The organism is Dysgonomonas sp. 25, assembly GCF_010501075.1.
Taxonomy (GTDB): Bacteria; Bacteroidota; Bacteroidia; order Bacteroidales; family Dysgonomonadaceae; genus Dysgonomonas.
Genome location: NZ_QVMN01000001.1, coordinates 634,384 through 692,054, shown reverse-complemented (window position 1 = coordinate 692,054; position 57,671 = coordinate 634,384). Strand labels below are relative to the sequence as shown.

The window sequence follows — 57,671 nt, the reverse complement described above, 5'->3', positions numbered from 1 at the left end:
ATCCATCAGTATAAGCTGAGGCGTCTGCTTGCGGATAAAGTCTACAGCATCCTTCGGGTTCGAGACCGATGCTGTTTCGTACCCTACGCGTTTCAGTACAAGTTCTAAAGAAGACCTTATGGCGCTATCGTCGTCGCATATTAATATCATTAGCTGGTTTCCCTTTCGTTTATTAAACCATCGAGGTCCGAGACCTTAAAAATAATCAATTTGTCTTTAATTATAAGCTGTGTGGGATGATCTTATTGATTTTCTTCTATCCTTAACAACTTTTTATCTTATCAGTTGCTCATATTCCACGCTCAGTTTCCTGTCGTGCAGAAAATCGTGTAGCGTCAGGCTGCGTATCTGATAGTAGTATGACCACAATAGGAACATCTGATTGATATAGTCGCGACGGGCTTCATCCTTAGCTGTTTGCGAATCGTTCAGATTGAGAATATCTATCTTGCCGAGAATAAATGCTTCGACCGACGTGGCATACCGTTCCTGCGCTATCTGGTCGGTTTCGCGTGCCAGACGGAGTTGGGTGGGCTGATTGTTGAAATATTGCACACGCAGGAAAATATCCTGATTGAAGTCTATTTGTTCCTTTTCTATCTGCGACTGCACGATTTCGCGGTTGGCTTCGGCTACTCTCACTTTTCCCTTCCCTTTTCCCCAGTCGAGAATTGGGATGCGGATGCCTACATTTATCACTTGGTCGCCCCGCCAGTTGTTCCGATGAAGGGCATCGCGAAAATTGTCTTCCTGACCGGACATGCCGAAAGATGCAAATAGCTGAATATCCCATCTGTCGGCTTTGGCCTGACTGATGTCTCTCGATGATTCGAGCATTCGTTTGCGGATATTCTGGGTGAAAGAGTTGTTTTCCAAAGCCATAGACAAGACGGCAGGATAGGAAAGCTGCGGAATATCTTCGGTCAGGAAGTCGGGTATAATCGGCTCTAATACAACTTCTTCGGCTATTCCGAGAAAAGAACGCAGTTGGAACATGTGCGAATTGAAGGAAGCCCGGGCGTCGGTCAGCGCCGATTCTGCTTTCAACAGGGATGCCCTCATCTGCAGCAAGTCGACTTTGGATAATTGTCCGATTTTGTGTCTGGCTTCGGCTACGGTATAGAGTTTTTCGGTATTCTTCCGGTTCTGTTCTGCCATATCGAGGTTGATGCGTCGGAGTAATAGGTTGAAATAGTGTTCGATAGCAGTCAGCGCTATTTCCTCCCGTTGGCTGATCAATTTTAACTGGGCTTCGCTGTATTTGACAGGTTCTATGCGTTGCAGCCATTTTACGCGGTTGAAACCGAAAATGGGTTGCTCAAATGAAATCTTTGCCGGAATGGATTTATAGTGCGTAGATGAGTTTGCTCCGTTTTGCCTCAAGCGCTCCAGACTGCTTTCTATGGCGATTTTTCCACCTGTCAACGGAATGTTCTGGTTGATGGAAAGCGCTGCGTCTATCCGGTTATAATTGTTGCTGACATAGGTATATGATCCGTCGGCGTTCTGGAAAGAATTATACGATTTCGAATAATGCGGCAGCGTCGTATTCAGTATGACTTCGGGCAATAATTCGGTTTTGTATGTCCTGTATTCCCAATAAGCCGAGATATACTCATTCCGCGCCACAACGGCATCCACCGAACGGGAAATTCCGGTTTCTATCGCATCATTCAGGCTGATGCGGATGGTGTCCTGCGCCTTGGCATAGGATGCCAGAAGGATGATTAGGAATATGGCGGATAAAAATCGTTTCATTATCTGATAGTTGTTGGTAAAAAACTCTCCCTTAAAGAGTTTTTCAAAATAGTTATGGTATGACTATTATTTATCTAAAATCTTATATGTTTGGGAGAGTATTCTCTTCATTTATTCGTCATGTAATGCCTCTGCCGGAGCTATATCCGAAGCCTGTTTGGCCGGATACCACACGGCAATGATAGATACCAGTGCCAGAAATCCGAAAGTGAGGGCAAAATTGATAATATGATCTGTTATTCCTTTGGTTTCGACTATCCCGAACCAGTTCCTGTTAGCATTCGGAATGCCCAATGACTCAATGATTTCGGGAGTCCCCACGCTCAGGCATATAACGGTAGCAACAATGCCAGCAATCAAAAGCAGGAATATTGTTTCGGCAATGATAATACCCTGTACTTTTTTCTTGGACGAACCAAGTGCTATGCGCAGCCCTATTTCGCTACGGCGCGATTGTGTGCGGAACCAGAAACTACCCAATACTCCCAGAAAGATATTGACAACGATGAAGAGCGTAATCGCATAAGCACTGTATGTCTGCTTCTTGAATCCCCATTTCATATCGAGGTTTTCTTTTATGCTTTCCATACTCGAGATCGACGATAGGTAGTAAGGGCTGATAAACAATTGTTCGCGCATATCTTTACTGAACCGTTGGATAAAATTCTTATCGTCAGCAGATGCTTTTACCCTGATTAATATTTCATTATTAGCAAGGTTTACACCTTCTTTTCTCAAGGGGAGGATGACACTGCATATGTAGGGATTGAAATAGGCTGTTTTCATCCTATTGCCGATGCCGATAACACGGTGTTTTTCTTTTATGGCATCCCATTCGTTGTCGTATACGAGCTGGTGTACTTGCGATATGTCATACATTTCTACATCTTGTTGCTGATCTCCGAAAAGATTATCTTTGAAAGGGGTTATTATGGCTTCTTCGCGGGAAGCATTATCCGTCCAGTCAAAAATACGCCCATCCACTTTGACCTTGAATACATCGAAATATTCGGAGGTTACATGTCTTACCAATAAGCCATGGTTAGCGGAGTCGGAATTAATCCTATAAGCATTCATCCATGTGCTGCCATAGGGAGCGCCTGCATTCGATAATGAAACGCTTTCGATGTCGGGATGCCGTTTTACCCTCTCCAGAAGAGTCAGAGCCAATGCATAGCGATCGATTTCTTCTTCCGAACCGTCACCCGTAGATGGCTTTTCTCTCATTTCTATCTTGTAGACGTGTTCGATATTTAGCCCGGGATCTTCCAGTTGCTTGCGGGTTATGGTATGGATATAATCGCAGCAAAACCAAAGGACGCAGAATACGATTAAAAATTCTACTATCAGCCAGGCATTCAGCTTACGTTCGTTCCAGATGATTTTAAATATATGTCGTATCATAATTATTTGTCGTTTTGGTTTAGTGAATCAACGATAGTCATGCGCGATGCCCTGAAAGCGGATATTCCGGCCGAAAGAAGATTCAGTAACAGGCACACAATGAATACTACAATGAATATAGATAGTGATATGAGGCTGGTGACAGGAATAGAGCTGCCGTCAGGGATTTCGAGAAGCCATTCCCGCAGCCAGAATATTACGATATAGGAGAAAAGCAATCCTATAACTCCCCCGATGAGCGAGGTAATCATATTTTCGTATAATACCTGTATCAGTATCACATACTTTTTAGCGCCGAAAGCTTTGCGGATACCGATTTCGGCAGTACGTTTTTTGATACGCGAAAGGCTGAATCCCGAAAGGTTGAGTGCAGGGATAAGGAGCAAAAGGATAAAAATCAACACCATTTTTCGATTTTCTATTTTTATACCATTTCTAAATTCTTCCTCATTGTTGCCTCCAATACTCTTCGAATGGACTTCCTGATTTTCAGGTCCTTTGAGGTATAAGAACCACGGATGATGATTGGCACCCCATTTCTTTTCAGCATCTCGTACTTCTGCTATAATTTTCGGGAGATCCTCTTTGGATTTAGCCATTATTACCACATAACCGTTAGCCTTATTTTTAAGCGAGTTGTAAGGGATCCAAACATCTCCGGCAGCAGATTTGAATACAGACGAAACATCTTTTACTACGCCGGTTACTTTATAATCCTCAAAGCCAATCTGTATGGTCTTGCCCACTGCTTTTTCGTCTTTGAAAATGTTTCTCGCCGTACTTTCGGATATAACAGCGTTATGTATTCCGGCATCGGATTCTTCTTTCGAAAAAGCACTTCCGTCTACAAAATCGAACGAATAGATTTTCCAGAAAGCAGCATCTACCGTCCTTAACGAAACTAATTGGTAATTGTTTGAACCTTCTTTGTTTACAGTCGAAAGTCCTTCGGGATCGTATTCGTTCATATACGATACGTATTCGGGCGTTTGTAGCGTCAGAAGGTATTTTTGCATAATATCATATTCTAACTGTCCCGATTGCCACGAATTTTTGCCGGGCGTGGTGTCTCTTTTGACCTGATAGGCGATATACAAAGTCCTGTCGCGGTTGATTTCGGGGGCTGCATTGGCGGTTTTTACTTCATCGGTTACGATAAGCGCCATAATCATCATAATAGCCAATGCCGTACCCAAAATGGATATAATGCTGATAAACTTGTTCTGTTTCAGCATTTGTATGGCTTGTTTGAAATATATTTTATACATATTGGTATCGGTTTTAGGTGTTATGAAACTCTTCTGCCGTCGAAAAATCTTACGATGCGTTGTGTTTCCTTGGCTATGAGTTCGTCGTGTGTCACCATAATGATGGTTGTCCCTTCGCGGTTCAGTTCGTGCAACAGGTTCATTATTTCTTCTCCCATCTTACTGTCGAGGTTTCCGGTAGGCTCATCGGCAAGGATAATTTTCGGGTTGCCTATCAGTGCGCGGGCAATGGCTACACGCTGGCATTGCCCTCCCGAAAGCTGCGAGGGGAAATGCTTCATGCGGTGCGATAGGCCTACTTTTGCCAGTACATCTTTCGCCAGTTCGCGGCGGCTTTTGTCGGTGGATTTGCGATAGAGTAGGGGCAGCTCGACATTGTCCAGCACATTCAGGGAATTTATCAGGTGGAAGCTTTGGAATACAAACCCTAATGTTTTGTTCCGGAATTCGGCCAGTTCTCCGTCTTTCATTTTACTTGTTTCAATTCCGTTTATCGTCACTTTTCCTTCGTTCGGAATATCGAGCAGCCCCATTATATTGAGCATGGTACTTTTGCCACAGCCCGAAGGTCCCATCACAGAGAGGAACTCACCTTCGTTTACTTCGAGATTGACATTTTCCAATGCTACTGTTTCTACCTCTTTTGTCTGGTATATTTTGGTTACACCTTGTAATTCTATTATTGCCATAATAATTCGGTTTTGGTTATTTTATATGAATAGATTTTTTATCCTTGTATTTCTCCATGTTGTTCAGGATCACTTTCTCGCCTTTGCTGAGGCCGCTGATTACCTCTACATACTCGAAACTGTTTTCGCCGACCTGTACCGATCTTTTTTCGGCTTTGTCTCCGTTTACTACCCACAGGAAGTAATTGCCCTTGCCATATTTGCACCATTCCCCGTTAGGGATGCGTAATACATCCTGACGCCTGCCGTGCATGACATACACATCGGCTTTCAATCCGCTGCGGAGGCTCGAATGTCCCGCATCGTCGGGGATAACAGTGAAATTGATTACCCCGTTTGTGATGGATGGTGTGATATTTACAACCGTTCCTGTGAGATCGGTTTCGCCTATCCGGATAATGGCTTTGGCTCCCAGCGCTAATCTTTCGCGGTGTCCTTCGGCTACCTCGGCTTCTACTTTGAAGCGCGACAAGTCCGAAACAATGGCTACCTGCGTACCTTGCGTCACCTGCGAACCTATCAGGTTATTGATATAGGTCAAAGTCGCTTTTTTAGGTGATAGGATGCGGGCATCTTTCAGCAATTTGGCATTTTGTTCGAGGGCTTTTTCTACGATTCCGAGTTCCAGGCGTTGCATATTCAACTCGGCATCGGCGCTCTTTTTTTCGTTTTCTATTTTCAGTTTCAATTGTTGCAATTCCAGCTTTGCCTCTTCATAATTTAACTCGGCACGGCGCACTTTGTCTGTGGTGCTTGCCCCGATGCTGTCTAAATATAGTTCGCTGTTGTAATCGGTATGCAGTTGCCGAAGCTGCATTTGCTTGATTTGCTGCTGCATCTGCAGTTCCGAAATGGTATTCTCCAATTTCACCTGTACCTGTACTAACTGGCTTTTCTTCATATCTCTTTCGTCGAGTTTCTGTTTATATTCATTTTCGACAGACGACAATTCCAGTTTTAGCAATGGTTCGCCCTCTTCTACAGTCTCCCCGGGTTTTTTGTATGTTTCGAGTATTCTGCTATTGATCGGCGAAACGATTATTTCTTCGTCCAGTGGAGATAGCTTGCCCGAAGCGGATATCGTTGTTTCAATCGCTCCCTGATCGACTATTCCTGTATCTACGGATTTTATGGATATACTATCTTCGGTAAGTAAAGAAATCATTACGAATGTAGCAATGAGCGCCCCTACTATGGATGTGAGACGAATAATTGTTTTTCGTCTCCTTTTATTTTTCTCAGTTTTGGAAATTATCCTGTCCATATTTGATATGTAATTTCTTATACAATATCAATCGTTGTGCCATTTTCTTAAGTACTTATTAATTAATGTTTTATGTATTTTATCGGTGTCCATTTTCGGACACACCTGTTCGTTTCTGTCAAATATAAGTTTGGCTATTGCTACAACTTTATCTATGAAAAAAGTCTCCTTTATAGATGGATGGATGAGGATGGATAGCAAAAAGGTAGACATATTGAAAAACGCTGTTTCTATGTACCGGTTTTTGGGGTTTAATTTGCTGATAATTAATTTTATATGTTTGTTTTGAGCTGTAAAAACCGGGACAAAAAGGTTACAAAAAAGTGACATGTTTGTCGCTTTTTGAGGGAGTATAGAAGCTTCGGGAAGGTTACTTTGTTTATATCCGGGTGCGAGAGTGAGTTGTAAAATACTTATTTTTGTTTAAATGATACCTGAAATGAAAAAATTATTATTCCTCTTGCTACTATGCATATCGCTGCCTTCTTTGTCGGCTGGAAACCTTCCGTCCGATTCTTTATTGAAGGTGCTGGACAATACAATCAAGTTGCGTCCGCAGTATTCGATGAAAAAGGAATCCCGTTTAGATAGCTTGAAAACGGCTCTGAACAAGAGTACAAATCCCCAATATATCTATAATATATACAATAGGTTGTATAAGGAGTACCGGAATTATAATATGGATTCGGCACTTTATGTCGCTTATCAGAAATATGAGGTTGCTAACAGGTTGGATAACAAGCAATTTATGTACTCGTCGGAGATGAATGTTGCGGAGATTCTTGGTATAATGGGGATGTATAAAGAGGCGTTTGATATTGCTAATGAGATAGATAAACAACAATTGGATGCCGAAGAACTGGCCTATTATTATCATCTCTATCATTCCACCTATTCTTTGCTGTTAGAGAATGCTTTATCTCAACGAGAGAAAACGTATTATAGCGATTTGGTCAGCCTTTACAAAGATTCATTGCTTCAGGTGAATGATCCCGAAACATTAGGCTATAAGTTGGTCGAGAATGGTAAGCTGGTGGAAACTGGCCGCTATGACGAGGCATTGTCGCTTATGCTGCAATGCTACAAAGAGTATGGCGATAGGGAGTCGCAGATTGGTGCACTGGCATACGGATTATCCGACGTGTATGAAAAAATAGGCGATGTGGAGCAGCAAAAGAAATACCTGGCAATTTCTGCCATTTCCGATCTCCGTAGGGCGGTGAAAAGTTATATCGCTTTGCGGAAGCTGGCAACGATATTATATATGGAAGGTGATTTGGATCGTGCTTACCTCTATATAAAGTGCGCCATGGAAGATGCGACTTTTGGTAAGGCACGTTACCGTACATTGGAAATATCGGAGACACTGCCGATTATAGTAACGGCTTATGACAAAAAGGTTACGCAGGAAAAGGACAATCTGAAAAAGTATCTGGTACTTATCTCTTTTCTGTCTGTCATCCTCGTCATAGGCACGGTGTACATATACAAGCAATTGAAGAAGCTGTCGCAGGCGAGAAAGCATATCAAGAAGATGTATGAAGAGGTCAAGCAGGTAAACGGCGATTTGCAGGAACTGAATATGAAGCTGTCGGAATCGAACCATGTGAAAGAAGAATATATCGGCTCCGTATTCAATCTCTGTTCGTCCTATATCGACAAAATGGAAACTTACCGCATAGACCTGAACAGGAAGCTGAAAGTCGGTCAGGTAAAAGAGGCAATGAAGATAACCGGTTCGGCTACCTTCGTCAGCGATGAGCTGAAAGACTTCTTCCGGAATTTCGATGCCATCTTCCTGAATATCTATCCCAACTTCGTTGAGGAGTTTAATGCTTTGCTGGTTGAGGAAGAACAGGTATATCCCAAAGCCGGAGACATCCTTACTCCCGAACTCAGAGTCTTTGCATTGGTCAGGCTCGGGATTTCGGAGAGCAGCAAAATAGCCAACTTCCTGCACTACTCGCCCCAGACGGTATATAACTATAAGTTGAAGATAAAGAATAAGCTGGCTGTTTCGAAAGAGAAATTCTCGGAGGCCATTCAGCAAATAGGGAAATAATTATACCTGCAAGCTCTCCCTTAACATAAATATATATCTACCTATATGCATTTTCTTGCTTCTTTTTAATTTGCTGATAATTAGTCTTTTGCACTCTTTTCCAACCCTCATCTTTCTACCTAAAGCATCTACTACCTTACTCTTGGAGCAAGGTTAATAGATAGTTTTGTTCAGTAGCTTTCGGCAACTATAATATAGTATGTGAGGGCGGAGGGCTACAGAGAAACATTTTAATATCTTAATCTAATATTACCTATGGAACAAAAAAAAGACTATTCTCGAAAGGTAGATTTCAAGGTATTCCTATTACTCTTAATGGGGATATTCTTAACGAGTCTTCACCTGACAGCACAAAATCAGCAAAAAATTACTGTCACCGGAAAAGTAATAGAAAAAGCTACAAATGAGCCTATTATAGGTGCTGGCATCTCTATTAAAGGTACAACCAGCGGTACAATGACAGACATCGACGGAACATTCGAGCTCGAAGCAGCAAGAGGTTCTGTCTTAGTTATTTCATACTTAGGATTTAGAACACAGGAGCTTCCCGTAGCAGAACAATCTTCGTTTACCATTGCAATGGATGAAGATGTAGAACAATTGGATGAAGTCGTCGTGATTGGTTATGGTCAGGTCAGGAAAGGCGATGCAACAGGCTCTTTGACTTCGATAAAACCTGATGAACTGAATAAAGGGATTCAGGTGAAGGCCGAAGACGCCCTGATTGGGAAGGTTGCAGGGGTAAACATCGTTCCGGGAAGCGGGGCTCCTGGTAGCAGCAGCACTATCCGTATCCGTATGGGTGCTTCACTGTCTGCTACCAACGATCCGCTTATCGTTATAGATGGTGTGCCGGTGAGCAATAAGTCGTTGAACTCTATCAATCCGAATGATATCGAAACCTTTACCGTTCTGAAAGATGCTTCGGCTACAGCGATCTACGGTTCGCGCGCTTCGAACGGTGTCGTGATTGTTACGACTAAGAAGGGGATTACAGGTGCGACTAAACCGCAGATTACATACAATGCCAACTTTACGGCGAGCACTGTTCCCGATTACTATGATGTACTCGGTGCAGATGAGTATAGAGACGTATTTGACCAATATGCCAATGCTCCGGCTACTTTCCAGTTAGGCAATGCTTCTACAAACTGGCAAAAGAAGATCTTCCGCACGGGCTATGGTATGGATCATAACTTATCTATCAGCGGGGCTGCCAAGAAGATGCCTTATCGTGTTTCTGTAGGATTCCTCGACCAGGATGGTACACTCGAAGGCAATAATTATAAGCGCTTTAATGCCGGGGTAGGGGTTTCTCCTAAATTCTTAAATGACCACTTGACAGTGGATATCAATGTGAAGGGTACGATGGAGCGTGACGAACCTGCGTCGACAGGTGCTATCGGTAGTGCTATATCGTTTGACCCTACTCGTCCTGTTCACGAAACATATGCCGGTCAGATGGGACTTGGATATTATATGTGGTTAGATGGTGGTGTGCCGATTACGTTAGCGGCAAGCAATCCCGTTTCGGATCTGAGATTGCCTAATAAATTGGACAAAACGCTTCAATCTATCGGTAACATTGCATTCAACTATAAAGTGCATGGCTTGGAAGATTTGCAACTGAACCTGAATATGGGTTACGACATCAGCAAAAATACTTATGAGGAGAAGATACCGAACTATGCTCCGTCTATGTACACCGGAAACTTGTATGATGGTACAGGAAGAAAGTCGGATGAGAAGAACAGGAACAAGAACTACCTGATAAATGCTTATGCCAATTATACCAAGGATTTGACCGAGAAGCATAACATCAATGCCATGGCGGGATACGAATGGCAACGCTTCTGGTACAAGAACGATATAAAAGTACCGACCGATTTGGACGGAAATCCTATTTCGACAGAAGTACCAAGACATGACGAGCAAGAGCTTTATTTGCTTTCTTTCTTCGGACGTCTTAATTATACTTTCGCTCAAAAGCTGACTTTGACGGCTACACTGCGTGCCGATGCATCGTCCCGCTTTGCCAAAGATAACAGATGGGGCTACTTCCCTTCTGCGGCTCTGGCTTACCGTTTGACAGAGGAAAACTTTATGAAGAAGATCAACTACCTCTCCGACCTGAAAGTCCGTTTAAGCTACGGTCGCACAGGGCAACAGGCTATCGGCGACTATTATGTACATCTCACGGATTATACCGCTTCGTACGATAATGCACAATATCAGTTTGGTAACAGATGGGTAACCATGTATCGCCCGAATGGTTCGGACCCAAATATCAAGTGGGAAACAACAAGTACCTATAATATCGGATTGGACTATGGATTCCTGAAAAACCGCATTTACGGTAGCATAGATGTATATACACGCGATACGAAAGACTTATTGAATACGATATTCGTTCCAGCCGGAAGCAACTTCACGAATGTGGTAAGCACCAATATCGGGAATATGGAAAGTAAGGGTGTCGAGCTGGCACTGAATGTTATTCCTGTAAAGACAAAAGACTGGGAATGGACATTGAGCGGGAACTTCTCGTATGGTACATCCAAGATTACGAAATTGAATACCATCGATACCGAAGATAACTATGTAGCTACCGGAAATGCGGGTGGAACAGGGAAATATCTGCAAGTATATATGGTGAACGAAACGCCGAATACATTCTACCTGTTGAAACAAGCGTATGACTCAGACGGAAAACCGTTAGACGGACAATATATCGCTAAAGACGGTTCTATCACGACGAGCGAAAGCAATGCACATAAATATGTGACAGATAAGAGTTCGAGAGTACCATATTATTACGGGCTTTCGACAAGATTGAATTACAAGAACTGGGATTTGGGTATAAACGGTCACGGTAGCTTCGGCAATTACGTTTATAACTACCAGCAAGCCTCACAATCGCTCGACGACTTGTTCAGCTCAAATAAAGTATCGAGCAATGTATCGAAACAAACTATAAAAGACGGATTCACGCAAGATCGTATTTACACCGATTACTACCTCGAAAGTGGATCATTCTTCAAAGTAGACAACATCACATTGGGATATACATTCAATAAGTTGTGGAACGAATCGAGCTCATTACGTTTAGCCTTCAGTGCACAAAACGTTTGGACGATTACCAACTATTCGGGCGTAGATCCTGAAATATACAGCGGGATTGATAAAAATACCTATCAACGTCCAAGAATATATACCTTATCAGTAAATCTTAAATTTTAACCTTGGAGGAGTTCATTATGAAAAAAACGATTAAATATATCTTATTAGCCATAGCCTCTGTCCTCTTGTGCTCATCATGTCTGAGCGATCTGGATACGATGCCTCTGGACGATAACAGGCTTGTAGGTGAAGACGTGTATGATACGGCCGAAGGATACGAAGGAGTATTGGCAAAATGTTATGCATCATTGATTATGACGGGGCAAGAAGGTCCCGGTGGAAATGGCGACGTGCCTAATATCGACGAAGGATATAGCGGTTATACAAGAGCATTATTCTACTTGCAGGTGTGTACTACGGATGAGATTCTTCTTCATGCCGGAAGTAGCCACGGAACGCTAGATATGCTTTATCTGGATTGGGATTCGTCTAATAAAGTATTGAGCTATCCATATTACAGGCTCTTTATGGCTATCAACTATTGCAACGAGTTCTTGCGTGAAACCACCGAGTCTAAACTCAAAGACCGTGGCGTATACGACGAAATGGAGAACGAATACGAATACTATATTGCCGAAGCCCGCTTTATTCGTGCCTATTGCTATATGATGCTATGCGACTTGTACGGTTCGGTTCCGTTTGTAGACGAAACAATGAAGATAGGTACTATGCCGCATCAGAAGACAAGACGCGAAATATACGACTTCGTGGTGGCTGAAGCTGAAGATGTAGCGCTGACGCTCAAAGAGCCGGGAGCGAATGTATATGCCCGCGTAGACAAGGTTGCAGGATGGTTTTTACTGTCACGCATCTACCTGAATGCCGAAACATGGGTAGGAGAGAACCAATATGAGAAAGCTTATCTGAATGCCAAGAAAGTAATAGACAGCAATAAATACCCTCTGGCGTCCGATTACCGTCATATCTTCTTAGCAGATAATAATACTTGTTCGGAGATTATCTGGCCATTGGTGCAAGACGAAACACACTCGCCGGGACATGCCGGTACCAACTTCATGGTGAAGGCTTTGGTGAACGGGACGATGGGTACTTATTATCCGACAGGTGTGAACAATAGCTGGGGAAATGCCCGTGTGAAGACACAATTGGTAGACTTGTTCGATGTAGCAGATCAGACGTTCAGCCAGACTGATATCTGGGGCGACAACAAAAAAGACAAGCGGGCTCAATTCTTCTCGACAGGACATACCAAAGAAACATGGATACCTGGAAAATCGTTCCAAAAGGATTTCAATAATGGCTATGCATGTATGAAATGGCGTAATGTGCTGAAAGATGGAACGGATTTGAATGCAAGTTATACATCTATCGATTTCCCTATGTTCCGTACGGCCGATGCCTACCTGATGGCAGCTGAGGCTATCTTGCGCGGAGCAAGCGGAACAACGACCGAGGCATTGAACTATGTCAATGAAATACGCGACAGAGCCTATCTGTCGGGCGCTTATGGCGGTGGTGTTTCGGGACGTATAACAAGTGCGCAGTTGTCATTGGATTTCATTCTGGACGAACGTGCACGCGAATTGCATACCGAGCTTGTGCGCAGAACAGACCTGATACGCTTCGGCAAATTCACATCAGGATATAACTGGGACTGGAAAGGCAGCGACGGAGCAGCAGGCAACTATGTAGGGCGAGATGTAAACAATAAATATAAATTGTTCCCTATCCCGCAGGATGAGTTCACCGTGAATCCATATCTGACACAGAACCCCGACTTCATGTAAACTATAATTGATGAGGTAGCCTCTTTCGGGAGGCACCTCTGTTATAAAATATAAATTATGAACAAAGCGTATATTATCCTCACTCTTCTCTTTCTGTTTAATCTCTTTGGTTTTGGGCAAACTTCCAAGCAAGAGCTATTTGATACTCCCGAAAAAACGGGTGGCGTTTACTATGCTTATCCATCAGGAGACATTCCTAAACTGACTGCCGTACCCAAAGGATATGAAGCATTTTATATCAGCCATTTCGGGCGGCATGGCTCCCGCTACCTGATAAGCGACGAAACCTATAAATCGGTATTGGATCTTTTCGACGATGCCAATAAGAAGAATGCTTTATCACCTTTAGGCGTGGACGTCCTCAATCGTTTGCGGATAGTTTGGCAGGAAGCGGAATTTCGTGGAGGAGATCTCTCACCGTTGGGTGTCCGCGAACAAAGAGGTATTGCCGAACGCATGTATAAGCATTATCCGCAAGTCTTTACCGACGATGCCCATATGACAGCCTGCGCTACCACTATTGTGCGCTGTGCGTTGAGTATGGATGCTTTTTGCGAACGACTGAAAGAGCTTAACCCCAGATTGCAGATACCGCGCGAATCGAGCATGAAGTATCAGCGATACCTGAACCATCATACCGAGGAAGCGATTGCTTACCGTTCGGCCAAAGATACGTGGAAAGAGGAATACCGCAAGTTTGAGGAAGCTCATGTGAATCCCGGTCGGTTGGTCAACTCTCTGTTTTCGGATAAGGAATACCTCTTGAAACAAATCAATCCGAAAGAATTGATGTGGGGATTGTTTGCCATTGCCGGAGGAATGCAGAACATAGAAACCGATTTGTCATTCTACGATATATTTGACAAACAGGAGCTTTTCGATCTGTGGCAGTGCAAGAACTATAAGCTCTATGTGAACGATGCCAATTCGGCTTTGAATGGAGGATTGATGCTCGAGAACTGCAAGCCCCTTCTAAAGAATATACTCGACAGTGCAGATGAAATCATTGCGCATGGCGGAAAAGGTGCGGATCTGCGCTTCGCTCACGACGGGAATATAATTCCTTTAGCACTGTTGCTGCATCTGGATGGTTGCTATAACAGCATAGCCGAGACAGCCGATTTCTATAAGGCTTGGAGCGATTTCAAAGTTGCGCCTATGGCGGGGAATATACAGATTGTATTTTTTAAGAACAAGAAGAATCCGGATGATATTATTGTCAAGTTCCTTTTGCACGAACGGGAAATTGCCGTTCCTCCTGTCAAGACGGATATTGCACCTTACTATCATTGGAAGGATGTGAAAAAATATTATGAATCTCTATTGAGCAAATAATCGTAAAGTAGAGGCTAAATAGAGGTTGGTTAACTTAGGGTTGGTTTTTGCTGAAAGGTGAAAATCAGCCCTTACTTTTCATAAATATTTCTTATCTTTGCTCCTGTAAGTAATTCATTTATTCATTAAACACACAATACTATGATTTTCATTTTTGGAACGAGATCTTCTGTTCGTCCGGCAGTTCAGACGGACTATGCATGCCCGGCCTGTGGCAGAGAACATGCTATCTTTGCAGTACCGCAACAACGCTATTTTCATGTGTTTTGGATACCTATTTTCCCTATTTACAGGAGCTATTCTATGGTTTGCGGCGATTGTGGAGGGTTGTTTGACACTGCGCATATGCCGGTGCCCAAAGAAGTGAAGCAACAGGTGAAAACACCGAAATGGACATTTATCGGATTGATTATCATTGCTTTATTTGTTGTGTTTGTTGCAATTACCGGTAGCTCGGCATCGAGTGACCGCAAGTCGGGTGCAATGGCCAAGATAGAAAACCCGACGGTAGGGGATATCTATCAGGTGAAAGAGGCCTACAAGGAGTATACGCTTTATAAGGTAGCCAGTGCGACCAAAGACTCTATCTACTTTTATCCGCACGGTTATACGATAAATAAGAAAAGTGCTTTCGACGAGCTAAAGGCTGATGAATTTCTGGATGAGGACGACGAGTATGTCGAAGGATTCTCGAAAGCCGAATTGAAAGCAGATGTGGAATCGGGAAAAATACTGAAAATAACCCGTTAAGGCTACTTTTCTCCATCGGTTGACTATTGTAATAAACATTTTGTGCTATCACTTTTCTCTTATCGATTAAAAATGATAGTAAAGATTCCTCTTGCCGTATAAAAATAGCAGAGTTATAAAAATAATATTATAACTTTGTTACATCTACATAAATGAGATGTGAAAACGGAAAGATTAGTTGTTAAAATAGGGAGCAGTTTGCTCACCCGCAAAGACGGGACGCTCGATATCACGCAGATGTCGGCATTTGTCGATCAAATAGCTGAACTTCATCGCGAAGGAGTGGAAGTGATACTTGTATCGTCGGGAGCGGTGGCTGCCGGTAAGACGGAATTGAAGAACCGGCCGAAGCTCGATACTGTCTCGGCGCGTCAGTTGTATTCTGCTGTAGGACAGGCTAAGTTGATTAACCGCTACTATGATCTGTTTCACCAACATGGCATCCTTTGTGGGCAAGTGCTTACAACCAAAGAGGATTTTGCTACCCGAAGGCATTATCTGAATCAACAGAACTGTATTCGTACAATGCTCGATAATAGCGTGTTGCCTATCGTGAATGAGAATGATACGACTTCGGTGAACGAGTTGATGTTTACGGATAATGACGAACTCTCGGGGCTGGTAGCTGCTATGATGAATTGCAAGCGCCTGATAATATTAAGCAATATAGACGGTATATATAACGGAAATCCCAAAAATTCCGATGCCCGGGTTATCAGAGAAATAGATGTAAGGAAGGATAATATAGAAGACTTTATCCAGACGTCTAAATCCGAGACGGGTAGGGGAGGCATGCAAACCAAATACAATATGGCGCGCAAAGTTGCCGAGGAAGGGATAGAGGTTATCATAGCCAATGGGCGCAAAACGAATATCCTACCCGATATACTGAATGATAAACAAGAATTGGTATATACGCGCTTTATCCCATCTAAAGAGGATTTGTCGAGCGTGAAGAAATGGATTGCTCACTCCGACGGATTCTCGAAAGGTAAGGTGGTTGTGAATGCAGGAGCAAAAGAAGCCTTGACGGGCAATCGTGCGGTAAGCCTGCTGCCTGTGGGAATAATAGCTGTGGAAGGGCGCTTCGAGGTAGATGATATCATCAGTATTGTAGACGAAGACGGTTCGATGATAGGTATCGGGCGGACGACCTACAATAGCGATGAGGTAAATGAAGTTATAGGAAAGAACAATAAAAGGCCAATCGTACACTACGATTACTTATATATAGAACAATAATTATGGACGACTATCACACGGAAAGATTCGAATTAGTAAAAGATGCATCTAAAACCCTCAGCTTATTGTCTGAGGAAGAAATCGAAAATGTATTGGAGGCTATTGCCAAAGAAGCCGAGTTGAAAATGTTTTATATCCTCGCTGAGAATCAGAAAGATTTGCAGTTGATGGATAAAGAAAATCCCAAATACGATCGCCTGCTGTTGACCGAAGAGCGGATACAAGCCATTGCGAACGACATCCGCAATGTCGCCGGGCTGCCTTCTCCTGTGGGGCAGACGATTTTGCAGCGGACATTGCCCAATGGGCTGAATCTGTCGCGGGTAACTGTTCCGTTCGGAGTAATCGGTATTATATATGAGGCTCGCCCCAATGTCAGTTTCGATGTGTTTTCGCTATGTTTCAAATCCCGTAATGCCTGTATACTGAAAGGTGGTTCGGATGCTAAATTCACGAACGAAGCGATTGTCGATATAATCCGTACTGTCTTAGACGAAAACGGAATTTGCCCGAATGTTTGTATGCTGCTGCCGGCGGATCATGCTGTTACCGAAGAACTGCTGAAAGCGAGGGATTACGTCGACCTGATTATCCCGCGCGGAGGAAAGCAATTGATAGAGTTTGTCCGCGAAAATTCGCGCATACCTGTTATCGAAACAGGCGCGGGCGTCTGCCATACCTATTTTCACAAAGAAGGTGATTTGAATAAAGGCAAAGCCATCATAACCAATGCCAAGACGCGTAAGGTGAGTGTTTGCAACTCGCTCGATTGCTTGGTTATCGATAGAGACAGACTGGATGGTTTACCTGCTCTTTGCGAGGGATTGGCGGAGCATGGTGTAACGATATATGCCGATAAATATGCCTACGAAGTGCTGGAGGGTGTATATCAGGGGAAATTGGAGGAAGCCGACGATAATAGTTTCGGAACGGAGTTTCTCGATTATAAGATGGCTATTAAAACGGTTTCTTCGTTCGAAGATGCTGTAGAGCACATCAATAGATATACGTCTAAGCATAGCGAAGCTATTGTAAGCGAGGATCGTACAGCTATAAATATGTTCGAGAAGCTGATCGATGCCGCTTGCGTATATGCGAATGCTTCGACTGCTTTTACCGATGGAGCACAATTCGCTATGGGAGCGGAAATCGGTATCAGTACACAAAAGTTGCATGCACGGGGGCCGATGGCTTTGGAGGAGCTTTGCACTTATAAATGGATTATAGAAGGGAGTGGACAAGTACGGGTATGAAAAAGAAAAAGGTAAAAAAGAAAATCGAAACATCCGATTATATAAAAGCTGTGAAGAAGGCTGACAGAGAGCTTCAACTCGAGCAATTTGTCGGCTGGCAGCGTATCACTAAAGTGCATAAAAGCAAAAAGTTATATGACCGAAAGCGGGAGAAGAAGCATTTCAGTGAGGAATAAGTAACAGATAAAAAGCATAAAACAATGAGAACATATACCAACGTAAAAGATTTAGGCGGTTTGAAAGCAGCCGTTAAGGAAGCGCTCGAGATAAAAAAGAATCGTTTCGCTTATAAGCATTTAGGAGAGAACAAGACCTTATTGATGGTGTTTTTCAATTCGAGTCTCCGCACCCGTTTGAGTACACAAAAGGCCGGGATGAATCTGGGAATGAACACGATGGTACTCGATATCAACCAAGGCGCCTGGAAGCTCGAAACCGAACGGGGTGTTATCATGGACGGGGATAAATCGGAGCATATCCTCGAGGCTATTCCTGTGATGGGTTCTTATTGCGACATCATTGGCGTGCGTGCTTTTGCCCAGTTCGAGAATAAAGAGGATGACTATAACGAAAAGATACTGAACCAGTTTATTCAGTATTCGGGGCGTCCTGTTTTCAGTATGGAAGCCGCTACAGGACATCCTTTGCAGGCCTTTGCCGATTTGATCACAATCGAGGAGTATAAGAAAAAAGCTCGCCCGAAAGTTGTGCTTACATGGGCTCCGCATCCCAAAGCGCTACCGCAGGCAGTACCTAACTCTTTTGCCGATTTTATGAATGAGGCCGATGTCGATTTTGTTATTACCCACCCCAAGGGATATGAGTTAGATCCTAAATTTGTCAGAGGGACAAAGGTAGAGTACGATCAGAACAAAGCCTTGGAAGCAGCAGACTTTGTCTATGCCAAGAATTGGGCAGCTTACGAAGAGCCTAATTACGGCAAGATATTGAGCAAAGACCGTTCGTGGACAGTCACTACTGAAAAAATGGGACTGACCGATACTGCCTATTTTATGCATTGTCTCCCTGTCAGGCGGAATATGATTGTAAGCGACGATGTTATCGAAAGTCCGCAATCGCTTGTCATCCCCGAAGCGGCTAACCGCGAAATATCGGCTCAGACTGTTTTGAAGAGAATGCTTGAAAGCTTGTAAGGCGTATCTACTGTATAAAAGAAAAGAGCTAAAGGATAACCCCTTTAGCTCTTTCTTATATTATTAATCTGCGGGATTAGAATCTGAAACCTAATGTAAGTAGACCTTGCATAGTCTCTATTTTCATATCTGTTCTGTCTCCGTAGATAAAGTTTCCGTAGCCGTCTTTTCCATCAGAAATTCTTGGATTTGTTGTTGTCGGCATATTATGGAGTTGAGCATTTTGGGTTTTGTACACAAACGCTACGTCTGTATAGAAGTTCTTGGAGAATCGATAGCCCAATCCCCATGTATAGTGATGTGTATGTCCATCCAATGTATAATGAGCGATAGGAGCTGCAACCATAACTTCTTTTTCATTGTTACGGAACTCTTTCTTCAACGGACTTTCCATAAAAGCATATCCGGCACGGAAAGACATTTGAGGAATCGGCTTGATTTCAATACCGGCTCTGATGGTCGATGCCGCTTTGAAATCTTGTTTGATAAATTCGTTAGTACCACTTTCAGCTATTGAGCGATAATTGCCTCTGTCTTTCAGTTTCATGTTTTTATAATTCGTCAACTCATAATCGAGGCTGATAATAGCCATAGTACCGATTACTCCGGCTACACTGAATGTCCAGCGATCTGGGGTATACAGTTTGTAATCGTATACACCTTCGTCACTCTTAAAATAATCGGATTGATAGCCTGCAGGCATACCGGCAATACCGACTAAATCATGATTGATATCAGAGATATAGTAATCAGTCATCTTATACCAGGTAGGAGAATGGTAGGCCGCTCCGATACGGAGTTCGTTGATAGGCTTGAATATCATACCAAGTCCTAACTGCCATCCGCTACCTTCTGTTTTCATATGGTTTATTTGCTCGAAGAAGTCTTCAGGTTTTACGCTTCCTACATAAAAATCTTCAATATAGCTCGAATACATTCTGTAGTCGATATCAGTAACTGAAACCGTCATCCCCACACTGAACATATCGGCAAATGTAGTACCGAAATTGAAGTCGTAAGATGATATCGATCCTTTTTCTTTGACATATAAATCGTTATTCAGATCATATGCAATCATATTGGAACCATAGTATTCATTGCCTAAGTGTTCAATTAAATAGGCATTATAACCTTGCACGGCAAGCCAATCACAGCCCCATCTGTTGCCCGAAGTCAATTGAGAAGGGGTATATCCATCGGCACGGTAAGCCATATAATCACTCAAAGAGCTTGGTGCTTTATATCCATTTGTTTGGTATTGGCGATCGAATGATTTCAACTTATTGTATGAAAAGCCCACATTGAAGCGGGGAGCTACGTCTGAATCTAAATCGAAAGTAGTGACAAATGCCAGATTATCAAATTCGAATTTGAATTTACTTTTGTTGAAGCTGTCACCGTAAGGATTGTTATTTTTTACTTTCGTATTCTGAAAATTGAGGGTTGTCACGATTTCGGAGCTTTTGTATATGCCTATACCTGCAGGATTTATAGCAACCCCTGATATGTCGCCCCCGAGAGCACCGAAAGCACCTCCCATGGCAACCGAACGGGCTGTCCCTCTTAACTCATTCTGCGAAAAGCGGTAAGCATCCATTTCTCCTTGTGCGTATATTGCTCCAGTACTAAGAATAAGACTTAAAGCAACAATTAATCTACGTTTCATAACTCTATATCTTTTATTTATACTTACTGTTTTTGTTAATCAAAAAGAGCTGCTCGAAAAACACTTGTTATAACAAACAGCTCTTAGTATTAGTTGTCTTGAAGTTTTCTATAATTATCTTCGTCCACCTCCACGGCTACCACCACCGCTGCTTCCTCTGCTCGAGCTTCCTCCGCCACCGCCGCTGTATGAACCTGAAGAGCGGGATGAAGAAGATGATGGAGAACTGTATGAAGAACTACTGCGTGAAGAACTTGATGAACTTCTTGAAGTAGAATAACTGCTATTGCTACTTCTTGTACGTGTTGATTCTCTGCTTACAGATGAACCTCTTCCTGATGAGGTGGATGAGTTGTTATTGCTCGGACGAGTAGCCGGCCTTGTAGTAACATTGCTGCTCGATGAGCCTCTTCCGCCTGATGAAGTAGAGTTATTATAGCTCGGACGGGTTGTTGGTCTCGTTGTTACATTACTATTGCTGGACGAACCTCTTCCACCCGAAGTCGAGTTATTGTAGCTCGGGCGTGTAGTTGCTGAACCTCTACCTACTGTACCTCTTCCGCCTGAAGTTGAATTATTATACGTAGGGCGGGTTGTTGGTCTTGTCGTTACACGGTTCGATGATGTTCCGCGTCCGGCAGAAGATGAATAGCTTGGGCGTGTAGTTGCCGAACCTCTTCCTACAGTACCTCTTCCGCTGGAAGTTGTACGTCCGGATGAAGCGTAACGTCCGGATGATGCATATCTTCCCGAGTTATTGTATCTTGCACCGTAAGTTGTTCTTCCTCCGTAATAGACAGGGCGGTGACTGTAGTATCCTCCGCTACCCCATCCCCAATGATTGTGATGGTGGTGATGATAGCCACCCCAATATCCCCAGCTCCAGCTTGGACTATACCAGCTATACCAGTACGAAGGGCGATACCAGCTGTAATATCCTCCATAGTACCATGGATCGTACCATGAATCATACCATGGGCCAGACCACGGATCGTAGTAGCCATAGTAGAAATTGCTATAAGCTCGTCTGTTGAATCCCCAGCCATAGTTTACGTTTACGCGCCAGTTATTGGCGTAATAGTCGTCGTAGTTGTCGTCGATAACGTATACATTGATATCGTTTTCGCTGCTTATGGTTACACTATTCTCCGGATTATGGAACCGTACGATACGATCGGTGTATTCGTAATCCATATATTCGGATGAATCTTGCTCTGTTTCATCAATAACAGCAACATTCGTAGCCGTGCTTCCACCGCGACGGTTATACGCATCTACGTCGATAGTGACATTGCCTTGAGTTGCCAGGGTAACATCTCCATTGTCACGTACAACCATAACTTTTTGTTGGTTATTCGCATTGCTACGCGTATTTTGAGCTTTTACAACAGTTGTTGTTTTTTTGTCGTTTTTAGTCTTCGCCTTGGAAGAAGAATAAACATCATCCCAGTCATCCTGTGCAAAACCGTAGAATGGTATTGCTATGATGAGCATTGTTAATATCAGACTTTTTGTTTTCATAATCTTACTCTCCCTGTGATTTATATTGAATATGTATTTTTATCTTAGATTAATATAAAGTAAAAAGGTTTAATCGCTTTACCCTCTTTTTGAAACTAATAATAGCAAATATACACAATCCGCTTAAAATAGCGTATTTCTTTTTTACTATAAGATGCCAAGAAGGCGACTACGTTGCATTAAATAATGTTAAATATTTCAGATTTGATAATTATGCAGTAAGGTAACAGGCAATCTATTCTTCCTTCTGCACGCTAAAGATAAGAAAATGAGTTGTTAATAATTTTGTTTATAGACGAAAAGGCTTTTTTTGTAGACAAACCCCGCGCTTTTGTGCGATAATCGTCTTGGATGTAAATCCATCCCCCTTTGTTAAAAAGCCACATCTTTTTTAGAGAGCAATTATCTCTATGTAAAAAGATTATGGCAAAGTACAGCAAACAATTAGTAGAAGCAATATGTGAACTTATCGCCGATGGCGAATCGACTATCAACGAAATCTGCGGTTTTATGAAGATTAACCGTAAAACCTTTTACGAATGGAAAAATGAAAAGGAAGACTTCCGCGAAGCCATACAATTAGCTCAATCCCAGCGCAACGAACGTTTGGTCACCCTCGCCCGCCAAGCTGCCCGCCGCAAAATGAACGGCTACAAAACCGTAGAAACCAAATACGTCTACGTACCTGACAAACACTACCCCGACCGTCTCGTTCTGAAAGAAAAGATAGTGAAAGAGAAAGACCATGCTCCCGACACTGCCACCATCAATGCCGTACTGAAACGTGAAGATGAGCGCCTGCGCCACGAAGCTTCCCAACAACGCGAGCGCGAGAAAGAAGAAAAACGACACCACATCACCCGCCAACCGCTCATCATCGAAGTTATCAACGAAGAAACGAAACGCGAATTAGAAAAGCTGGATCGGGGCGAACGGGATGAGCTTACTCCCGAAGCGATAGCCAAATCGCGCAAGATTATTGAGGAGTATAATAAGTTGTAGCTGCACCCCCTCCAACCTCCCCCACAAGTGGAGGCTTTTAAAAGAACATAAAAAGTAACTCGATAAAAATGCCCAAAATCAATAGAGGATTGTTACTTTTTTCTGTCATGCCGACGAAAGGAGGCATCTCTTTCTTATAATGCGTGAGAAAGAAAGAGGTAACACTGAGTTCCGCAGAGAAGGCACTGAGGTACACTGAGAAAAGTAACTCGATGAAAAACGTTCGAAAATGAATATACTTTTGTTACTTTTTCTGTCATGCCGACGAAAGGAGGCATCTCTTTCCTGTAATGCGTGAGAAAGAGAGAGGTGACACTGAGTTCTGCAGAGAAGGCACTGAGATACACAGAGAAAAGTAACTCGATGAAAAACGTTCGAAAATGAATATACTTTTGTTACTTTTCCTGTCACTTCGAGCGGATGTGAGAAGTCTCTTACCAGTAATGTAACGAGATGCTTCGTTTCACTCAGTATGACAGGGAAGAATAAGCCTCCCCTTGGGGAGGTTGGAGGGGCTAAAAGTAACTCGATAAAAAATATCGAAAAACAAGTAGAGAAATGTTACTTTTTAGGGAGGTATAAAATGCTGATTTGCCTTACTCGATAATCTTGAAGCGGGCGAATTTTAGCAGCAGTTGTTTAACCCCTGAGTTTTCGAACTCTACAGTTGCTTTCCGGCTGTCTATGTCGCCAGTTATGGCTGTCACTTTACCGATGCCGAAGCGTTCGTGTTGGATAATATTGCCCACGGCAAGAACCGAATTTCCGGTATCATGCTGTTTCTTAGGCGTGGCTCTGTTGGCCGGAACAAAGTTGGGCGAAGGAGTTGCCGGCTGATTAGTTGTCGGTTGCCCTGCCTTTTGAGGTGATTGTTCCCGGTCGGATGAGAAGTTGAAGTTTATCTTATTGAAAGGAACTGCCGAAGTGTTGCTTCCGAAGCCTCCACTCAATACACCCTTGTTAACTTTCAGGTATTCGGTGGAAATGTCTTTCAGGAAGCGGCTCGGATTGCACGGGTTTACTTGTCCGTTGCGGAAGCGGCTTTTGGCGAAAGTCAAGGTGCATATCTCCTTGGCGCGTGTCATGGCAACGTAGAACAGGCGTCGTTCTTCTTCCAGTCCGCGCATTTCGTTTTTGGCCATAGCCGACGGGAAGAGGTCTTCTTCGAGGCCGACCACGAACACGTATTTGAACTCTAACCCTTTGGATGCGTGTACGGTCATCATGGTCACCTTTTCCTCGCTCGCTTCCTTATCTGTGTCTTGGTCGGTAAGGAGAGACACCTCGGACAAGAAATCTTTCAGTCCGATATTCTCTTCCCCTTCCTCCCTGCGGGTTTCGCAGAACTCGTGTATACCGCCCAATAACTCTTGCAGGTTCTCCTGGCGGCTCATACCTTCGGGTGTCTGGTCCTTGTAGGCGTCGGCGGCTATCCCGCTTTGCTTGACTATGAGTGTGGCCAGATCGTAAGCCGATAGCTTGGTCGATTCTTCGGCGAAGCTTTCTATCATCTCCCGGAATCCGGCTATCCTTTTGGCTGTTCCGGCATTGATGTCCAAGTTGTATCCCAGCGGATTGCCAATGACTTCCCATAGGCTGGTTTCGTGCTGACGGGCAGCGGAAGAGATTTTGGCTACGGTTGTTGCGCCGATTCCGCGGGCAGGGAAGTTGATAATGCGCTTGAACGCTTCTTCATCGCTCGGGTTGATAACCATTCGGAAATAGGCGATTACATCCTTTATCTCCTTACGTTGATAGAAGGACAATCCGCCATATATGCGGTAAGGGATGTTGTTCTTTCGCAATGCTTCCTCGAATACGCGCGATTGGGCATTCGTCCTGTACAGGATAACGAAATCGCTGTAAGAAGCTTGCCTGTCGCGGCGGATATCCCATATCTTGTTGGCGATGATGCTTCCTTCTTCGAAGTCGGAAAAGGCGCTGATGACCTCTACCTTTTCGCCTTCATCGTTTTCGGAGAATACGGTCTTTCTTATCTGTTCCTTGTTCTGCTCTATCAGGCTGTTGGCGGCGTTAACGATGTTCTGGGTAGAACGGTAATTCTGCTCGAGCTTGAAGATTTTCGCTTCGGGATATATCTTCTGGAAGTTGAGTATATTGTGTATATCGGCTCCACGGAACGAATAGATGCTTTGCGCATCGTCGCCCACCACGCATACCCTATGGTGTTGCTCGGCCAGTTGCTTTATGACTAAGTATTGAGCAAAGTTGGTATCCTGATACTCATCCACGAGGATGTATTGAAAGCGCTCCTGATAGCTGGCCAACACATCCGGATAGTCGCGGAATAGCCTGTTGGTATAGAAAAGCAGATCGTCGAAATCCATGGTGTTGGATGCCTTCAATCTGCCGTGGTATTCTTTGTATATGTCTTTGAGCAAAGGAATCTTCGAGCGCTGGTCATAATCAAGAAGTTCCTTGTTCTGGGCATACATCTGAGGCGAGATAAGCCCGTTCTTGGCGGTGGAAATGATGCTTTGCACCTTGCCCGGCTTATATACCTTATCGTCGAGGGCAAACTCTTTGATGATTGTCTTGATGAGGTTGCGAGAATCGGCAGAGTCGAAAATAGTAAATGTGGCTGTGAATCCGATCTTCTCGGCTTCGGCACGCAGGATGCGCGAGAATACGGAGTGGAACGTTCCCATCCACAGATAGCGTGCATAGCGCCACCCGATGAGGTCGGCTATCCGTTCTTTCATTTCGCGGGCAGCCTTGTTAGTAAAGGTGAGTGCCAGTATGTTCTGAGGCATCAGGCCTTTCTGTATGAGATAGGCTATTTTATATGTCAATACCCTTGTCTTGCCCGAGCCTGCTCCGGCTATGATGAGCGATGGACCATCGATGTATTCGACGGCGGCAAGTTGCTGAGGGTTTAATAGTTCGGTTATATCAGTCATTAATTCGGACGAATAAAGAATTTACTTAGGTGCAAAGATACGTAATAAAACAAAAAAGTCCGCGAATTCTCTTCGCAGACTTCCTCTACCTTAACACAAACTTTACAAAACTACATAATAGAACTAATCGTAAAATTCAGAATTGAAATATTGAGGGTATAACGTATTTCAATTCCTCACGATAGTTCCACAAAGGTAAAGTAAATGGTAGAAAAAGCGATTACGAAAATATGTCTATCTTTTCATGTTATCAGTCCGTTACTGCTTCTTGTCCGTTTTTTTTACGTCGGAGTTGTCCCGGAGTTGTCCCAAAATTCATTTTACAGAAATCGTTAAAGTACGATTGCGAAGAGAAGCCATATGATCGGCTTATTTCTTTCAATGCTTTGGCGCTATTATTGATGTCATGCAAGATAGACTTGGAACGTTGCTCGTTGAGCCACTGATGTGCCGATATGCCGAAGACCTTTTTGAATCGCTTCTGGAATCCGGATAGGCTGTAATTGGATAATTTGGCCAACTCTTTGACTGTTTTTACCTTATTCCTGTTGCGAATCATGAATTGGGAGAACGAAATATCGCTTGTCAGCAGCGGATAGAAGAAGTTGTATAAGTCTTCCTTGTGATAGTAAGCTCTCAACAAAAAGAAAAGCTCTTTCTGCTTGATTTGGAAGTAGTATGCACAACGAAGCCCGTCTTCGGTACATTCCTGCATGAAGGACAGGAATTTATCGACTTTGTCGTTTATCGGCAAAACATATTCTTTCGGAGGTTGGCTTTCGTTCTCTTTCTCCTCATGGAGGAGGTTCTCGAAAGAGTACGTATCGCAAAGCTGTTCTTCTACAGGAATGCGGATGATGATGGATTCTATATCCTCCAATGCCTGTCCATGAAAATTAGTATCGGACGGAATCAAGGTCATCTTTCCTGCCGTAAGCATATTTTGATCCGAATTATCCAGCGTATAAGATATAGAACCCTTTCGGATGAAAAGGATTTTATGATGCTTGGCAATAACGTGCAAAAGCGTGTCTTTTGCCAGTTTCATTACCTCGATACTTCCCGAGCCGACGTGTTCGTAGTTGAAACACGTACAATGTTCTTCAACGTAAAGCAGTTTTGTCATACCCTAAGATTTGTTTGTTTTGTGTTATGTTTTATCTATTATTGTAACTTTCAAGTGTAATTCATCTAATTGTTCTTGTTCGACAGTAGACGGCGCATCTATCATCATATCGCGTCCCGAAGTGTTTTTAGGGAAAGCGATACAATCGCGGATGCTGTCTAATCCGGCAAATAATGATACCAGACGGTCGAGACCGAACGCCAACCCTGCATGAGGCGGCGCGCCATATTTGAATGCATTCATCAGGAATCCGAATTGTGCCTGAGCTTTTTCTTCGGAGAAACCTAACACTGAGAATATTTTGTTTTGTAGCTGACTGTTATATATGCGGACTGAGCCTCCACCTACTTCGACACCGTTGATAACCATGTCGTAAGCATTGGCGCGTACAGCTCCCGGATTGCTGTCGAGCAGCGCAAAGTCTTCTTCCTTAGGACTTGTGAACGGATGATGCTTAGCAAAATAACGTCCTAATTCTTCATCCTTTTCCAATAATGGGAAATCGACTACCCACAGGCAAGAGAATGTATTTTTGTCGCGAAGCCCTAATTGCTCACCAACTTCGAGACGAAGTTCGCAAAGCTGTTTCTGTGCTTTTTCCGTTTCGCCGCAAATGATGAGTATTAAGTCGCCCGGCTCGGCCTTACAACGCTCAGCCCATAGTTTCAGCGTGTCTTGGTCATAGAATTTGTCTACCGAAGATTTCAGTGTTCCATCTTCTTCGCAACGGACATATACCAATCCTTTTGCTCCTATCTGAGGGCGTTTGACATAATCTGTCAGCTTATCTATTTGTTTACGTGTGTAAGTAGCCGCACCTTTGGCACAGATAGCTCCGACATATTCGGAAGAATCGAATACGACAAAGTCTTTACCGATAGTCAAATCCTTGATTTCGACAAATTCCATCCCGAAGCGGGTATCCGGCTTGTCCGAACCGTAATATTTCATGGCATGCTCGTATGTCATACGAGGGAATGCCGGTAAGTCTATTCCTTTGATTTTCTTGAACAAGTGCCGGGTCATTCCTTCGAACATCTCCAGTACGTCTTCCTGCTTGACGAAAGACATTTCGCAGTCTATCTGCGTAAATTCCGGTTGACGATCGGCACGCAGGTCTTCGTCGCGGAAGCATTTAACGATCTGGAAATAACGGTCGAATCCCGAAACCATCAGAAGTTGCTTGAACAGCTGAGGCGATTGCGGCAAAGCATAAAACTCTCCCGGATTCATACGCGACGGAACAATGAAGTCACGTGCGCCTTCGGGTGTAGAACCTATCAGCACGGGTGTTTCCACTTCGAGGAAATTGCGCTCGTCCAGATAGCGGCGCGTTTCGAATGCTATTTTATGACGAAGTTCCAGATTTCCGCGTACAATATTCCGGCGTAAGTCGAGATAGCGGTATTTCATCCGCAGGTCGTCGCCTCCGTCGGTTTCATCTTCGATGGTGAAAGGAGGGGTATCGGAAGCATTGAGGATAACCATTTCGCTGACAATGATTTCGATATCTCCTGTTGGGTTGTTGGGATTTTTACTTTCCCGCTCCTGTACCTTCCCTGTGACCTGTAATACAAATTCACGGCCAAGTTTGTTGGCCTGTTCGTATAACTCTTCGTCGACACTGCGATTGAATGCTAATTGGGTAATTCCGTAGCGGTCGCGCAAATCGACAAAAGTCATTCCGCCGCCTAATTTTCTTACTTTTTGTACCCAACCGGCCAGTATCACAATATTATCTACATTGGCAAGTGTCAGTTCGCCACAGGTATGGTTTCTATACATAATAAATTAAATAGAGCTTTGTTAGTTTCTTTTTGTATTATCACAGTAAAACACAAAGGTAATAATTTTTGCTTCGAACTATAGGTTATAATCTAAGTTTTTAGCCGAAATTAATTAAAAAGGATAAACTACCTAAATCTCGATTATCACATACCGACTTTTTTATATATATTTGTATTATCGCAAAAAATATACATACTACCAATTTAAATTAAAACAATTTTATGTCTAAAAGGGAAATTACACCAGCCGGAAATACTCTTAACATGTTATCAAGTGGTACTTATGTGACAGGAAATATCCAATCGGAAGAAGATATTCGCATTGATGGTACCATTGAAGGAAACTTAACTTGTAGGGGCAAAGTGATAATCGGTCATACGGGAAGACTGAAAGGAAACGTGAAATGCGCAATTCTCGAATTGATGGGAGCCATCGAAGGAAATATCAGCTCAGCAGAGATGACAATACTCCGTTCGACTGCGGTGATGACAGGTAATATAGAAACAGAAGTACTGGAAGTCGAATCGGGCGCGCATATTATTTGCGAGCGTATTGTAACAAAAATTAACGCTGCAGCTGCAACGGCATAGGATTCCTGTTTTTATATTTGATAGTTGATTCTAAAGAATATACTAAAATATAAAACCTATTAATAGATGAGTAATATAATAGATAAACGAATTTCGGCTTTAAGAAAGTATCTGGAAGAGAAAAGGCTTTCGGCCTTTATCATACCTTCCACCGATGCACATCTTAGCGAGTATCCGGCATCCCATTGGGAGGCAAGGCAGTGGATTAGCGGCTTCACGGGTTCGGCCGGAACAGTAGTTGTGACACGCGATAAGGCCGGATTATGGACTGATTCGCGTTACTTTTTACAGGCAGCTAACGAGCTGAAAGATACAGAAATAGAATTGTTTAAGGACGGTTTGCCCGAAACGCCTTCTATCGAGGAATGGCTGATTTCGGAGTTGGAACCTTCCGAATATATAGGGATAGACGGAAACGTATACGCTTCCAACGGAGCCCACTCACTGATTGCCAAACTGAATATGAAAGGATTGCATGTCATCAGCGATTACGATCCTTTTGCTTCCATCTGGCACGACAGGCCTGTTATACCTACCAATCCGGTCTTTGTTTTGCCGGAAGAATATACCGGAGAATCTGCCAAAAGCAAAATCAATCGTATATGTGATGCTTTGGACAATGTAGGTGCAGACTCGCTGTTGGTGGCTGCGCTCGATACTGTTGCGTGGATTTTTAACATACGGGGAAACGATGTCAAATGTAATCCTGTGGCTGTGAGCTATGCCTATGTGTCGCGGGAAGAGACAGTTTTGTTCATCAATCCTGAGAAGTTGACGGCAGAAGTAAGAACATACCTTCAATCGCAGGGGATAACATTAGCCGACTATACTAAGGTATATGACTATGTTTCTACCTTGAAAGGGGCTGTATGCCTCAATTGTGCCAAGGTTTCGTTCAATCTGCACAATGCTATACCTTCCGGTTGCCGGATAATAGATATTCCGTCGCCTGCCGATTTGATGAAGGCATGCAAAAATGAAGTGGAAATTCAGGGTGTACGCAACGCCATGGAGCGCGATGGTGTAGCCCTTGTCCGTTTTCTGATGTGGTTGGAGAAAGCTGTACCGACGGGTACAGTCGAAGAAATAGACATTCCTGCCAAACTGGTGGAATATCGCAGCCAGCAGAAGAATTATGTAGGAGAAAGTTTCGATACCATTGCCGGATATAACCCTAACGGGGCGATTGTGCATTACCATGTAACGCCTGAAAGTTCGTTGAAAGTAGAACAGGAAGGGCTTTTGCTTATCGACTCGGGAGCACAGTATTTCGACGGTACTACGGATATTACCCGTACGGTAGCTGTTGGCTCGCTGACGGAGGAAATGAAGCAGGATTATACACTGGTCTTGAAAGGGCATATCAATATTGCTACTGCTATCTACCCGCAGGGGACAAGGGGTAGCCAATTGGATATTCTTGCCCGCAAAGCTTTGTGGGAAAAAGGATTGAACTATCTGCACGGTACAGGTCATGGGGTAGGGCACTTCCTCAACGTACACGAAGGGCCGCAAAATATCCGTTTGGAAGAGAATCCGACGACGCTCCAGATAGGTATGATAACATCTAACGAGCCGGGTATCTACCGTGCCAACAAGCATGGTATCCGTATCGAAAATCTGGTGTTGACACAGGAGGAGATGACGACCGGATTCGGGAAGTTCTATTCGTTCGAAACGTTGACGCTTTGTCCGATAGATACAACTCCGATTGTAAAGGAAATGCTTACAGAGAAAGAAATAGAATGGTTTAATTTATATCACAAATACGTATATGACCGCTTATCGCCAATGCTCAACGATGACGAGAAAAGTTGGTTAAAAGCTAAAACAAATGAAATCTAACATATTCTGGATCTTTGCCCTCATGTTGCTGGTTGCAACAGGGGCTGGTGCACAAAACGTAAACACGAACACATTTAAATTAGAATTGAATGCACCTCAATATAAAGACCGCACAGCTTATCTCCTGATGTATTGGAATGGAGATACGTATGTGCAGGATTCGTGTGTCATATCCAATAAAGGAGTAGGCTCGATAAGAACAGATAAGGATATGCCGGCAGGACAGTATCTTATCTATATAAAGCCTGACTTGCAGTTGGATATATTGCTGGATGAAGGTCAAAACGATATTAAAATCACGCTTGCCAAAACCATCGAAAACAGCAAAGTAATAGGAAGTCGTGACACTGAAATCCTGTGGCAATACATCAAAGAGGCTAATTTATTGACCGAAAAACAAGCGGCTCTGACTGAAAAGTCAAATGCGAATCTTTCCGATGTAGAGAAAGCCAAACTGAATACTCAAATGGATGAGTATAACAGCTTGTTCGAAGGGAAGGTAGACCAATTGATTGCTGCTAATCAAGGGACTTGGGCGAGTGTTTTCCTGAAAGGTCTCAAGAGTGTCGATGTTCCGCACAAAGAGCCAAAAACAATGGAAGATGTAGTGGCGAATAAGCAATTCGTTCGTCAGCACTATTTTGATAATCTGGATTTTACAGATTCCCGCCTGTTGAGGACAAACTATTTCTATTCTTATCTCGACAATTACATGGAGAACTGGGTAGATCAGGATGCCACATCATTAGCGCAGGCAGCCAGTGAGATTGTAGGAAAGGCTCAGGGAAATCAACAGGTTTTCGAGCAATTACTTTCCCGCTTCCTCAACAATTCGCTGAATAGCAAGTTGATGGGAATGGAAAATACGTGGGCTCGCTTAGCCGAAGACTATATTTTTGATAATCCCTCTATCCGTATGGATAGTACGGAATTGCGCAATCTTCGTTCGCAGTATGAGGTAATTAAAGAAAACCGCATCGGCATGAAGGCGCATAATTTGTCATTAGAGACATTGAATGGCGATTCGCTGAACCTTTACGATATCGAGGGCGATTACTTAGTCTTGTTCTTCTACAACCCGACCTGTGGGCATTGCCATAAGGAGATAAAGACTATTAACGAAGAACTTTATCCGAAATATAAAGATAGAGGCGTGCGATTCGTTACGATGAATATCTTCCCCGAAAAGACCGGATGGCAGAATTTTGTAGAGGAATTGAAAATTGGAGATTGGTATAACTTAGCCGATCCGAAGCATAAATCGCAATATTGGATATATTACGATACAACGGCAGTTCCTTCGGTATATCTTTTAGATAAGGATAAGAAGATTATAGCCAAAAAGATAGACGAAGAAAACCTGAAAAAAGTACTTGAAATATTATATAACGAAGATGGCACTAATTAAGGAAGTCAGAGGCTTTGTTCCTCAAATAGGAAAGAATACTTATCTTGCCGATAATGCGACGATTGTGGGCGATGTGGTGATAGGTGACGATTGCAGCATTTGGTTTAATGCGGTTTTGCGTGGCGATGTCAACTCTATCCGCATCGGCAATCGGGTGAATATACAAGATGGAAGTGTGTTGCACACTCTATACCAAAAATCTGTAGTAGAGATCGGCGACGATGTTTCGGTAGGACACAATGTCGTTATTCATGGTGCTAAGATAGAAAACGGCGCTTTGATTGGTATGGGCGCTATCGTGCTCGATCATGCCGTGATAGGCGAGGGGGCTATTGTTGCCGCCGGCTCGGTTGTTCTGACTGGTACACATGTCGAACCGGGCAGTATTTATGCCGGAACGCCAGCCAAATTTGTGAAGAAGGTAGATCCGGATCAGGCTAAAGAGATGAATCAGAAGATAGCCAAGAATTACCTGATGTATTCGGGATGGTTCAAGGAAGAGGAAGAATAGAAAGAAGCGGGTCGATAAGTACCCGCTTTTCTTTTATTTGATATAGGATTTCGCCAGTTCGTACACTTGACGGGCTGACTTATCCCACGAATATTTTTTGATTTGTTCTAACCCTTTGAGGCGAAGTTCTTGGCGGAGTTCGGTATCTTTAGCTAACAGATTGATTTTGGCTGTGATGTCGTCGATATTGTACGGGTCAACGTAAAGGGCTGCATCGCCACTTACTTCTCTCAATGCCGGAATGTCGGAATTGATTGCCGGACAGCCGAAAGTCATAGATTCCAAAGGAGGCAAGCCAAAGCCTTCGTATAAAGAAGGATAAATAGATAGTAGCGCATTCTGATACATCTTCTGCAAAGCTTCGTCATCTACAAAGCCGGGCATAATGATATTCTCCCCGTTTATTTTCTGTAGGTCAGGCGTATTGAATGCTTTGTACTTCATCCCTACGATATATAGCTTGATGGTTTTATCCTCTATCTGGTTGAATGCTTCTGCCAGCCGGATAAAGTTCTTGCGGGGATCCATATTCGATACGGCGATGATATAGCGCTCATCGGTATCGGGTTTGTAATTCAGTATTTCTTCCTTTGTTGGTTTGTTGTGGAAAGGCACATTACTGTGTACAATATGTATCTTGTCGGGATCGAGGTGGAACGTATCGATAATCTCCCTTTTCGAAAACTCGCTCACTGTCAGTACCGCATGGGCTTTCCGTGCAATGCGGGGCATCATAAAATGATAGAAACGATAATAATTCTTTGAGAACCACTCCGGATGACGCTCGTGCGACACGTCGTGTATCGTCATTATCTGATTGTCGTAATTGAACGGGCCACATCCCGAAAGGCTGATAAGCAAAGGATTTCCAATCTTCCGTAGATAGCGGGGCAGGGATATTTGCTCCCAAAGATGGGTTTTGAGCGAGCCGCATTTTACGGTTTTAAAACTGAACTTGTAATCGGGATTGATTTCCTGCGGGATAGCCACATGGAAGTCTACACCCATCTCGTGCAGTTTGTTGCATATCTCAAAGGCATAACGATGTATGCCCGAGGCTTGCTGTGTCAGATAACGTCCGTTGATTACAAACATATTTTAATCCTCTGTTTCTTTATATACTTTGGCTTTGAACCAGGTTCTTTTTACGAAGCATTTGGTCAGATTCATCCAGAAGTTGATTCTGAAGCGTTTCCATGCTTTATTCGATACCTTTACCTCAGGGAAATAATCCGTATCGGCAACTATATTGAAGTATCGCTTCTTTTGTTCCATACCGCCTTTCAGCCATTCTACGTGATGCGTCACCATCCTTGATTTGGGGAAGATATAAAACCTCCCCTCCTTATTCGGAATATACGGATATTTACGCACATAGCTCGGTACATGCACCGGCATATTCTCCGTAATATACAGATAACCAACCTGTGTGTCGCGTAAGTAGTTGGCTATGTGGAACTCGGGAAAAATCTCGAAATTGAACAACTGTGGATTCTTACGTAGATAGCCGCTTTCGATAATGGCGTAATCCGTACCGAGAGCATGCCATTTATCGAGCCAGTCGGCGCTTGCCCAGACGATATCGACGGATTGAGCGAGCAGATTGGTATATTTACTTATTACTGCATCGCCGTATAGCCACGTATCCGCTTCCAATATCAAGGTATAATCGGACTCCTCGGGGATATGTTGAATACCTTCGAGTAGCAGTTGCGAATTACCCTTTCGGTGACCGGCATTCTCTTCGAGGACGATTAGCTTATCAATGAGTGGCTTGCACTCCTCGGGGATAATATAACCATTGCTTTTCCCATTGCTGACCACGATGACGTAGTAGTCGTTAGATTTCCATGTATCGGCAATGATGCGAAGATTGTACTTCAAATCCTCGATACGGTCATATACGCGTATAAGAATGGCTATCTTTTTCATTTCTGTAATAAGTCTTCTACAAAATTGTAAAGACTTGGATAATATGCTTTTACTGTTTGATATATCTTATCTTCTTTGTTGTATTTGTCGCCGACGAGTACACTGTATATCCCGAGTTTATTGGCAAATTCCATATCGGAGCGGCTGTTGCCGACCATAATGGAGCGGTTGAATACAATATCGGGGAAATCACTCTGTGCCTGAAAAGCCATACCAGTATTCGGTTTCCGGTTGATAGAGTCGGATGTTAAATCCGTACAGAAGTAAATCTTGTCGATTCGTCCGCCATGCTTCTCTATTTCGTTCAACATATACCGATGTACATCTTCCAAATCGGAAAGCGTCATTTTACCTCTTCCTATTCCTCGCTGATTGGTAACGATAAGTATATGCCTGAATTGCCCCGATAACTGGGCAATAGCCTCGCATGCGCCGTCGATAAAGATAAATTCGTCCGGCTTTTTGACGTAATCATTCGGCCTTTCGATGTTGATGACACCGTCGCGGTCGAGGAATATGGTATCGAAATCTCTTATTTCCATTCCTTAAAGTCTTTATTCGCTTTCTCGAAGTCGGACGGTATGCCGATGTCGATAAAATAACCGTTTTGCTGACAGCCGTATAGCTTCAAATCAGCAATCCGGCTTTCCATGATATCCTTCTCGAAAGAGAACTTGGCAGGCATATCGAGTTTGTCGAAAAGCGCTTTGTCTATCAAATATATTCCGCCGTTTATCAACCCTTCTTTGCAAAATTGCTTCTCTTTGAAAGCCGTAATTCTACATGCATCGTCGAGGATTACTGTTCCGTAACGGTCGAAATCGTTCATCGGCTTCAATGCTATCGAAATATCGGCTTCCTTCTGCTGATGGAAGCTTTGGAGTTGAGTTGTGTCTACATCGAAGAATGTATCGCCATTCAACACAAATGCTTTGTTGCTTTTTACTTTCGTGAAGGCATATTGAATAGCTCCGCCTGTTCCCAGTGCTTCTTCTTCGATAACATAGGATATCTCAAAAGGTACTTTCAGTGTTTGATACCAATCGATAATAATCTCTGCTTTATAGCCTAAGGCCAGAATTATATGGTCGAATTGTTGCTTTTCTAAATACTGGAATATATAATGCAGAAACGGCTTTCCTGCCACTTCTGCCATACATTTCGGAACATCCTTCACGACCGATTGCAATCGTGTGCCTAATCCTCCGGCAAGAATAATACACTCTTTCATATATTACTTGAAATTAAGATTCTCCAATCGCTTCTTCCGTTCTTCCAGATGCTGGGCGTACAGCATGGGCTGAAACTTGTAATACTTATAAAACATAAAGAAGAAGAAGAAAACAAACAGAACACTGTGCATGTCTGCAAGCCCTTTTATATTAACCACCCATTCGTATATGACAAGCAGGATAAGCATCAGATTAGTATGCCAGTCTTTACTTATCGAGCCATAGACGGTAGCTACCGACACCCCGTAAAAGGCAATCAGGCCAAATAATCCGCTATGATATATCAACCGGATAAAACCTACGTCATTCCCGAAGAAACCGAGACTGGATGTGCCGAAAAAGAGTGTCTGCATGTCTTCGCTCGGGAATTGGGAAAACATATGTTCCAACCCGTCCGAGGAATTTGTTTTAACTTCTCCTTGACTTAGGTTAATAAACAACTCAAAAGCCCAATCGGCCATGTGTGGGAAATAAGCGTACATAGCACTGTAACCTATTATGGCAAGGAAGGCAAAGTATATAATGAACTGAAATCCCCGCCGTTTCACCCGCCTGTAATCTTTTATGTAAAAGATGCCCATCATGGCAACACTTACAGCAGCTCCGATGACTACTGTGCGTGCCGTAAATATGCCGACATAGAAAATGAAGGCATAGACAATGGCTAAAAAGAACATTGTTTTTTTGTTCCTTATCTTAGCCCGGGCCATTATATAAATGGTGAATATCAATCCATACCCATACATGTATCCGGCTCCGAAGAATCCCATCCCATATCCGATAAGACGCTGGTTTTCATTTTCCTCTCGTATACTATCCCATCCGGCAACATCGAGTTCGAGGGATGTCAATATGTCTTTTATAAACGGAACATAGGCTATCAGCAGTGTGCATATACCTTGCAGGATAATGGCTGCCACAAGATAGGATGCTACAGTGGAAACGCTGATGTTTTTATGTAGTTTGAATATGAAGAAGACGATAAGGTAGGCTGAAAAAAACCATGCGGCGTGGCTTCGTAACCAGCTCATATAGAAGTCGTCAGGATTTCCTGTGACTATTGTTGAAATCAGGGTGGCAAGAAAGTATAGAAAAAATGTGAAAGCTACGTATAGAACTTCTTTAAACGGCGGGCGGTGTAATAAAAACAGCCCTATTCCTATAGCTCCGGATAGTACAATAAAAGACCTCCCCATAACCCCGAGAGCCTGTGGATACATATGGTAAAATACCAGTATAAGCAGTAAAAACCGTTGTATATATGTCTTTGTATCCGTTTTTTCCACTTAACGAAATACTATTTTATAAATGAAAGACTTCTTATACTGAAGTTTAAACGCACACTTGACGTACAGTATTGCTTTATCCCGCCACGAATAATTATGGTTGATATAAAACGGTGAAGCCTTTAGTCTTTTCAATACTTTCAATCCCATCCGCGAATTGGCACACAACCGCAACCAGTGAATAGAAAGCATACTTTTCAGGTAGTTTCCGTCACAAAAAGGCTTTTCGTCCTGTATGCGAAGCAAAGATAGCATAAATTCTTCACACTTATCTAAATAAGCGAAAGAAGCCTCGGAAGGAACACTCTCGGCTACAGAGGAATAAATATCTAACAACTCCTCGGAAATGGGTATACCTAAATGGCGGCAATGTATCTCGAATACCTTCTTCTTATTCTCGGCTTGTATATCCTCATACATAGAGGAAACTTGCGACTGGTGGACGCGATAGAGTAGCAGGACTTCGCCTATATTGGCTAATTTGGTTTTGTAGATAGCTTCCGACCATAGTGCATAATCCTCAACATGAAGATATTGTTGTTTGAACCGCAATCCCAATTCCTTGAAAGCCCGCTTACGAATCATCACAGCCGGATGGCATATCCCCGATTTGAAAAGGAGATAGGCCTGTAGTTCTTCATTCCTCAACGGATTGACATGCAATGAACGCTTCGAAGGATGTTCGGAAGGGAAGGTCGAGAAAAAGCAACTTACAATATCGTGATCAGGATGTGCTTCCAGAAATGCTACTTCCTTTTCGATACGGGTAGGCAGCGATATATCGTCCGCATCCATACGTGCAATATATTCGCCCGAACATAAGGCTATCCCTTTGTTCAGCGTGGCTATCAGCTTCAGGTTTTCCTCATTGTCGAATACCCTTATCCGCGAATCGCTTTCGGCCATCCGGTGCAATATCTCGCTTGTGCGGTCTTTAGAGCAATCGTTGATGGCTATAATTTCGAGGTTGCGATATGTCTGGTTTAATATCGAATTGAGCGACTCTTCAACGAAGGCTTCCACGTTGTAGCAAGGCATTAAAACCGAAACTAATGGCTGGCTCATTTCTTTTTGTTATTCATTAATATATCGTCGAAGATGACCTTATATTCTCCAACCATTTTCTCTATCGTGAACTTGTCGAGATATGATTTTCGCGCATCTTCAGCCATTTTCTTTTCTATGCGTTCATCCGTAAGGATATAGTCTATCTTTTCAGCAAAAGCCTCTACTGTATTTTCTACGGCAAAGCCATTTGTACTGTCCAATACTTCAGGTATTCCGCCGACGGCCGATGCTATTACGGGTTTACTGAACGACAATGCTTCCAGAATCGACATCGGAAGTCCTTCGTAATTGGATGGCAGAATAAAGATATTGGCATAATGGAGATAGAGATACGCCGATTGCGCCTCGCCCATGCAAAAGACATTGGCTGGCAGATCGCTCATCTCTTCCTTATTGCCTATCCACACAAATGCGTATTGGGGCATTGTGCGGGCTATATCGACAAAGAGGTCGAACTTCTTTTGTTTCGATATGCGCGATATGCTCATCACTATCTTGGGATAAGATGCTTTTATCTCCTCTATTTTCCTGACGATAGGATCGTTGTCTTCCTTATAGTGCGAAGAGTAATCATATACCCCGTTATATATCCTTGCGACATTTTTATAAATGCCTTCTTCCTTCATACATTCCACATCGTATTGACTTACGGCAACGATACGGTATGCCCTGTTTTTGAGCATCTTCTCCACAAACATGAACTTAGGGTAACTGATGCGGACAGAATCGAATCCGTGCAGTGTATTTACTATCTTCTTCGGATTGAAGGCTATACGTCCCAAGGCCGACATTTTGGATGAATGAAGGTGTATAATATCGGGGTGGTATTTTATCCTGTAATAGAAGAGCTTCAGTAGTAGGAATATATCTTTGATAGAGATACTTTTGGAACCACTGAAAAGCTTAATACGCTTGAAATTGTCTCCCAAACCTTTCCATGCTTCCCCATTTCCTCCGTACATCAAAAAGACTTGATGGTCGGGGCTTAGTGCCTTTACAAGATTGGCTACCATTGTTTGTGCACCACCGTATTCCGAGACTGTTATGATTTGAAATATCTTCATTTACTTAATATATGCCGTCTTGTATTACAAAGATAATATATTTCGGCTTACGTGGGGCTATATAGTAGAAAGAAAGGATATCCGGCTGAATATCCTTTCTTTCGTATATGAGATGTGTCCCTTTCGGATTACTATTTCTCTACAGTAGTCTTTTGCTTCTTAGCCAACATCTTCCATGCAATTGGTGTTGCCACGAAGATAGACGAGAATGTTCCGATAATGATACCGAGCATGATAGCAAATGTAAAGCTGCGGATTGTTTCACCTCCGAGGATGAAGATACATAATACAACCAACAACGAGCTCAAACTGGTATTTATCGTACGGCCTAATGTCGAGTTCAGTGAATGGTTGATCACTTCGGTAATATCGCGCTTAGGATACAATGTCCTCATTTCGCGGATACGGTCGAAGATTACCACCTTGTCATTGATAGAGTAACCAATCACCGTCAATATCGCCGCTATAAATGCCTGGTTGATTTCCATCGAGAACGGCATAATCTTATATAACAGCGAGTAGAAGAGGATTACCATCAAAGCATCGTGTGCAACGGCAATCAATGTACCCACCGAGAACGCCATGTCGCGGAATCGGAATAAGATATAGAGCGCCATACAAATGATTGCGAATAATACGGCAATTGAAGCATCCTTCTTCATGTCGTCAGCTATACTTGGCCCTACATGTTCCGAGCTTTGAATGTAGCTGTTGATATCTTTGCTATTACCCATTGGCGAATTCGACATGTTGGCAATTCCTGCCGACAGCTTGTTGCGGATGATTGTTTCCACGCTGTCTGTTGTATTTTCAACCATGTAGTTGGTTGTGATACGCAACTGGCTTGCCGATAATGCCTGGCTTCCTGCTCCACTGGTCAATACACTTACCGTAGCTCCTTCGAATTGAGGTGCCAGAGCTGCTTGTACTTCTCCTGCGCTAACCGGCTTTTCGAAACGGACGAGATAGTTTCGTCCTCCGGTGAAGTCGATACCCGGATCCAGTCCGAGCGTGAAGAGTGAAGCTATACCGGCTACAAGAACGATAACTACTACTACTATTATCGCCTTTGTCTTTCCTAAGAAGTTATATTGCGTATTGACAAAGAGGTTCTTAGAGATAGGTGTCGAGAATTTAAGGTTTCTGAGTCGTCCTTTGCCAATCATATACTCGTAGAATATACGTGTAAGGAATACGGCTGTAAGGAATGACGCTATGATACCGATAATCAACGTTGTTGCAAATCCTTGGATAGCACCCGTTCCGAAGATTATCAGGATAACCCCTGTGATAATAGATGTCAGGTTGGCATCGAATATCGCCGAGAAAGCATGTTTGTAACCATCTTCCAATGCGGCTTTTGTATTCTTACCTCCTCGCAGTTCTTCTTTTGTGCGTTCGTAGATGAGTACGTTAGCATCCACAGCCATGGCCAGCGTGAGGACAAGCCCCGTTATACCCGGCAATGTAAGTACCGCTCCGAAGGCAGCCAGAGCTCCCATCGTGAAGAAGAGGTTTATAAGGAGTGCCGAGTTGGCAACAAGCCCTGGTACTAATCCGTATGCTAAGCACATATAGAGCATAAGCACTGCAATGGCCAGGATGAATGATATTAATCCGGCGTCGATAGCCTCTTGTCCGAGCGAAGGTCCTACGACATTCTCTTGTATGATGCGCACACTTGCTTTCATACGTCCCGATTTCAAGACGTTTTCGAGGTCACTTGCTTCTTCATAAGAGAAGTTACCGGTGATGGATGAACTTCCACCATCGATTCTACCTTTCACATTTGGTGCGGAATAAACGTATCCATCCACAACGATGGCTATCGCTTTTTTGGCTTCTGCTCCTGTAATCTTAGCCCAGTTTTGAGCTCCTTCTGATGTCATGGTCATGTTTACTTCCCATGTCGAACCATATTGAGCCTGATTGGCTGTGGCTTTGCTTACAGCGCTACCATCCAAAGCTGGTCCTTTTTTCGACCCTATTCCATCGCTTCTGAGCGCGTAAAGGGCAAACTTCGATTCGCGCAGGTCTTCAGCCTTGAATCCCCAGCGGAATACCATATCGTTGGCATATATTCTCTTATATTCGCGTACGATATATCCTACTGCGGCTGTGTCATTCTTGTTTACAATCCCGATTGTTGCACTTGACGGATAAGGCAATACTTCTTCTTTTATCAATTTACTCCATGTCTCGTTATCTAAGAAATAGGAGCTGAACGGCTTATTGTAAGGCAATGTAGCTAATGTGGCAGCATGTTCCTCAGTGGAATCGTTGAGGGATGCCAGAATAGTCCTTGTATGCTCGTCGAGTCTTCTCTGAGCCATTGCTATATCTTGGCTTTGTCTCTCGTCAGTTGTATTGTAGGTTCTCCAGAATTCAAGGTTGGCATTTCCTTGCAACAAACGTCTCACACGGTCGTGATCCTTAATTCCCGGAAGCTCGATCATGATGCGGTCGTCGCGGTCGCTCAATTTCTGAATGTTAGGAGCAACAACCCCAAAACGGTCGATACGTGTGCGCAGGATGTTGAACGAGTTATCGGCGGCTGATGTCAATTCTTTTCTTAATACGCCGATTACTTTATCGTCCTTATCTGTCGGTTGGATTTGATCTTTCAACTTCGAGCTGAAAACACCTGCTAATCTGTCCTCGCCTTTTTTAGCCTTGAATTTTTCAGCGAAAACGGTGATGAAATCGCGGCGGCTATTAGCATTTTCGGCAGCTGTCTGGTTCAATACTTCGATGAAGTCGATGTCTTCTTCGTCACCCAACGAACGGAGTACTCCGGCTACGTCTACTTCTACTATGACGCTCATTCCACCTTTCAGGTCGAGACCCAAACCGAGTTCTTTCTCGCGACATTGTTTCAATGTATAGCCTAAACCTTTCAGTTTGTCCGAACCGATATAATCTCCGATAAAATCGAGGTTGAGATAAACACGTTCGGTAGCCATTGAATCGAGGTAAGACGCGTATTTTCCTTGATACAACTCGCTGTACATCTGGTCATTGCCGCCTGCATTCTTTTTCGCATACTCGGTTGCTAAGGCTTCGGCCTTGTTGTCATAGTGCCTTGTCACAAAAGTGAAAGACAAATAGAAAAGGCAAACCAATGCTAATGCGATGGCAAAAGTTGTTACAAATCCTTTGTTTTGCATTTTAGATTCTTGTTTTTATTATGGTTTATTAATTTAATGCTATAAACTGCAAGAAATGTACATCTCACGGGCGATTGACTGTTTTTTATCAAAAGCATAGATATGCACACACTTTCAGGCGTGCAAATATAATGTTTATTCTTTATCTGTCATAAAAAATCTTAAAGATATTTACGTCTATCCGATTATTTTTACCCTCTGCTATGATATAGGTAAAAGCAAAGCCTCTAAGAAATTTCTTGGAGGCTTTGTATAATCCTTTACCCTTTCTTGTAGAGAGGGCAGGGGGAGGTGGGTTAGTCTTTCTTGCAGCGAACAGAGTAGAGATTATCCTTTCCTCCCATTCTCTGATTGGTAGTATAATGATTACGTATAAAATGACTAGTACCATTCTTATTTGCACCCCGAAACCATGCATGATTTTCATCGTATGAGCTACTTGACCAAAAATAAGCGCCATTCCCTCTACTTATCGGAGTATCATATATAACAACTGTCCCAGCAAATAAAAGATTAAAACCGCCGGATGTATAAGATTTTGATAATTGTTGGTTGAAAGAATTGACAGCCTCACAAATATTAATAAATGGGTTAGTTATTAAACGCCCTCCAATAGTCGAATTATCATGAGGAATATCGGATGCTCCTGTATTGTCTATATCATCCATATAGGCATATTTACTTGTATTATTGATAAATTCATTTTCAAGTTCAGTCCATTCATAGTCGTTTGGTATATGCCAACCATTTGGGCAAACACCTTGAACCTTCCCATGATCCACTCCCGCTTCATTTGCCGATGTTATTTTACCCGTCGCTGCATGCCAGTTAAATAAGAGCCCTAAGAATGTATTATCTACATAAATGTCATCATCGGTATAAGTATATGGAGTTAGTGAAGGATAAGCCCAACATTTGTCTGTTATTGCTCCTCTCACAGGTCCTGTTATTGTTGTTCCATCCGAATCGTATTGAGTCGCAGAAAAATTTATCGTCATCCAGCGCCCGGCATTGCCGAAATCAGCGCTTATAAATCCTTCATACACACCTGCTTTTCCTTCATGCCATATAACGCTTTTCCCCCATGCTGTTATCCAGTCGCTACGATCTGAATTGACAGCAGTTTCACTTTGTAACCCTAAAGTATTTCCACTCGCAACCGTACCTTGACATTGAGTAAGCTCTACCTCAATATCATTTGCTCTACTATGAACGTCTGAAAATTTGAGTGTAGCCATTTTATATTTTGTGCCTGCTCCCCCTGCGTTACCTGTATAAGACAAAAGATTAGAATGAAAAGTGTTATCTGCTAAAGTAACTCCTGTTGTGACTGTTGAAGCAGGAGAAAAGGTATCCAATATATTGCCAACAGTACCGCTCAGGCTTGTTGCTGATACACGCCATGGAACATTACTTAAAATAGAAAAGTCATTTGATGTAGCGTCTTCTATTCCAATATGAAAAATATCTGTACTGTTTTTTTGAGATTTTATTGCATAATTTGTTTGGTTGAGGACAAGTGTTTTTGCTGCAGCAGGCCAACATTCGTTTTTGATCGATATTGTGGCTTTTGATTCCAATGTCGCCCACGGAGAGGAAGATGTTACCAAAGAAGATGTCATGTCATCAGCCCACACGGAAAATGTAGCAGGACTACTCGCCCATGCCTGAGAAATTGGCGTAATCTCTCTTCCACTTACTGCAAATGTCAACCCGCCACCTATGGTATTTGTTAGGTTACCCCACACTGCTTGATCAGCCTCTGCCCAATTAAATGATATGGCTTGCACAACAGATGTTCTTGCATCCATTCCCGATGGAATATGCAGTGTGTCTTGCATTGACGAAATTGATGGTGGATTTAGTACAAGGGGAGTCGCATTATTTATTCCTTGCCATTGCTCCCCTGTCCAAACATAAAACCCTTTACCAAAAGGATCGCACTTATTTGTGTTATACACTACTAACCCTGCATGTAAAGCATCTTCCGTCGCTTTTACGCCTTCTGTATACCCTCCGCCGCCATTATCGGTCAACATCGGAAAGAGATTGTCAGGGTCAGTCAATGCAACACGCGGCAAGACCATTCCTTTTGTTGTAGTTCCTGTCATTTTCAGGTCTAATAGCGCGCCTTCATTCGGCTTATCTCCGCTGCCGATGGTTACTTGTGCAAATACGTTTGCTGTGAAAAATGTTAAGGCTATAAATACTATGATAGCCTGTGTTAGTTGCTTAAATTTCATGTGATTCTATTATTAAATAAAGTGTCCTTATATTTTCTGGTTTTCTGCATGCCTATTTGTGCTGTATAATACTGCAAATAAACGCAAAAACTTCTGATTATGCAAAAAAATAGCAGCAGCTTAATCTAAAAGTTGCTGCTATATATTAATGTTGTGTATCTTATTGCTTATTATCCGTGTCGCGTATTTCGCGGCGTTTGATTTTTCCGCTGATTGTTTTCGGTAACTCGCTGACAAATTCAATAATACGCGGATACTTATATGGGGCAGTCACTTTCTTTACGTGCTCCTGTATCTCTTTTACTAACTGGTTGTTAGCCTTGTCTTTGTATTCTTTTGCCAACACAATGGTTGCTTTCACCACTTGCCCCCTTATTTCGTCGGGAACACCGGTAATAGCACACTCTACCACGGCAGGATGCGTCATCAGCGCGCTTTCCACTTCGAATGGCCCTATGCGGTAGCCCGAACTTTTGATAACGTCGTCCGTCCGCCCGATAAACCAATAATAGCCGTCTTCGTCGCGCCAGGCTACATCGCCTGTATGATAAACGTTGTCGTGGTATACCTCTTTGGTGAGTGCTTCGTCTTTGTAATATCCTTGGAATAAGCCCAAAGGACGCCATTTGTCGGTGCGGATAACGATTTCTCCCGATTCCCCGTCCTCTACCGAGTGCCCTTCGGCATCTATCAGGTCGATGTCGTATGCCGGATTGGGCACACCCATCGAACCGGGTTTCGGTTCCATCCACGGGAAGGTTATAATGGTAGGCGTTGTTTCGGTTTGCCCGAAAGCTTCCATCATTTTCACGCCCGTGCCTTGCAAAAAGGCTTCATAAACCGACGGGTTCAATGCTTCGCCGGCTGTGGTGCAGTATTTCAGTGCCGAAAGGTCATATTTAGACAAGTCTTCGCGGATAAAGAATCGGAAAACGGTAGGCGGTGCACAGAAAGAGGTGACTTTATATTTTTCTATCATGCGCAACATCTCGTCGGGACTGAATTTCTCATGGTCGTATACAAATACGCATGCGCCCACAATCCATTGCCCGTAAAGCTTTCCCCATACGGCTTTGGCCCATCCCGTATCGGCAACGGTCAGGTGGAGGCTGTTTTCGTTCAAGTTGTGCCAGTATTTGGCTGTTACGATGTGTCCGAGTGGATAGGTGAAATTGTGCGTCACCATTTTGGGTTCGCCTGTCGTTCCCGAGGTGAAGTAGAGCAACATGATGTCCTCGTTCGTATTCGGGTGTGCAGGGCGGGCAAACGGCGCTGCCTGTTTCAATCCCTCGTCGAAGTTGAGCCATCCTTCGGGGGTATTGCTGCCTACCACCATGCGATAGCGGACGGACGGCGATTCGGACATAGCCTCGTTTACATGTTGGATAACCGTTTCGTCGCCGGTGCTGATAATGGCTTTGATGCCCGCGGCATTGTTGCGGTAGATAATATCTTTTTTGGTGAGGAGGTGCGTTGCCGGAATGGCTATGGCACCTATTTTGTGCAGGCCGATAATGGCAAACCAGAATTCGTAGCGGCGTTTCAGAATGAGCATCACCATATCGCCTTTGCCTATGCCGAGCGAAGTGAAGTAGGAGGCAGCACGGTCGCTTTGTTCTTTCAGGTTGCTGAATGTGAAATCGATATGTTCGCCTTTGTCGTTTGTCCAGCAGAGCGCTCTTTTTGTAGGTTCTTGTTTAGCCCATTCGTCTACGATGTCGTATCCGAAGTTGAAATTATCGGGAATCTTTACTTTATAATGCTCACTGAAATCTTCGGAAGATGAAAATTCAGTTTGAGATAAATATCGTTCTAACATCTTTGTAACTTTTTACTTTAGCTGATTTTGTCTGTGGGTTTATAAAATGACTGCAATGAAACGGACTTTCTTCCCGTCGAGGGCTTTCATGCCGTGCGGCAGGCTCGAGTCGAAATAGATGCTGTCGCCTTCATTGAGGATGATGTCTTTGCCGTTGATATGCAGTAACATTCTACCTTCGAGCACCAGTTCGAATTCCTGCCCTTCGTGCATACTTTGGTGCAGTTCGCTGTCGTCATTTTTAGGCTCTACTGTCACTTCGAAAACATCGGCTTTGCGGTTGTTGAAACCACCTGCCAAGGTGCGGTAAGCATATGCCGAAACACGCTCTATGCCTTGCCCTTTGCCCTTGCGGGTGACAAAGTAGCTTTTCATCTTCGGCTCTTCTGCAAAAAGTAATGTCGTGACGTCGATGTTGTATTTCTCGGCAATACTTTTCAGTAGGCTTACGGTCAGGTCTTTGTCGCCTGCTTCGTATTGCTTGTATTCTTCGAGCGGAATGTTGCAGGATGCAGCAAACTCTTCGATTGACATATCCAATGCATCGCGAAGCCCTTTGAGGCGCTCGGCGATTTGTTCGAATTGATGCTGGTTCATATATCTTGGATTTATGAGTTATTATGAGTGTTTTTTTTCTTTCAGCAGTTGTTGCATAGCCTTGGGCATCGGGCATTTGAATTCGAGTTTCTGTCCCGATACAGGATGAGCCAGAATCATTTCCTGCCCGTGCAGCGCTATACGTTTAATCGGGTTTCCCGTAGAACCGTATTTCTTATCGCCTACGATGGGGTGCTTCTGCTGATTCATCTGTGCCCGCACCTGATTTTTTCTTCGGGTGACTAAGCGGAAAATGACTTCCGAATAGTGCTTGGAGGTTTCCACCGTTTCGTAGTTAGTAATAGCTTCCAACCCTCCGTTGTCGAAAGAGGAGGAGAATACCACATGATTTTTGTTCTCTGTCAGCCACGATTTGATAGTTCCCTGCGGCGGGTCTAATTGCCCTTGGATAATTGCCCGGTATTGATAGTCGAGTACTAATTTGTCCCAATTCTTCTGGAATTGCAATTGCGTTTCCTCATCCTTGGCAAAAATCATCAGTCCTGATACTTCCCTGTCGAGGCGGTGAAGGACATAGATGCGGTCTTCTTTGTTGTAACGAGCTTTCACATAGCTGTTCAATACATTGAAAATCGTTTTTGTACGCTCTTTATCCGTTCCTATGGACAAGACGCCCGATTCTTTTTCGATGACGATAATATATTCGTCTTCGAAGACGATTGTCAAGCCTTTGAGCGGATTCCGCTTGCGTGCCTGATTATATTTCATCACGGCAACGCGGTCGCCCGGGTTGAGTTGCAGGTCGAACTGGGTGATAAGCTTATCATTTACCTTGATTTGCTTATGGGCAAGTAATGATTTTACGGCATTGCGGCTTTTCCGGACTTGTTTCTCAAGGAGAAACGAAAGCAGTTGAGCCGGTTCTTTTATCTTGAACTGTTGTAATACTATATCCTGAGCGGGTTTTCTCATTCTTCTTATCTGAGTAAAATAAATATTCAGCACAAAGTTATTTAATTTTATTACAAAAAGCGCATGACTAAAAGATATTTCGAAATACGGATTTCTTTTCTTTAAAAATAAGCAACATTTTTTGTAACCTTTTCACAGATTGTCTCGTCATAATTATAGAAAACGAAAAATAAACCTAAAAACCAGAATGATTATGACGCGCAGATTAACCTCTCTTTTCCTTTTGTTGACCATCGCTTCTGTGACGGTGCTCTCCCAGAACAAAATATCGGGTACTATAACCGATGCTTCATCCAAAGAATGCATAGAATTTGCGAATATCTCTTTGCTTAGTTTAGACTCGGCTTTTGTGAAGGGGACGACTACCGACGATAAAGGTAGCTTCCGCTTCGAGGGTGTCAACAGTGGCGATTACCTTGTTTGCGCAGCTTATACGGGTTATAACAAATCGTACACCCGTCTGGATAATCTGAGAAAAGATATCGATTTGGGCGAAATTCCTTTCTATACTTCCGACATAGCTTTGAATGAGGTTACAGTTACGGGCAATTCTGTCATTTACAAGGCCGACAGGCAGATTATTATGCCTAACGAAGCGCAGATAAAGGCATCCAACAACGGAATAAAGTTGCTCGAGAATTTACAACTTCCGCGCATCGAAATAGATCCGCTGACAAAGGCTGTTTCGATGACCGGACAAAGAGAAGTGCAGCTGCGTATTAATGGTATACAGGTGACCAAAGAGGATGTGATGAGCATTGCCCCTGCCGATATTATTCGCATAGAATATCATGACGATCCGGGGATGCGTTACGGCGATGCCGGTGCAGTTATTAACTTCATTACCCGTGTGAGAGAATCGGGTGGGAATATAATGCTTAACATCAATGAAGGGGCAACGTTAGATTGGGCACAAGATAACTTTTCGGCTCGTGTGAACCATAAGAAATCGGAGTTCAGCATAGACGGATTCTGGTATCGCCGGAATATTGAATGGACACGCGAAAATATCGAAACTTTCAATTTCCCTGCTGCACCGCAATTGGTTCGTACCGAGAAAGGTATGCCGACAAAGTATAAGGAGAATAATTTCCATTTTTCGATGAACTATGCTTTGCACGATACGGATAATTATTTGTTCAATGTACGTTTCAGAAACAGGAACGACCATACGCCCAATGCCTTTGACGATAGAGAAAGTACGATTTATTCTTCGGATGGAAGTAACCCGCTGGATATTGTAAATCATTCGACATGGAAGAGTTATTCGCCATCCTTAGACTTATATTTTCAGAAGCATTTGAAGAATGACCAGTTGTTGATTTTCAATGTGGTGGGAACGTATATCGACTCCAAATCGACACGTCTGTATACTGAACGTCAGAATAGTAACTTGTTGACTGATATCTTTTCTGATATCTGGGGCGACAAATACTCCTTGATTGCTGAAGGGATATACGAGAAAGGTTTTGAGAGTAGTAAGCTATCTGCCGGAATGAAGCATACGCAAAGCTATACGAACAATCAGTATCAGGGGAATGTCGTATCGGACGTTTCGATGAACAATGCCGAGACATACGCTTTTGCAGAATACCAATTGAAAAAGGGTAAATTCAATTACGCTCTCGGACTGGGTATTATGCGCACCTATAACAGCCAGGGCGGCGATAATAACGAAAAATACATCTTCCGGCCTAAAGTACGTATATCCTACAACCCGAACGATAATATCTATTTCCGCTATACGGCAGAAACATCGGGATATGCACCTTCGCTTTCGGATTTGAATAATGTGGAACAGGCGATGGATTCCCTTCAGATTCAACGTGGTAACCCCAACCTCAAGACAGTGGTGTATTATAATACGGGGTTGACCTTCGGATTCAATAAAGGAATCTTCAGTGGCGAGATTCAGACAGCTTATAACTACGATCGCAAGCCGATAATGGAGCAGATAAGCTTTGAAAGCGGAAAATTTATCCATAGCAAGGCTAACCAGAAAGGCTTTCACCGTATTTCGGTTTTCACTCATCTGAATGTCAAAATCTGGGGCGACTATCTCGTATTGACCGTATCTCCTGCTTTTCGCCGCTATATAAGCGAAGGGAACGATTATTCGCACAATTATAATATGTGGAGAGTAAACGGTTACCTGAATTTCAACTATAAAGGTTGGATGGCTAATGCCGGATTGTATGCTCGTTGGAACGATTTCTGGGGAGAGACATTGAGCAGGGGAGAGCGCGGGCATAGCATAGGAGCGGGATACAATGCCAAGAAATGGTCGCTAAGCTGTTTTACATTTATTCCGTTTTCGAAGCACTATTTTCAGGAAAATATAAACAGGTCAGCTTTAGCTCCTAAATATTCGAAAGTATATACCAATGATATGGGTCAAGGGAAGATGATAGCCGTCAATTTCACCCTCAATGTGAACTTTGGCCGCCAGTTCAATTCAGCAAATAAACGATTGAATAATGATGATTCAGATGCAGGAATTATGAAATAGTCATACCATAACGATTTCTTTTCTGCAAAAAAGACCACCGACATTAATCATCGGTGGTCTTTTAATTATCATAGAACAGCAACTTACTTTTATGCTTTTGGTTTTCTGAACAGTGAGACGACAAAAAGTAGAACAACAGCACCAACTACAGACATCAATAATACGCCCAGTATGCTGTGTGCACTAAAACCTAACAGCCCATATATCCAGCCTCCAATAACACTACCTAATAATCCGATTATCAGATTGATGATAAAGCCGAATCCGCGTCCTTTCATAATCCATCCGGCGATGGCCCCGGCCACTAATCCGATGATTATCGACCATAAAATACTTAATCCTCCCATAATTCAACTCTGTTTATTTTTTTGACATAAATTATTCTGTCATTATTAAACAGTGTTGTACAATAATTAGTTCAATTTTTTATGTGAATTAATAGTTGAATTATTATGGTAGGTTTATCTATATATTTTTTAGTTGACAAGTAAACAAGTATACGAGTAAACAAGTTTATTAGTTACGAGTTTACAAGAGAGAAAGAAAAGTAACTTGATAAAAAACATCGAAAATGAGTAGAGAAGTGTTACTTTTTTATTGTCATCCCGATGGTTTACCCGAGGGATCTCTTCTTGATTGCGTGACGAGATGCCTCATATTCACTCGGCATGACAAACATGCTTGCCACTTGGTGAACTTGATGTAGAATCTTTGTGAACTCTGTGGTTAAGAAGAAGTAACTCAATTAAAGATGCTAACCCCTATAAAATAGGAAAGGTTGTCATCACGACAACCAATCTTCATTGTTAACCTTAAATCTAATACCATGAAAAACACAGTACAAAGATAAGTGGTTTTTTTATGTTGTACAACATGTTTTCTTGAAAATCTTCACCTTGTTAACATAGTTTAACTTTCTGCCCTGTTTGGGAGGTCTTTCTGGGATTTTATTCCTAATTCTTTTAACATTTCAGCCTGCCGGATAAGGTTCCCATTGCCCTCTTTCAATTGCGAGAAAGCCTTATCGTATTCTTTTTGCGAGCGTTCGATGTGTCGGCCTACATTCTGTAAAGTCTCCACAAACCCTACAAATTTGTCGTATAACATCGCTCCGCGTTTGGCTATCTCTTGGGCATTCTGGCTCTGCGCCTCCCGTTTCCACAAATCGGCTACCACTTTGAGCGAGGCGATAAGGTTAGTAGGACTGATAAGCAGGATGCGCTTGCGATAAGCATAATCCCACAACGTGGGATCGAGCTGCATGGCAAGGATATATGCCGGTTCGTTGGGGATAAACATCATCACAAAGTCGAGCGAATCGATATAATCCTGATAAGACTTTTTGCTCAATTCGTCGATGTGCTGCTTGACCGAGAGCAGGTGCTCTTTCTCGGCGATGGCTTTAGCCTCGTCCGTTTCGGCTTCTACATATCGTACATAACCATTGAGCGATACTTTCGAGTCGATAACGATTTTGCGCCCTCCCGGATATTCCACAATGATGTCGGGCTGCATACGGCTACCTTCGGCACTGTGTATCGTGTTGCCGAACTCGTCGCGCAATGTTTCCTGCGTATAATAGCTTTCACCTTTTTTCAGTCCCGATTTCTCGAGGATGGATTCCAGAATCATTTCGCCCCAGTTACCTTGAATCTTGTTATTGCCCTTCAATGCCTTGGTGAGGTTGTTGGCATCGGTACTGATCTGGTTATTGAGCGCTACCAGTTCGCGGATACGCTCTTCGAGCGAAAAGCGCTGCTTCGACTCCTTGTCGTATGTCTCCTCCACTTTACGCTTAAACTCGACTAACCGTTCGTTCAGCGGTTTCAGTATAGCCTCCATGTTTTCGCGGTTGGTCACGGTGAAGCGGGAGGTCTTTTCCTCCAATATCTGGTTTGCCAATAGCTGAAAATCTTTATTCAGCTGGGCGCGCATGTTTTGCAATTCTTCCTGTTGCGATTTCAGCAGTTCGTCTTTGGCTGTCAATTGGGCTTCCAATTCGGCAATGCGGCGTATATCCGCTATCCGGTTAGTCTGGAGCGTTTCCTTTTCTTCCGATAGCTTTTGGTTTTCGTCTTTGGCTGCATTCAGTTGTTCTTTCCCGTTCTTTTGGAGGAAAAAAACGATAGCCGCAAAAGTAACCAGAAGGATGAGTATGATGACAATAGCAAGTAAATCCATAGAATAGTTGTTGTTTTGAATATTAAAGTGTCATCAAAGATACTTATTTCTAAATAGTTTTTGAGAGATAGCGAACCAAAAATTGCATACATTTGTTCTAACTCTATCAGCAATAATTGGAAACTTTATCTATTCAATATGGAAGGGACATTCAAAGAAAAATACTGGAAATATTCCTTGATAGGAGCTATAGTCCTTATAGGCATAATAATATTCAGCGAATCTATATCTTTCCTCAGTGGCTTTCTGGGGGCTATCACCATTTATATATTGGTGCGCAAGCAGATGTTCCGGCTGACCGAACAGCGGAAGTGGAGAAAGAGTATAGCTGCATCTGTTATCCTCTTGGAAGTTATATTGTGTATACTGGTTCCGACATTCCTCGTTATATGGCTCTTGATAGGGCGATTGCAGGATTTTGATTTGCATCCGAATGCTATTTTTGCAACCATGCAGGATTTAATCCTGAAAATAAAGGAAAAGACAGACTATGACCTTGTCAGCCATGATAATATAAGTACGCTGACTACCATGTTGACTTCATTGCTGCAAAAGATTGTAGGGGAAGTCAGCAGTTTTGTGATGAATTCAATAGTCCTCTTATTCGTCCTCTATTTTATGCTTATCAGCGCCCGCCGCATGGAATCGTATATTTATGATTTGCTTCCATTTGATGGGAGGAACAAAAACAGCGTTCTGCAGGAAATAAAAGTGATGGTTCGTTCCAATGCCATTGGCGTTCCGTTGCTGGCTGTTATACAAGGAGTCTTTGCCACGGTCGGGTATTATATCTTTGGCACACCTTCGCCCTTGTTGTTTGGCTTGGTTACCTGTTTTGCTACGATTATCCCGATAGTAGGGACGGCATTTATCTGGTTGCCGTTAGCGCTTTATATGGGATTGAGCGGCAACTGGCCGGCAGCCATCGGGCTAATAGTTTATTCGTTGATTGTTATCTCGAATGTCGATAATCTTTTCCGCTTTCTCCTGCAAAAGAAACTGGCCGATACACATCCGTTGATTACGATTTTCGGAGTGATAATCGGATTGACATTGTTTGGCTTTTGGGGAGTTGTATTCGGGCCGCTGCTCTTGTCCATGTTCTTCTTACTCGTAAAGATATTCAAAACGAAGTACCTCGACCAAAAGGAATATATATAAAGTCGCAATAACCTGCTCCACACAGTAAGGTGTGGAGCTTAGGCTTCTTATAAGTGTATTTTACGTATTCTGTAAGAGGCGGCTTCTTAATACGGCTATCATATCTTCGGTCATCTTCTCCAAATCATATTCCGGCTTCCAATCCCATTCTTCGCGGGCGCAACTGTCATCCAGCGAGTTTGGCCACGAATCGGCAATAGCCTGCTTCAGCGGATCGATGTCATATTCCATTTCGAAATCAGGAGTATGCTTCTTGATAGCTGCATATATCATTTCAGGATCGAAACTCATAGCAGCAATGTTGAATGAGTTGCGGTGGATGAGGCGCGAAGGATCGGCTTCCATCAATTGTATGGCCGCGTTCAATGCATCGGGCATATACATCATATCCATGTAAGTCCCTGCTTTCACGGGGCAGGTGAATTTCTCGCCCTGCACGGCATTGTAGTATATCTCCACAGCATAGTCCGTCGTACCTCCGCCCGGGTGCGTCATATTGGATATAATCCCCGGGAAACGTACCGAGCGCGTATCTACCCCCCAACGGGTATAGTAATAGTCGCTCAGCAATTCGCCCATCACTTTGGTGATGCCGTAGACGGTATTCGGCCGCTGAATGGTATCTTGTGGAGTTTTATCTTTGGGCGTATTAGGCCCGAAAGCACCGATAGAGCTCGGCGTGAAAACAGCACAATTCATTTCCCTTGCCACATCTAAACAGTTCATCAGGCTATTCAGGCCGACGTCCCATCCCAGCTTAGGATTTTTTTCGGCCGTAGCCGACAATATGGCTGCCAGATTGTAGATAGTATCTATCTTGTGCTCTTTTACGGTTGTTGCAATCTGGTTGATATCCGTAGCATCTATTTCGACACATGGCCCCAACTCGAAAAAGTCTTTCGGGAAAGGTGGTTTGTAATAACCACAAATTACATTACTCTCGCCATAAATAGAGCGCAATTTTACACTTAGCTCCGAGCCTATCTGGCCCGTACTGCCGACGATAAGGATTCGTTTCATATAACGTTCAGTTCTTTACCTATTTTAGTGAATGCGGCAATACACTTGTCTAAGTGTGCCGTTTCGTGTGCTGCTGAAATTTGTACGCGTATGCGTGCCTGTCCTTTCGGTACGACAGGATAGTAGAAGCCGGTCACGTAAATGCCTTCTTCCTGCAAGCGGGAAGCCATGTCCTGCGATAGCTTGGCATCGTACAGCATAACGGCACAGATAGCCGATTGCGTAGGTTTGATGTCGAATCCTGCGGCTTTCAACTTCGAAACGAAGTATTCGGTATTGGCATGGAGTTTATCCTGCAAGGTATTGGTTTTGTCTATCATCTCGAACATCTTGATTCCTGCTGCCGCTATTGCCGGAGGAATAGAGTTAGAGAACAGGTATGGGCGCGAGCGCTGGCGAAGCATGTCGATGATTTCTTTCTTGCCTGTTGTGAATCCGCCGATAGCACCACCGAATGCTTTTCCGAGTGTCCCGGTGATGATTTCTACTTTTCCGCGCAGGTCGAACAGTTCGGTTGTTCCCCGTCCTGTATGGCCTACAACGCCTGCCGAGTGCGACTCGTCTACCATGATCATGGCATTGTATTTTTGAGCCAGTTCGTATATCTTATCCATCGGGGCGACATTTCCGTCCATCGAGAATACGCCATCGGTAACAATCAATCGGAATCGTTGTGCCTGAGCCATTTTCAGTTGCTTTTCCAAATCTTCCATGTCGGCATTGGCATAACGGTAACGCACTGCTTTGCAGAGGCGTACTCCGTCGATGATAGAAGCATGGTTGAGCGAATCGGAGATGATAGCATCCTGCTCGTTCAGCAGCGGTTCGAAAACACCTCCGTTGGCATCGAAACAGGCTGCGTAGAGGATAGCATCTTCGGTTCCGAAGAATCTGGAGATAGCTGCTTCCAACTGCTTATGCAAATCCTGCGTGCCGCAAATAAAGCGAACGGATGACATACCAAAACCGTGTGTGTCCATCGCTTCTTTGGCTGCATCGATAAGCTCTTTGCTATCGGACAATCCCAGATAGTTATTGGCACAGAAGTTTAGGACTTCCTGGCCCGAGCCGATTTTGATGGCTGCACTTTGCGGCGATACAATTATACGTTCGTTTTTGTACAATCCTGCCGACTGAATCTCATCTAATTCCTGTTGCAGGTGCTTCTGATAGTTCTCGAATGCGCTCATAGTATTCTTTATTTTGTTGCGATAAAGATAATCATTTGTCAATTGATTCGGATGCAAACAGGGAGGAATTTCTATCCCTCCCTGTTTCTTTTCGTTCGAACCATAAGCAAATGCTGTTATTTTGCTTTTCTTACGGTCGATTTATTGGTTGTTGTCTTAGCCTTTGTCTCTTTTTTAGGTGCCGTATCTTTCTTTGCTGCCGGCTTTTTGGCAGGTGCTTTTTCTGTCTTTTTAGCTGCGGCTTTTGCTTCTTTTTTTGGCTCTGCGCTCTCTTCTTTAGCGGCTGCTTCGTCCTTATCTTCCTCTTCGAAAGCTATTTCGGCATCCAAGAGAAGGTTGTACCAGTTGATCATCTTTTTGATGTCGGTCGGATAAACGCGTTCGCGGTCAAAATTAGGCAATACTTCGGCCAGGTATTTTTTCAGTTCCTCAGGCTTTACTCCCGGATCAAGTGTCACTTTAGCTCCGTTTTCTTTTTTCTTCATAGAGATAAACACTTCTCTCAAAGGAGTTTCGTCTTCGTCTGTATAAATAGAAATATCCCCTAACGAGACAACTTTGTCCCGGGCATGAATGGGCAATTTTCTTTTGTCGGCCAACGATTCGACAATGATCATATTTTTCCCGTTCGATACGAGCTTGTATAGTCCCGGTTTACCTGATACTGATAAAATAGTTTTAAGCATAGTTGTAATAAATATTCAATTCTGTTTTATTCAGTAGGCAAAAATAGTATTAAACCTTTGAATTACCGAAATTTTAGCCCGATAAAATAATCACCTCC

General features: G+C 43.3%; 44 protein-coding genes (1 of these 44 running past the window's edge). 16 read left to right on the top strand and 28 right to left on the bottom strand.

Translation table 11 applies throughout. The annotated features are described in order from the left end of the window. From D0T66_RS03060 to D0T66_RS03035, 6 genes are all read right to left on the bottom strand, one after another. Window positions 1–150 carry the beginning of a sigma-54 dependent transcriptional regulator gene (locus D0T66_RS03060; protein WP_163355446.1) on the bottom strand. It extends 1,209 nt beyond the left edge of the window, so the window shows 150 of its 1,359 coding nt (coding positions 1–150); the start codon lies at window positions 148–150; its stop codon lies off the left edge, out of view. 123 nt (window positions 151–273) lie between these two features. Continuing rightward, entirely contained in the window at window positions 274–1,758 is a 1,485-nt protein-coding gene (locus tag D0T66_RS03055; RefSeq protein WP_163355444.1) for a TolC family protein, read from the bottom strand. A gap of 111 nt (window positions 1,759–1,869) precedes the next feature. Further along, window positions 1,870–3,162, bottom strand: coding sequence for an ABC transporter permease (locus D0T66_RS03050; protein ID WP_163355442.1), 1,293 nt, complete (start codon window positions 3,160–3,162; stop codon window positions 1,870–1,872). A gap of 2 nt (window positions 3,163–3,164) precedes the next feature. Beyond that, window positions 3,165–4,430 (bottom strand): ABC transporter permease, encoded by a 1,266-nt coding sequence (locus D0T66_RS03045; protein WP_163355441.1) that lies wholly within the window; start codon window positions 4,428–4,430, stop codon window positions 3,165–3,167. 20 nt (window positions 4,431–4,450) lie between these two features. Next, the gene (locus D0T66_RS03040) at window positions 4,451–5,119 is read right to left on the bottom strand and encodes an ABC transporter ATP-binding protein (RefSeq protein WP_163355439.1); all 669 of its coding nucleotides are present in this window, start codon (window positions 5,117–5,119) and stop codon (window positions 4,451–4,453) included. Window positions 5,120–5,135: 16 nt separating this feature from the next. Next, window positions 5,136–6,383: an efflux RND transporter periplasmic adaptor subunit gene (locus D0T66_RS03035; protein ID WP_163355438.1), complete on the bottom strand. Its 1,248-nt coding sequence runs from the start codon at window positions 6,381–6,383 to the stop codon at window positions 5,136–5,138. Between the two features lie 439 nt (window positions 6,384–6,822). On the opposite strand from D0T66_RS03035, the gene D0T66_RS03030 reads away from it, so the two are divergent. The 9 genes from D0T66_RS03030 to D0T66_RS02990 all read left to right on the top strand — a co-directional run bounded on the left by D0T66_RS03030 (window position 6,823) and on the right by D0T66_RS02990 (window position 19,107). Continuing rightward, window positions 6,823–8,445, top strand: a complete 1,623-nt coding sequence (locus D0T66_RS03030) for a DUF6377 domain-containing protein (protein WP_185154806.1) — start codon at window positions 6,823–6,825, stop codon at window positions 8,443–8,445. A gap of 255 nt (window positions 8,446–8,700) precedes the next feature. Beyond that, a complete protein-coding gene (locus D0T66_RS03025) occupies window positions 8,701–11,685 on the top strand; it encodes a TonB-dependent receptor (protein ID WP_163355436.1) in 2,985 nt (994 codons plus the stop codon). A 17-nt stretch (window positions 11,686–11,702) separates the two neighbouring features. Beyond that, window positions 11,703–13,373, top strand: a complete 1,671-nt coding sequence (locus tag D0T66_RS03020) for a RagB/SusD family nutrient uptake outer membrane protein (RefSeq protein WP_163355435.1) — start codon at window positions 11,703–11,705, stop codon at window positions 13,371–13,373. A 57-nt stretch (window positions 13,374–13,430) separates the two neighbouring features. After that, window positions 13,431–14,708 carry a histidine-type phosphatase gene (locus tag D0T66_RS03015; RefSeq protein WP_163355434.1) on the top strand — a complete coding sequence of 426 codons (1,278 nt, stop codon included), beginning with the start codon at window positions 13,431–13,433 and terminating at the stop codon, window positions 14,706–14,708. 141 nt (window positions 14,709–14,849) lie between these two features. Next, window positions 14,850–15,458, top strand: coding sequence for a zinc-ribbon domain-containing protein (locus D0T66_RS03010; protein ID WP_163355432.1), 609 nt, complete (start codon window positions 14,850–14,852; stop codon window positions 15,456–15,458). Between the two features lie 159 nt (window positions 15,459–15,617). Continuing rightward, on the top strand, window positions 15,618–16,700 hold the full coding sequence (gene proB / locus D0T66_RS03005; RefSeq protein WP_163355430.1) for a glutamate 5-kinase: 1,083 nt from the start codon (window positions 15,618–15,620) through the stop codon (window positions 16,698–16,700). Window positions 16,701–16,702: 2 nt separating this feature from the next. Continuing rightward, a complete protein-coding gene (locus D0T66_RS03000; RefSeq protein ID WP_163355429.1) occupies window positions 16,703–17,953 on the top strand; it encodes a glutamate-5-semialdehyde dehydrogenase in 1,251 nt (416 codons plus the stop codon). Continuing rightward, on the top strand, window positions 17,950–18,129 hold the full coding sequence (locus tag D0T66_RS02995; protein WP_163355428.1) for a hypothetical protein: 180 nt from the start codon (window positions 17,950–17,952) through the stop codon (window positions 18,127–18,129). Before D0T66_RS03000 ends, D0T66_RS02995 begins: the two co-directional genes overlap by 4 nt. Before the next feature lie 24 nt (window positions 18,130–18,153). Next, window positions 18,154–19,107, top strand: a complete 954-nt coding sequence (locus D0T66_RS02990) for an acetylornithine carbamoyltransferase (protein WP_163355427.1) — start codon at window positions 18,154–18,156, stop codon at window positions 19,105–19,107. A gap of 76 nt (window positions 19,108–19,183) precedes the next feature. On the opposite strand, the gene D0T66_RS02985 is transcribed toward D0T66_RS02990, so the two are convergent. Both D0T66_RS02985 and D0T66_RS02980 read right to left on the bottom strand, forming a co-directional pair. Then, a complete protein-coding gene (locus tag D0T66_RS02985) occupies window positions 19,184–20,773 on the bottom strand; it encodes an OmpP1/FadL family transporter (protein WP_163355426.1) in 1,590 nt (529 codons plus the stop codon). Between the two features lie 114 nt (window positions 20,774–20,887). Then, window positions 20,888–22,294 carry a hypothetical protein gene (locus D0T66_RS02980; RefSeq protein ID WP_163355425.1) on the bottom strand — a complete coding sequence of 469 codons (1,407 nt, stop codon included), beginning with the start codon at window positions 22,292–22,294 and terminating at the stop codon, window positions 20,888–20,890. A 423-nt stretch (window positions 22,295–22,717) separates the two neighbouring features. Here D0T66_RS02980 and D0T66_RS02975 point away from each other — a divergent pair, with 423 nt between their 5' ends. After that, the gene (locus D0T66_RS02975; RefSeq protein WP_163355424.1) at window positions 22,718–23,296 is read left to right on the top strand and encodes a hypothetical protein; all 579 of its coding nucleotides are present in this window, start codon (window positions 22,718–22,720) and stop codon (window positions 23,294–23,296) included. Between the two features lie 596 nt (window positions 23,297–23,892). Here D0T66_RS02975 and D0T66_RS02970 read toward each other — a convergent pair. The 3 genes from D0T66_RS02970 to aspS all read right to left on the bottom strand — a co-directional run bounded on the left by D0T66_RS02970 (window position 23,893) and on the right by aspS (window position 29,128). Next, window positions 23,893–26,217, bottom strand: a complete 2,325-nt coding sequence (locus D0T66_RS02970; RefSeq protein ID WP_163355423.1) for an ATP-dependent helicase — start codon at window positions 26,215–26,217, stop codon at window positions 23,893–23,895. 250 nt (window positions 26,218–26,467) lie between these two features. After that, window positions 26,468–27,343, bottom strand: coding sequence for a helix-turn-helix transcriptional regulator (locus tag D0T66_RS02965; protein ID WP_163355422.1), 876 nt, complete (start codon window positions 27,341–27,343; stop codon window positions 26,468–26,470). A 24-nt stretch (window positions 27,344–27,367) separates the two neighbouring features. Further along, a complete protein-coding gene (gene aspS / locus D0T66_RS02960) occupies window positions 27,368–29,128 on the bottom strand; it encodes an aspartate--tRNA ligase (protein ID WP_163355421.1) in 1,761 nt (586 codons plus the stop codon). A 224-nt stretch (window positions 29,129–29,352) separates the two neighbouring features. On the opposite strand from aspS, the gene D0T66_RS02955 reads away from it, so the two are divergent. The 4 genes from D0T66_RS02955 (at window position 29,353) to D0T66_RS02940 (ending at window position 33,485) form a co-directional block, all read left to right on the top strand. After that, complete coding sequence (locus D0T66_RS02955) at window positions 29,353–29,721, top strand: polymer-forming cytoskeletal protein (RefSeq protein ID WP_163355419.1); 369 nt, start codon at window positions 29,353–29,355, stop codon at window positions 29,719–29,721. Window positions 29,722–29,787: 66 nt separating this feature from the next. Further along, window positions 29,788–31,566 carry an aminopeptidase P family protein gene (locus D0T66_RS02950; RefSeq protein WP_163355418.1) on the top strand — a complete coding sequence of 593 codons (1,779 nt, stop codon included), beginning with the start codon at window positions 29,788–29,790 and terminating at the stop codon, window positions 31,564–31,566. Next, complete coding sequence (locus D0T66_RS02945) at window positions 31,556–32,974, top strand: TlpA family protein disulfide reductase (protein ID WP_163355416.1); 1,419 nt, start codon at window positions 31,556–31,558, stop codon at window positions 32,972–32,974. The genes D0T66_RS02950 and D0T66_RS02945 overlap by 11 nt, the downstream gene beginning before the upstream one ends. Next, a complete protein-coding gene (locus D0T66_RS02940; RefSeq protein WP_163355414.1) occupies window positions 32,961–33,485 on the top strand; it encodes a gamma carbonic anhydrase family protein in 525 nt (174 codons plus the stop codon). The genes D0T66_RS02945 and D0T66_RS02940 overlap by 14 nt, the downstream gene beginning before the upstream one ends. 33 nt (window positions 33,486–33,518) lie before the next feature. Here D0T66_RS02940 and D0T66_RS02935 read toward each other — a convergent pair whose 3' ends face one another. The 12 genes from D0T66_RS02935 to D0T66_RS02880 all read right to left on the bottom strand — a co-directional run bounded on the left by D0T66_RS02935 (window position 33,519) and on the right by D0T66_RS02880 (window position 48,826). Next, window positions 33,519–34,580, bottom strand: a complete 1,062-nt coding sequence (locus D0T66_RS02935; RefSeq protein WP_163355412.1) for a glycosyltransferase family 1 protein — start codon at window positions 34,578–34,580, stop codon at window positions 33,519–33,521. 3 nt (window positions 34,581–34,583) lie between these two features. Continuing rightward, entirely contained in the window at window positions 34,584–35,417 is an 834-nt protein-coding gene (locus D0T66_RS02930) for a hypothetical protein (RefSeq protein WP_163355411.1), read from the bottom strand. Next, on the bottom strand, window positions 35,414–35,959 hold the full coding sequence (locus D0T66_RS02925) for an HAD-IIIA family hydrolase (protein WP_163355410.1): 546 nt from the start codon (window positions 35,957–35,959) through the stop codon (window positions 35,414–35,416). The genes D0T66_RS02930 and D0T66_RS02925 overlap by 4 nt, the downstream gene beginning before the upstream one ends. Further along, the gene (locus tag D0T66_RS02920) at window positions 35,950–36,648 is read right to left on the bottom strand and encodes a nucleotidyltransferase family protein (RefSeq protein ID WP_163355408.1); all 699 of its coding nucleotides are present in this window, start codon (window positions 36,646–36,648) and stop codon (window positions 35,950–35,952) included. Before D0T66_RS02920 ends, D0T66_RS02925 begins: the two co-directional genes overlap by 10 nt. Before the next feature lie 3 nt (window positions 36,649–36,651). Beyond that, window positions 36,652–37,680 carry a hypothetical protein gene (locus D0T66_RS02915; protein WP_163355406.1) on the bottom strand — a complete coding sequence of 343 codons (1,029 nt, stop codon included), beginning with the start codon at window positions 37,678–37,680 and terminating at the stop codon, window positions 36,652–36,654. A 255-nt stretch (window positions 37,681–37,935) separates the two neighbouring features. Next, window positions 37,936–39,000, bottom strand: a complete 1,065-nt coding sequence (locus tag D0T66_RS02910) for a glycosyltransferase family 2 protein (RefSeq protein WP_163355405.1) — start codon at window positions 38,998–39,000, stop codon at window positions 37,936–37,938. Beyond that, on the bottom strand, window positions 38,997–40,067 hold the full coding sequence (locus tag D0T66_RS02905) for a glycosyltransferase (protein WP_163355404.1): 1,071 nt from the start codon (window positions 40,065–40,067) through the stop codon (window positions 38,997–38,999). The genes D0T66_RS02910 and D0T66_RS02905 overlap by 4 nt, the downstream gene beginning before the upstream one ends. A 131-nt stretch (window positions 40,068–40,198) precedes the next feature. After that, entirely contained in the window at window positions 40,199–43,234 is a 3,036-nt protein-coding gene (gene secDF, locus D0T66_RS02900; RefSeq protein ID WP_163355403.1) for a protein translocase subunit SecDF, read from the bottom strand. Window positions 43,235–43,530: 296 nt separating this feature from the next. After that, window positions 43,531–45,477 (bottom strand): FISUMP domain-containing protein, encoded by a 1,947-nt coding sequence (locus tag D0T66_RS02895; RefSeq protein ID WP_163355402.1) that lies wholly within the window; start codon window positions 45,475–45,477, stop codon window positions 43,531–43,533. 160 nt (window positions 45,478–45,637) lie between these two features. Then, a complete protein-coding gene (locus D0T66_RS02890) occupies window positions 45,638–47,296 on the bottom strand; it encodes an AMP-binding protein (protein WP_163355401.1) in 1,659 nt (552 codons plus the stop codon). A gap of 39 nt (window positions 47,297–47,335) precedes the next feature. After that, on the bottom strand, window positions 47,336–47,893 hold the full coding sequence (locus tag D0T66_RS02885; RefSeq protein WP_163355400.1) for a helix-turn-helix domain-containing protein: 558 nt from the start codon (window positions 47,891–47,893) through the stop codon (window positions 47,336–47,338). A gap of 21 nt (window positions 47,894–47,914) precedes the next feature. Continuing rightward, window positions 47,915–48,826 carry an RluA family pseudouridine synthase gene (locus tag D0T66_RS02880; protein ID WP_163355399.1) on the bottom strand — a complete coding sequence of 304 codons (912 nt, stop codon included), beginning with the start codon at window positions 48,824–48,826 and terminating at the stop codon, window positions 47,915–47,917. 193 nt (window positions 48,827–49,019) lie between these two features. Between D0T66_RS02880 and D0T66_RS02875 the strand changes: the two genes are divergently transcribed. Beyond that, window positions 49,020–51,335: a carboxypeptidase regulatory-like domain-containing protein gene (locus D0T66_RS02875; RefSeq protein WP_163355398.1), complete on the top strand. Its 2,316-nt coding sequence runs from the start codon at window positions 49,020–49,022 to the stop codon at window positions 51,333–51,335. 89 nt (window positions 51,336–51,424) lie between these two features. Here D0T66_RS02875 and D0T66_RS02870 read toward each other — a convergent pair whose 3' ends face one another. Together D0T66_RS02870 and rmuC are read right to left on the bottom strand one after the other, a co-directional pair. Continuing rightward, window positions 51,425–51,682, bottom strand: a complete 258-nt coding sequence (locus D0T66_RS02870; protein ID WP_163355397.1) for a GlsB/YeaQ/YmgE family stress response membrane protein — start codon at window positions 51,680–51,682, stop codon at window positions 51,425–51,427. A gap of 562 nt (window positions 51,683–52,244) precedes the next feature. Then, the gene (gene rmuC / locus D0T66_RS02865) at window positions 52,245–53,516 is read right to left on the bottom strand and encodes a DNA recombination protein RmuC (RefSeq protein ID WP_163355396.1); all 1,272 of its coding nucleotides are present in this window, start codon (window positions 53,514–53,516) and stop codon (window positions 52,245–52,247) included. A 138-nt stretch (window positions 53,517–53,654) separates the two neighbouring features. Here rmuC and D0T66_RS02860 point away from each other — a divergent pair, with 138 nt between their 5' ends. Continuing rightward, window positions 53,655–54,677: an AI-2E family transporter gene (locus D0T66_RS02860; RefSeq protein ID WP_163355395.1), complete on the top strand. Its 1,023-nt coding sequence runs from the start codon at window positions 53,655–53,657 to the stop codon at window positions 54,675–54,677. A 60-nt stretch (window positions 54,678–54,737) separates the two neighbouring features. Here the strand turns inward: D0T66_RS02860 and D0T66_RS02855 are convergent, their stop codons facing one another. The 3 genes from D0T66_RS02855 to D0T66_RS02845 all read right to left on the bottom strand — a co-directional run bounded on the left by D0T66_RS02855 (window position 54,738) and on the right by D0T66_RS02845 (window position 57,573). Next, window positions 54,738–55,697 (bottom strand): NAD-dependent epimerase/dehydratase family protein, encoded by a 960-nt coding sequence (locus D0T66_RS02855; RefSeq protein ID WP_163355394.1) that lies wholly within the window; start codon window positions 55,695–55,697, stop codon window positions 54,738–54,740. Continuing rightward, window positions 55,694–56,887, bottom strand: a complete 1,194-nt coding sequence (gene kbl, locus D0T66_RS02850; protein WP_163355393.1) for a glycine C-acetyltransferase — start codon at window positions 56,885–56,887, stop codon at window positions 55,694–55,696. The genes D0T66_RS02855 and kbl overlap by 4 nt, the downstream gene beginning before the upstream one ends. Before the next feature lie 116 nt (window positions 56,888–57,003). Further along, complete coding sequence (locus D0T66_RS02845) at window positions 57,004–57,573, bottom strand: DUF5606 domain-containing protein (RefSeq protein ID WP_163355392.1); 570 nt, start codon at window positions 57,571–57,573, stop codon at window positions 57,004–57,006. Between the last annotated feature and the right edge of the window lie 98 nt (window positions 57,574–57,671).

Bases quoted from the DNA above. Each gene is read 5' to 3' on its own strand.
- D0T66_RS03055 (WP_163355444.1), bottom strand. From the start codon at position 1,758: ATGAAACGATTTTTATCCGCCATATTCCTAATCATCCTTCTGGCATCC.
- D0T66_RS03050 (WP_163355442.1), bottom strand. From the start codon at position 3,162: ATGATACGACATATATTTAAAATCATCTGGAACGAACGTAAGCTGAAT.
- D0T66_RS03045 (WP_163355441.1), bottom strand. From the start codon at position 4,430: ATGTATAAAATATATTTCAAACAAGCCATACAAATGCTGAAACAGAAC.
- D0T66_RS03040 (WP_163355439.1), bottom strand. From the start codon at position 5,119: ATGGCAATAATAGAATTACAAGGTGTAACCAAAATATACCAGACAAAA.
- D0T66_RS03035 (WP_163355438.1), bottom strand. From the start codon at position 6,383: ATGGACAGGATAATTTCCAAAACTGAGAAAAATAAAAGGAGACGAAAA.
- D0T66_RS03030 (WP_185154806.1), top strand. From the start codon at position 6,823: ATGAAAAAATTATTATTCCTCTTGCTACTATGCATATCGCTGCCTTCT.
- D0T66_RS03025 (WP_163355436.1), top strand. From the start codon at position 8,701: ATGGAACAAAAAAAAGACTATTCTCGAAAGGTAGATTTCAAGGTATTC.
- D0T66_RS03020 (WP_163355435.1), top strand. From the start codon at position 11,703: ATGAAAAAAACGATTAAATATATCTTATTAGCCATAGCCTCTGTCCTC.
- D0T66_RS03015 (WP_163355434.1), top strand. From the start codon at position 13,431: ATGAACAAAGCGTATATTATCCTCACTCTTCTCTTTCTGTTTAATCTC.
- D0T66_RS03010 (WP_163355432.1), top strand. From the start codon at position 14,850: ATGATTTTCATTTTTGGAACGAGATCTTCTGTTCGTCCGGCAGTTCAG.
- D0T66_RS03000 (WP_163355429.1), top strand. From the start codon at position 16,703: ATGGACGACTATCACACGGAAAGATTCGAATTAGTAAAAGATGCATCT.
- D0T66_RS02995 (WP_163355428.1), top strand. From the start codon at position 17,950: ATGAAAAAGAAAAAGGTAAAAAAGAAAATCGAAACATCCGATTATATA.
- D0T66_RS02990 (WP_163355427.1), top strand. From the start codon at position 18,154: ATGAGAACATATACCAACGTAAAAGATTTAGGCGGTTTGAAAGCAGCC.
- D0T66_RS02985 (WP_163355426.1), bottom strand. From the start codon at position 20,773: ATGAAACGTAGATTAATTGTTGCTTTAAGTCTTATTCTTAGTACTGGA.
- D0T66_RS02980 (WP_163355425.1), bottom strand. From the start codon at position 22,294: ATGAAAACAAAAAGTCTGATATTAACAATGCTCATCATAGCAATACCA.
- D0T66_RS02975 (WP_163355424.1), top strand. From the start codon at position 22,718: ATGGCAAAGTACAGCAAACAATTAGTAGAAGCAATATGTGAACTTATC.
- D0T66_RS02970 (WP_163355423.1), bottom strand. From the start codon at position 26,217: ATGACTGATATAACCGAACTATTAAACCCTCAGCAACTTGCCGCCGTC.
- D0T66_RS02965 (WP_163355422.1), bottom strand. From the start codon at position 27,343: ATGACAAAACTGCTTTACGTTGAAGAACATTGTACGTGTTTCAACTAC.
- aspS (WP_163355421.1), bottom strand. From the start codon at position 29,128: ATGTATAGAAACCATACCTGTGGCGAACTGACACTTGCCAATGTAGAT.
- D0T66_RS02955 (WP_163355419.1), top strand. From the start codon at position 29,353: ATGTCTAAAAGGGAAATTACACCAGCCGGAAATACTCTTAACATGTTA.
- D0T66_RS02950 (WP_163355418.1), top strand. From the start codon at position 29,788: ATGAGTAATATAATAGATAAACGAATTTCGGCTTTAAGAAAGTATCTG.
- D0T66_RS02945 (WP_163355416.1), top strand. From the start codon at position 31,556: ATGAAATCTAACATATTCTGGATCTTTGCCCTCATGTTGCTGGTTGCA.
- D0T66_RS02940 (WP_163355414.1), top strand. From the start codon at position 32,961: ATGGCACTAATTAAGGAAGTCAGAGGCTTTGTTCCTCAAATAGGAAAG.
- D0T66_RS02935 (WP_163355412.1), bottom strand. From the start codon at position 34,580: ATGTTTGTAATCAACGGACGTTATCTGACACAGCAAGCCTCGGGCATA.
- D0T66_RS02930 (WP_163355411.1), bottom strand. From the start codon at position 35,417: ATGAAAAAGATAGCCATTCTTATACGCGTATATGACCGTATCGAGGAT.
- D0T66_RS02925 (WP_163355410.1), bottom strand. From the start codon at position 35,959: ATGGAAATAAGAGATTTCGATACCATATTCCTCGACCGCGACGGTGTC.
- D0T66_RS02920 (WP_163355408.1), bottom strand. From the start codon at position 36,648: ATGAAAGAGTGTATTATTCTTGCCGGAGGATTAGGCACACGATTGCAA.
- D0T66_RS02915 (WP_163355406.1), bottom strand. From the start codon at position 37,680: ATGAGCTGGTTACGAAGCCACGCCGCATGGTTTTTTTCAGCCTACCTT.
- D0T66_RS02910 (WP_163355405.1), bottom strand. From the start codon at position 39,000: ATGAGCCAGCCATTAGTTTCGGTTTTAATGCCTTGCTACAACGTGGAA.
- D0T66_RS02905 (WP_163355404.1), bottom strand. From the start codon at position 40,067: ATGAAGATATTTCAAATCATAACAGTCTCGGAATACGGTGGTGCACAA.
- secDF (WP_163355403.1), bottom strand. From the start codon at position 43,234: ATGCAAAACAAAGGATTTGTAACAACTTTTGCCATCGCATTAGCATTG.
- D0T66_RS02895 (WP_163355402.1), bottom strand. From the start codon at position 45,477: ATGAAATTTAAGCAACTAACACAGGCTATCATAGTATTTATAGCCTTA.
- D0T66_RS02890 (WP_163355401.1), bottom strand. From the start codon at position 47,296: ATGTTAGAACGATATTTATCTCAAACTGAATTTTCATCTTCCGAAGAT.
- D0T66_RS02885 (WP_163355400.1), bottom strand. From the start codon at position 47,893: ATGAACCAGCATCAATTCGAACAAATCGCCGAGCGCCTCAAAGGGCTT.
- D0T66_RS02880 (WP_163355399.1), bottom strand. From the start codon at position 48,826: ATGAGAAAACCCGCTCAGGATATAGTATTACAACAGTTCAAGATAAAA.
- D0T66_RS02875 (WP_163355398.1), top strand. From the start codon at position 49,020: ATGACGCGCAGATTAACCTCTCTTTTCCTTTTGTTGACCATCGCTTCT.
- D0T66_RS02870 (WP_163355397.1), bottom strand. From the start codon at position 51,682: ATGGGAGGATTAAGTATTTTATGGTCGATAATCATCGGATTAGTGGCC.
- rmuC (WP_163355396.1), bottom strand. From the start codon at position 53,516: ATGGATTTACTTGCTATTGTCATCATACTCATCCTTCTGGTTACTTTT.
- D0T66_RS02860 (WP_163355395.1), top strand. From the start codon at position 53,655: ATGGAAGGGACATTCAAAGAAAAATACTGGAAATATTCCTTGATAGGA.
- D0T66_RS02855 (WP_163355394.1), bottom strand. From the start codon at position 55,697: ATGAAACGAATCCTTATCGTCGGCAGTACGGGCCAGATAGGCTCGGAG.
- kbl (WP_163355393.1), bottom strand. From the start codon at position 56,887: ATGAGCGCATTCGAGAACTATCAGAAGCACCTGCAACAGGAATTAGAT.
- D0T66_RS02845 (WP_163355392.1), bottom strand. From the start codon at position 57,573: ATGCTTAAAACTATTTTATCAGTATCAGGTAAACCGGGACTATACAAG.